Below are 56,939 nucleotides of genomic sequence, written 5' to 3'. Positions count from 1 at the left end.
CCCTTTGCCGCTGTGCTGTGCGGGTGGCGCGGTGCCGGACAGGGCCACCGGGGAGGGGCAGCGGAGAGGGGTCAGCGCAGTGGTGAGGCTGGGGTGGGGACCACGCGGGTGACGACGGTCTTCTCGGGAATCAGCAGGGCGTAGACGGCCGGGCCGATCTCGTTCTTCCAGCGGTCGTGGCGTAGACCGCCTTGTACAGGGCCTCGCTCTGGGCCTCGTCCTCGAACCGGTCGTGCCGAACCACCGTTCCGGTGACGCGGACGCCGTCGCGGCCCAGCCGGCGCTGCACGCGCACTTCGTGCCCTGCGCGCAGGAGCAGGACCGGACCCGACAGCAGCATGATCACCAGTAGCGCTTTCACGGCACCACCTTCCCCGGTGGTGAGCAGCTCGGGAGGAAAGCCACCTCCTGGGTGAGCAGCGGGCGTGCCAGCAGGCTCCAGAAACCCCACGCATTCCACATAATGCGTCATCGGCAAGAGGTTCTAGAAGTCGTACGGCGCGGGGTTCGGGGGCTTACGGGTGGTACTTCTCCTCGACCGTCTCGGCACCGCCGGACTTGGGGTTCATGGTGACGCGGACGGTCACGCTGTTGGTCTTCGCAGCCTTCTCCAGCTGGTTCACGGTGCACTTGGAGGTGCCATAGCCGTCACTGCCGATGGTCACGCGGCCGTCGGTGTCGGAGCAGATCGCGGCCGCGCCGAGGATCTGCGTGGCATTGGAGACCAAGAACGCCTGGTCCGTGCCGCCGCCCTGGGGCTTGACGATCAGCTTGCCGGGTGCAAGGTACTCCAGCGTGCCGACGATCGTGCGGTGGTCACCCGCGTTGGCAGCGCCGTTCCCGGCGGAGGCGGACACCGGCGGGCAGTGACCGGTCCGTTCACCGATAGTGTTGATTTCGGCATTGGACCTTGGATCTCCCGCGTAGTTGATCTGGTTGGTGCAGCTCGCCCCGGACTTCTTGGGGGTGCCCGACGGCGTGGCGTGGGCGGAGCCGTGGCTGGTCTTGGCACTGGCTTGGGTAGGGGACTGCGCGGAACTCGGGGAGGCGGACGACGAAGTGGTGGAGGACGAGGTGCTGTCGGTGCCGCCGTTGCCGCATGCCGTGAGCGACAGGCCGACGGCCACAGCGGCAACGGTGAGCGCCGAGATCTTCCGAACGTGCATTGCTTCTCCTAGGGATGGGTTCTGCTTGCGCTGAGCGGGTCTTCCGACTGTCCAGAAAGATCCGTCGTCAGCCCCGTTGCGAGGCAACGGTCGTTAAGACACACCTGTGACATGGATGCCGTATACACACTCACCATGCCGCGGCGTACTCGGCCATTGAGCCGGTGCCCTTCGACAGGCCGTCGAGTCTCGGTTGGCAGAGGGGACGACTGGCGGCTTGGGCTCGGCTGTGGGATGCGATCGTGTTCTGCTCGGCGTTTGCGGTGCGCGTTGCGTGTGTCCGTCGCGGTTGACCGCTTCCAGTAGCCGCGTCGCGAGCACCCTGACGGCGTCCCGCAGTTCGTCAGGGCATGCGGGCGATGAAAGGGAGGGAGAGGGCGGCGAGAAGGGGTGGGATCCGGTCGAGGCGTTCGACTCGGGTGGTTGCTCGTGTCCAGTGGTCGCTGACGGGTGTGAGGGTGACGATGCCTCGGGGGACGCCTCATACCTCCGACGAGCACCGGACTGGCCAGCTGAACAGTCAAAACCCGCACCATCACAGAAACTTGACGCGATCAAGACGGCTTCGCCCGTCCAAACCTCCTGGCTTGACTCTGTCGGTGATCTTGGAGCCGCCGTCAGCCGCTGATGGCCGGGCAATGCAGGCGACTTGATCGGTGGCCGCCATCAACCGGGGCTGCCTCGCTGTGTCCGTGGCGCACCCGGCGCAACTCGGCCCTCGACGCCCACCGTGGCGGTTGCGCCGGCCAGGAGTATGCGGCGGTTGTTCGAGCGTGTCATCACAGGGGCCTTACGGTCGAGAGAGTGAAGCGGGTCGTTCGGAGAGATGTGGCAGTAGGGGAACGGATTGCAATGAGACGGCGAAGTCGCCGGCGGCCGTCCCTTTGTGCCGGCCCGGTCTCGTTGTGTGGCGCGGTCATCGCTTCCGCAACAGGCGCCTATCTCCGGCTGTCCGCCCCGTCCCGTGGGGATCCCGGAGTCTCGGTGCGTCCCGCCTGCCGTACGGTCGGAACAGCGGTCGGAACGCCGGTCTGGGCGAGGAGGCACAGTGCTGCCGCTGAGGTGGTGTCGGTGTCGGCGGTCGCCACGACGATGCGCTGGCCCTCTTCCTGCGGGACGTTCAAGGTCTGGAGGTTGAGCTGCATGCGGCCTACGAGCGGATGGTGCATGCGGTACGTCGCAAGGTCCCACTTCCTGACCCGGTGCTCGGACCACATCGTGGTGAACTCCGCGCTTTTCATGGCCAGTTCACCGATCAGCGCGGCCAGCCGGGGATCGTCCGGATACTGCCCGACGGCGAGCCGCAGCTTCCCCACCACGTCCCTGGCCTTCTTAGGCCAGTCCGCGTCGTAGAGGTCCCGGGTGTGCGCGTCCAGGAAGACCAGCCTGGCCGTGTTCGGGCGCTGGTCGGGCTGATCGGGGATGTGCGGGTCCAGATGCCCGGCGAACAGTGCGTGTCCCGTGCGGTTCCAGGCCAGTACGTCGCTGCGGCGCCCGAGCACGACCGCGGGTGCGTCGCCGAACGCGCCGAGCAACTGCTGGGTCGTTTCACCCGCCCGCTCCGGCGCGGGCCTGCGCCGGGTGCCGGTGCGGCGCGAGGCGCGGGCCAGGTCGTGCAGATGGGCCCGCTCCACCTCGTCCAGACCGAGGGCACGGGCCAGCGCGTCCAGCACCTCCGGTGACGCGTTGAGCGAGAGCCCCTGCTCCAGCCGCGTGTAGTAGGACAGGCCCACCCCGGCGAGCTGCGCCAGCTCGTCGCGGCGCAGACCCGGCACGCGACGGCGCTCTCCGAAATCCGGGAGTCCCACGTCCGCCGGCTGCAACTGCGACCGGCGGGTCTTGAGGAACTCCCCCAACCGCGGCTTCTTGTCCATGCGCCGAGTATCGAGCACCAGGACGCCGTGCAGCCTGCCCCTGGCAGGGGCAGGCTGCGAGCGGCCGACGCCAGCACACTCGGAGCCACGAGCAGGACGCAGGGTCGGCCCCGGAACGGAACACGGGCGGGGGCCGACCGGTGTCACCGGCCCGGAACCCGGTATGGCGACCTCGCCGTGCACGCGGCCCCGGCTTCGGCTCGGCCCGACTCACTCGGACACGGCATCCCCGCCCACCACGTCCCGGACGCGATGTCCGGCGTACCGGCCGGGCCGCGTCTCACGAAAGGGAAACAACATGTCTGCGCTGTACACCACCGAGGCCCTGTCGACCGGTGACGGTCGCAACGGCGAGGTCCGGTCCCTCGACGGCGTCCTGGACGAAGTCCTGGCGGTCCCGAAGGAGATGGGCGGCCCCGGCGGCGACAAGACCAACCCGGAGCAGCTCTTCGCCGCCGGATACGCCGCCTGCTTCCACAACGGACTCCGCCTGATCGCGAGCGGGCAGGGGGTCGAAGTGTCGGCCTCGACCGTGCAGGCGAAGGTGAGCCTGCTGGCGCGGAAGGCCGGCGGTTTCACCCTGGCCGTGTCGCTGACCGCGCACCTGCCGGGCCTGGAGCAGTCCACCGCCGACCAGTTGGTGAAGGCCACCCATGAAGTGTGCCCGTACTCCAACGCCACCCGGGGGAACATCGAGGTGACCCTCACGGCCACGGTCCAGTAAGGGACCAGGGACTTCGGACAGCCGACGCCCCCGAAGAGCCTCAGAGGCTGCCGCCGCCGCGCGGTGGCGGCAGCCGTGCCCACCAGGCCCGTTGGCCACCACAGCCGGGGGCGTTCGGCCGGTGGAACTCTCCCCGTCGCGCCGCGCGGCAACCCCGGCTTCGCACTCCTTGCTGTGCTCCCGGCGCCTGCAGCCTGCCTGAGCGACGAGGACACGTCGGCGCCGAACGGCCTCACTTCCGCCGGCGAAGCCCTGAGCCGCAATCCCCACTTCCCAGAAACCGCGTGCCCAGTGACCACTATCGGACATACCGCGGACGGCGGTACGAAGGCGTGAAGTCCAGGCTCGATCCGCTGTCCATGGCGGCGGTGGCAGTCACCGTGGTCTCCGTCTCGGCCACCGCCCCGCTCACCGCCGCCGCCTCCGCCTCGCCGCTCGCCATGGCCTTCTGGCGCAACTGCCTGGGCTTCGCCGTACTCGGGCCGCTCCTGCTGTTACTGCGCCGTCGCGAGGTGGTACGCGTCGCCCGAGGTGAGCGCGGCGTCCTGCGCCGGGAGCAGTGGCGGCCCCTGGTCCTCGGCTTCCTCGCGGCCACGGCGCTCGCCCTCCACTTCGCGTCCTTCATGACGAGCACCCGACTGACCTCGGTCGCCATGTCCACGGCCCTCGTCGCCACCCAGCCCGTCTGGCAGGCCCTCATCGCCGCGGGCCAGGGCGTCCGGACGCCCCGCCGGACCTGGGCGGGTCTCACGCTCGCCGTGGTGGGAGCGGCCGCGGCGGGCGGTCTCGACATCAGGTCCGGCGGCACGGCGCTGCCGGGGGACCTGCTCGCCCTCGTCGGGGCCATCGCCCAGGCCGGGTACACCGCGCTGAGCGAACGGTCGCGCGCGGATGTGAGCACACCGCTGTATTCGACGTTCACTTCGCTGGTCTGCGGTGTGGAACTCCTCGCCGTCTGCCGGCTGGCCCACATCCCGCTGACGGGCTTCGACAGATCCACGCAACTGTCGCTGCTCGGGCTGCTCGTCCTTCCCCAGATCCTGGGACTCGGCTCACTGAACTTCGCCCTCGGCAGGACATCGGCGACGACCATGAGCGTCCTGCTCCTGCTGGAGACCCCCGTGGCGGCGCTCGCCGCGTGGTGGTTCATGGGGCAGGGCATCAAGCCCGCGACCGTGCCCGGGCTCCTGTTGATCATCGTCGGCGTCACGGTCGTGGTGACGAGCGGCGTCGCGGAACAAGCCACGGCACAGCAGGGCAGACAGCACAGTACGGAAACGCCGCCGTACCCGGACTCCGCCAGACAGGACCCTCGAGTGGACTGGGCAAGGTACCCCCGGGACGAGAGCCCAACGGCCACCCTCACTTATCACGGTGCGGGGTCGTTCGACACCCTGCTCCTGCGCATGCCGCGCATGCCACGTACGGAGGAAGAGGAGCCGAACCCCGACGGTCCCGCCGAGGCATGGGCGGACCGCGGTCGGCAGCGGTAGGTCAGTCGCGGTCGTCACCCGCGCGTGGCCGGGGCGCTCCATCCGTGTTCGAGGAGGTCGAAGGCGACCTCGACGGCTCGTCCGGGGTCGTCGGCGCGGTGGGGCGAGCGCGGAGGTCTCCAGGGCGAAGCGGGCCAGGGCGGCGCTGCGCAGGTCGTCGGGCGCGACGCCGTGGGAATGGGCGATGGCTCGGGCGAGGGCGTCCTGATGGCGCATCCACATGCGGTGGGCGTAGCCGCTGAGGGCGGGGGTGGTCCTCACCAGGTTGAGGAAGTCGGCGTAGCGGGTGCCGGAGTCGACGGCGCGGATGCGCTCGCGCTTGACGTACGCACAAAGCGCCTGGGGGACGGTCGCGCCGGGGGCACGGTCGCGGACGGCGGCGACGAGGCCGGCTTCCTGGTCGGCCTCTTCGTCGAAGACGAGCGCCTCCTTGCTGGGGAAGTGCTTGAGGAGGGTGGTGGTGGACACGTCGGCGGCCTCGCCGATCTCGTGCAGGGGCACCGTGTCGTAGCCGCGTTCGATGAAGAGGTTCAGGGCGGCGTCGGCGAGCGCCTGGCGCGTGGCGGCCTTCTTGCGCTCGCGCCGTCCTGCAGGTGTCGTCATGGTCACATCGTACACAAAGGTGCCTGACACAAAAAGTTGCACCGTTGCACTTATTTGGTGGTTGTGCTTTTGTGGAGCAGCCGGACGGAACCCGATCGTGCCGGCCCCTGCCCCGCACACCCGCGACAAGGAGAACGACCATGAACCGCATCGCCGTCATCGGCGCCGGACCCGGCGGCCTGACCTGCGCCCGCATCCTCCAGCGCCGCGGCATCGACGTCGCCGTCTACGACTCCGACGCCTCCGCGACCGCCCGCGACCAGGGCGGCACCCTCGACATGCACCCCGACACCGGACAGCACGCCCTGCGCGCCACCGGCCTGTGGCCCGGCTTCACCGCCCTGGCCCGCCCCGAGGGCGAGCAGATGCGCCTGGTCACCCGCGACGGCCGCATCCTGTTCGACGCCGCCCCGCCCCAGGACGGCCAGGGCAACCCCGAGATCGACCGCGGGCAGCTCCGCGACCTCCTGCTCGGCTCCCTCGCCCCCGGCACCGTCCGCTGGGGCCACAAACTGGAGCGCGCCGAACCGCTCGGCGACGGCCGCCACCGCCTGCACTTCACCCACGGCCACAGCACCGAGACCGACCTCGTCGTCGGTGCCGACGGCGCATGGTCCCGCGTGCGCCGCATGCTGACGGACGCGGTCCCGATCTACACCGGCGTCACCTTCGTCGAGACCGGCCTGAACGACGCCGACACCCGCCACCCGTCACTGGCCGCCCTGACCGGGAACGGCACCATGATGGCCCTCGACAACAACCTCGGCTTCGTCGCCCAGCGCAACAGCGGCGGCCACATCCGCATCTACGTCGGCATGCGCACCCCCCAGGACTGGCACCAGCAGGCCGGCGTCGACCTCACCGACCCCGCCGCCGTCCGCGACGCCCTCCTGCACCGGTTCGCCGACTGGAGCCCCGCCCTGCGCGGCTTCATCACCGACACCGACACCGGCTACACCAACCGCCCCCTGTTCGCCCTGCCCGTCCCCCACACCTGGGAACCCACCCCCGGCGTCACCCTGCTGGGCGACGCCGCCCACCTGATGTCCCCCTTCTCCGGCATGGGCGCCAACCTCGCCATGCGCGACGGCGCCGACCTCGCCCAGGCCCTCACCGAACACACCACAGTCGACGACGCCGTCACCGCCTACGAGAAGATCCTCATCCCCCGCTCCGTCGACGCGGCCGAGGGAGCCGCCGAAGGCATCGACGGCGCCTTCGCCCCCGACAGCGCCGAGCAGACCCTCGCCCACATGACCGCCCGCCACTGATACCCCCCCTCGCCGGCTCGGCCGCCTCCGGGTCGCGCAGGGGCCGCAGTCCCTCGCCCGGCCCGCTGCCGGCGAAGTTGAACCGGCAGTGTCCTGTGAATTTGATGTGCCGGAGGGGACCTCAAACGCCCTCACATGGGCAGGTGTTGACCCCCTATCACGACAAGGTTCCCCCACGCCATGCGCACCAAGCTTGATGCCGTCTCCATCACCGCCGTGCTGGTGACGGTCGGCGCGTTTTCCGCGACCGCGCCCCTCACCGCGTTCGCCACCGGCTCCGCGCTCGCGCTGGCGCTGGGCCGCAACGCGCTGGGGCTCCTGACCCTCGGACCGGTGGTCGCGTTGATCCGCCGGCGCGAGTTCGGGAAGGTTTTCCGCGGCGAGCGTTTTCTCGTGCGCAAGGAGCAACGCCGAGGTGCTCTCCTGGGCGCTCTCGCCGGTACGGCGCTGGCCGCGCACTTCGCCACCTTCATGTCCAGCACCCGGATGACCAGTGTCGCCATGGCGACCGCCCTGGTCGCCACCCAGCCCGTCTGGCAGGCCCTCATCTCGACGCTGCAGGACCACCGGCTGCCGCGCGCGACCTGGGCCGGCCTCGGCGTCTCCGTGGCGGACGCGGCGATCGCCAGCGGTATGGACGGGCGGGCGGGCACCGCAGCGGTCGTGGGTGACGCGCTCGCCCTCGCGGGCGCGATCGCACTCGCCGGCTACACGGCGATCAGCGAACAGGCCCGCCCCGATGTCAGCACGATGGTGTACTCGGTGCTGTGCTCCTCGGTGTGCACGGTGGAGCTGCTGATCCTCTGCCTCGTGACCGGAACGCCTCTGTTCGCCTTCGACGGTGGCACCTGGCTCGCCCTGCTGGGTCTGCTGATCTTTCCTCAGCTGCTCGGCCTGTTCTCCCTCAATTTCGTCCTCGGGCGGGCGCCGGCCACGGCGGTGAGCATCTTGCTGCTGCTGGAGGCACCTGTGGCCGCGCTCATCGCCTGGCTGTGGCTCGGCCAGCTGCCCGCCGCGACAGCGTGGCCGGGACTGCTCATGATCATGCTGGGAGTGACCGCGGTGGTGGTCGCGGACGCGCGACGCGCGGACCCGGCGACGGACACGGACACAGTCACGGACATGGACACCACAGGCGAGGTACGTGGTCTCGTCGCTTTCCCGCAGCATCCGCTCCTCGCCCTGAACCACATACCCGGTGGCGACATCCACGCCTTTCTGTGGCGCGAAGCGCACAGGGGACGCTTCAGGGCGGTCGAGGACACCATAAGGAAACTGGAGAACGAGGCCGTCCGCCTCCACGGCGCCAAGTCCAAGGAGGCCACGCACTGGATCGAAGTACGCGCCGTCGTCGCCCGCGTCGCCGCGGACCACGCCCTCTCCGCCCGGCTGTGGCTGACCGCCGCCCGGTTCCACGCCTCCTCGACACACCAGGATCTCCCCAGCACGCGCACCTGCCTCGACCACGCCTACCAGGAATGGTGCGGCGTGACGGACGAAGATGTCATCGACGAACTGGCCTCAGCTTTACGGGCAATGTGCCGGCAGGACCCGCACTACAGCACGGAGATGCTTGCCACCCTGGACAGACGCCTGCTGCACAAGACCGTTCACTCCCATCAGCAGTGAGCGTCATGGCGCCGCACGAAGCTGTGCGGCCTCGTGGCGCAGTGCCCCCACGGTGGCCGTCACCTCGGGAGAGCGGTCGCGGACCGTGACGGCGACGATGGCCCGACCGAGCCAGGCGGGGTCGTCGACCTGGACGGTGCGGACTCCGGTGGGAACCGCGGCCGCGGCTACTTCGGGGAGTACGGCGACGCCGAGACCGGTGGCGACGAGGCCGAGGCGAGTGGGCCATTCGCGGGCGGCGTAGGCGATCCGCGGGTGGTCGAGGGTCGGCCAGGCGCCGAACTGCGGGTCGTCTCGGAGGCCCTTGCCGACGATCCAGGGTTCGTCCCTCAGCTCGGTCACCGGGATGGTTCCGCGGCCGGCGAACCGGTGGTCGGCGGGGACGGCGAGCAGAAGGCCGCCGTCGAGGAGCAGGTCGCGGCGCAGGCCCTCGACATCGTAGGCGGGCAGGTCCGGTCCCACCCCGATCACTGCGACGTCGATGCGGTGAGCGCGGAGCTGGCGAAGCTGCGTGGGCGAGGACGCCTCGCCGAACTCGACGATCAGACCCGGGTGCTCGTTTCCCAGGCGGGCCAGTGTCCTGGGGACGAGCACGGCGGCGGCCGAGGGGAACGCCGCGATGGCGACTCGTCCGGTGACGTGGTCCTGCAGTCCGGCGAGGTCTGTGCTGACGGCGTCGATCTCGTTGAGGGCCGTCGTGGCTCGGCGGGCGAGCATCATGCCCGCGGGAGAGGGGGCCACCCCGCGGGCGCCCCGGACGAACAGCGGTACGCCCGCGGCGGCTTCCATCGCCGCCACCTGACGGGACACCGCTGACTGCGTGTATCCGAGTGCGTCGGCCGCGGCGGTGAACGATCCGGTGTCGACCACTGCCTGGACGACGCGGAGACCGGTGAGGGAGAAGTCGGCCATGCCGTCATCCTGACACATTCCAAAACCGCATGTCTTCCATGTAAGACCTTCGCTGGTGGAATGCCTGGATCAGCAGCACGCTGGAGTGGCAACAGCAAGCAATTCACGCACAGGGAGCACCGGTCATGGCGAAGACGTGGTTCATCACGGGCAGTTCGAGGGGGTTCGGCCGCGAGTGGGCAGAGGCGGCGCTCGAACGCGGCGATCATGTCGCGGCGACGGCTCGGGACGTCAGCCTGCTGACTCCTTTGGCCGAGCGGTACGGGGACGCGGTATTGCCGGTCCGGCTCGACGTCACCGACCGTTCCGCGGTGCATGAGGCGGTGCAGCTGGCCCACTCGCATTTCGGTTCGCTGGACATCGCGGTCAACAATGCCGGCTACGGGCATTTCGGCATGGTCGAGGAGGTGAACGAGGACGACCTCCGGGCTCAGATGGAGACCAATTTCTTCGGCGCGATGTGGGTCACGCAGGCCGTGCTGCCCTTCATGCGGTCGCAACGCTCGGGAAGGATCCTGCAGGTGACCAGCGAGGGAGGCGTACGTGCATTCCCCGGCATCGGTGCGTACCACGCCTCGAAATGGGCTCTTGAGGGGCTGTCGGAGTCCCTGGCGCAGGAGGTGGCAGCCTTCGGCATCCACATCACCAACGTCGAGCCCGGCCCCTATGCCACCGACTGGCTGGCTCGCGGGGCACGGCACAGTGAGCGCCACCCGGACTACACCGAAGTCCACGCGGCCACCGCGCAGGATTTCGAGGTGGGCGATCCGCGCGCGACCCGCGACGCGATTCTTCGGATCGTCGATGCGGAGCGGCCCCCACTGAGGATCTTCCTCGGCAAGTCCTTCACCGACGTCGCTGGTCTCTACGAGGAGCGTCTGAGTACCTGGCGTAAGTGGCAGCCGGTCTCCCTGGCTGCGTTCGGTTGAGTGGGTGTCCTCACCGTCCCGCTTCCAGCCCGGGCCGGATGAGGATGCAAAGCTGCCAGCCGGCTTCGTGGTGCCCGGCCGAGAGGGGCGCAACAACTCTTCATCGAGTTCGAGGCACCGTTTTCCGGGTTCATGCCGGAAGCCCGTGACTTCAAGGTCCAACTGCAAGCGAGGGTCGGCCACTGGCCCCAAATCCCGTGGCTGCTGAGCGAGATCCTCGCCGGCTTCTCCTCAACTCCTCCGCGAGGTGGCGGCTCTACCCGGTCCCGGCCGCTCTTCTACAAGTCCCTGCGGACCACGGCGTACGTCGCCACCTGGCGAGGCCGGAGTGCCCAAGCCGGTCAACGCTCTGTCGAAGTCCGAGGCGGCCGAGGAGGAAGGGCCGACTGTGCCTCTGTCCTGCCCCGCCGGGCCCATGCTCGTGGCACCGGCAAGGGAGGCCGTCATGCCCTACGGCCCCCGGCTCATGTCCTGATCATCAATGCTTCGGCCAGGCTGAGCCCGTCATCGCGGGCACGGGCCCTCTGGCAGGAATGGGGCGGGCTGGACCGGCCCTCACGTCATTCGGGTCCGCGGCCACCATGCGGCCTCCCCGAGAGCGCCCGCGGTCACGGATGCTTCGTACGGGCGGCTGAGGCTTGCCGGGTGTCCGCGCCGGAGCTGACGTGTCGCTGGGTGTGCTGGGGGCCGTGCCAGTCCAGGCACATCACGGTGGCGTCGTCCTCGAGGCGGCCGCCTGCCGCGTCGAGGACTGCGGAGGTCAACATCAGCGCGGTCTCCCGCGGGTGCAGATCCCGGGTCCTCTCCAGCAGGTCGGCAAGGTCGACCTTGTCTCCGTGATGTTCGAGCATGCCGTCGGTCAGCATGAGCAGACGGTCACCGGGGCGCAGACCGATGTCCTGGACGCGGTAGGGGTGGGGTACGCGCACGGACAGCCCGAAGGGATGGTCCACCTCGCAGGTGATCGTCTCCGTGATCCCGTCGCGCATGCGCAGGGGCCAGGGATGGCCGGCGTTGACGAGCTGGGCCCGCCCGGTGTGGAGGTTGATGCGCAGCAGCTGCCCGGTGGCGTGGCCGCGGTTGTGGTCGGCCAGGGCCTGGTCGGCCAGGTGGGCCTGCTCCGCGAGACCGGCTCCTGCGCGGCGGGCGCCGCGCAGGGCGCCCACCAGGACCGTGGCGGCCAGGGCGGCGTCGATGTCGTGGCCCATGGGATCGGTCACCGATATGTGCAGGGTGTCGCGGTCCAGGGCGTAGTCGAAGGTGTCGCCGCTGAGGGCTGCGGAGGGCTCCAGACTCCCGCACAGAGTGAACTGGGCGGCCTCGCACGAGAGCGACGGCGGCAGCAGCTGGTACTGGATCTCCGCTGCCAGGGTGGGTGGCCGGGAGCGTTTGCCCCAGGTGTACAGATCGGTGAAGCGCCCGTTGGCGATCACGACGTACGCCAGCACGTGGGCGGCTTCCCCGACCGCTTCCAGGACGTCCGGGTCGGGTGTGGCCTGCAGGAGCAGTTCCAGCAGTCCGATGGCGTCTCCGCGGTTGGTGACCGGCACGATCACCCGCTGCCCCTGGTCTGTCGCCTCTTGATACGGCCGCTGGGTCCGGATCACGACCTCGTAGACGCTGCCGAAGAGAGGGATCCGCTCCGCTTCCCGCCCGTCCTCCACCGCCCCGGCTGTGGAGAGCCGCCCCACTGCCTTCCCCGTCAGATCGACGATGAGGAACGACACCTTCGTGGCACCGAAGCGCCGCCGCAGCTCCTCCGCGAACACGTCGACGGCCTCCACCGGCGCCGCCATCTCCGCAGCCGTCAGCAGCTCGGGATACCCACTGCGCCCACCACTCACGACCGCGGTCCTTTCACCGCCCCCTAACAGGGTGGAAGCTGCCACGCCGAGCGTCAACCGCGGCCCATCACGGGCCATGCTTCGACTGCACCGCCGCGATCAGGCGACGGCCTCGTTCGCTGACGGTCAGGATTCGGCCGACGGCCTGCGTGCTCGAGTCAGGCTGAGGTCTTCGGCTGCGCCCCGCCCTGGGTGCGCATTTGCTCGTTGATGCGCTGGGCTTCTTCGAGCTGGTCTTCGAGAACGACGATGCGGCAGGCGGCCTCTATGGGGGTGCCCTGATCGACGAGTTCGCGGGCGCGGGCGGCTATGCGCAGCTGGTAGCGGGAGTAGCGGCGGTGGCCGCCTTCGGAGCGCAGTGGGGTGATCAGGCGGTGTTCGCCGAGGGCGCGGAGGAAGGCGGGGGTGGCGCCGAGCATCTCGGCGGCCCGGCCCATGGTGTAGGCGGGGTAGTCGTCGTCGTCGAGGTTGTCGACGGGACGGGGACTGGCAGGGGGCATAGACCTCTTCTTCCGGGGACGCGTCGGGGGGCCCGGGTGCCGTGCTGGCACCCGGGCCCCGAGCTTGCAACACCATCTACCGGCCAACTGCGCCGGCCTTCTGTGACCGCAGGTTCCGCCTGGGAGGACGGGGCTGCGGGGATCGCGGATGCGTGACCGGGGACCACCTTCCAATCCGGGGCCTGCGGTACCCGGACGGACTGCTTCCTCGCCCGGGCGATCCTGATGGCGTTCTGCTCCTTACTTTCGGTTACTGGGTTGTACTGCTGGGGTACCGCGGGTACTGCTCACGGCCGTTGTGGGCCGCGTCCTGCTTGACCTGCTTGCACGGCAGTTCATGTCTGCCGTGCCCACTTCGACTTCCTGCGTACGACAAAACAGTAACCCCACAATGAGCCAATGTCTACTCTCTCCACAACAGGTTTTCTTCTGGGCTGACGCATGCGCCCCTACCGTATGCGCACCCGGAAGAGTGCTGCCTTTGGTGACATCGCCGACCCGAAGGGCGTCCAGGCCGGGTGGTCGGCGTCGAAGACCGCCTGCCGCACATCGCGCCCCGGCACAGTGCTCCCCGAGGCCGTCGCCGAGACCGTCGACCGGAGCATCACCGGCGTCCGGGGACGTACTCCGATGAAGAGGACGGACGTTCTCCGTCGGATGGCGCCGACCATCAGCCGCGCATCGCCGCCGTCGCCAAGGCCCGAACTGGTAGTGGACGACGGCGACTACTCCTCCGGGGAATGCGCCGGCCACCGGCGACGGGTCGCACTCTGCACCTAGATTTGGCAATTGCCGAGATCAGAGAGCGTTTCTGCTGGGGCTCTCGCTTGGAGACCGGCGATCTCCAGGAGCCGTACCGACCGCTCGGCATCAGCCCGTCCCGCGTCCCACGGACCACGGACCACGGACCACGGACCACGGACCACGGACCAGGGTGGCCGGGGGCGTGCCGTAGACCCGGCCGACAGCGGCTGACCAATTACCGCTGGCCACCCCGTCCGGCTACGAAGCCGTCACCGTCAGTCCAGGAGTCAGACCGCCGAGCGGAGCCACAGCAATCATCACTGTCTCTCCAGCGCCCCAGACCCACGTCGCCGGGCCTGGGTCGGCTCACCACCGTGTGAACTCCAGCCCCCGTGGACGCTGCGGCCGATCGGGCTTGCCCAAGCCGAGTAAATCGGCCGGTCGTGGGAACGATCAGGGCTTACGAACGGGCATCTCCGCTCGCCTACGCGCAAGGATCGCCGATGCTTCCTGAGGTCCGCCCCCACGTATCCGCTGCCTGGCAAGCCAGTTGGAACATCAATTGGGTCTGGCTTCGTGTCTCGAAGCCACCCATCTCGATGTGGAGGGCGTCGCCGGCATCGCAGTCGTCGCAGCCGCCCACTGTGATGGCTATGCGGCCACCGGCCATCTCCTCGGGCTGCTGGCCGCGCTGCCTGCCCCCACCGCAGCAGGAGAACGCTTCTGGTCGGACCTGTGGAGGTCTTCGGGCACCGCTTACCTGCTGCCCGTCAACGTCAAAGCTCTGGTGCTGCGTGCTCTGGCAGGAGAGGGGACCGCCCTGGCCCGGCAGATCCTCTCGGCCGTCGATGAGATGACGCCGCCCCAGCGCGTCGCTGCCGGGGAGGTGATCGGTCAAGCCCTCGCCGAGTCCGACCATCTGCCCGACCTCAGGACACAGGTCATTGGGGAGTTGTGGCTCCGGGATCTGGAACTGACCGCCTGGCGCGTTCTGCATGCGGACCGCAGATGGGACGATCCTGCTGGACGGCAAGCCTTCGTCGACGCCTGGACGGGTGCCTGACCGCCTGCCTCTCCAAGCTGCACGAACAGCCGCAGGGCCTGCGGTCCCCGAGCTCGACGACGCCTGCAGCGACTGAGTTCAGGGGTACCGCCCAGGTCCCACCGGCCCCCGCGCCGCAACAGCAGGGCCGCGCAGCAATGGCTGCGCGGCCCCTGATCATGTGCTCCCCGCGTTGAACCACTTCACAGTTCCCTTGGCCATGGTCATGCCTTCCAGTCGGTGAACGCCTCCCACTCCATGTGGCAGACGGAGGTGATCGCCCTGGTCTCTGCGGCACAGCACAGCAAAACGCCCACACCAGAGGCGTGGGCATGAGGGAATTTCGAACCACGATAGGTGACACAGACGCTACACGCCCACACACCGCGTCACCATAGGAAATGATCACGCCGCACAGCAAGCGTGCGTGCGATGCCCGCCGAGGCCGACGGGCACGCTCATCTCATGCTGCTGCCGTGGGGTTCGCTGATTCGGCGGCGCGGCGATATTCGGCGTTGATGCGCTGGGCTTCCTCGAGCTGGTCTTCGAGGACGACGATCCGGCAGGCGGCCTCGATGGGCGTCCCGTGGTCGACGAGTTCCCGGGCGCGGGCGGCGATGCGCAGCTGGTAGCGGGAGTAGCGGCGGTGGCCGCCCGCGGAGCGCAGTGGGGTGATGAGGCGGGCTTCGCCGATGGCGCGGAGGAAGCCCTGCGTGGTGCCGAGCATCTCGGCGGCCCGGCCCATGGTGTAGGCGGGGTAATCGTCGTCATCGAGACGGCCGAACGTGTCGTCTGCTGTCATTGCACCTCTCTGTGGAACGCGTCGAGGGGCCCTGGCGCCGTACTGGCACCAGGGCCCCGAAGGAACTACTACACCATCTGCCGGCCCTCATACTGCACCGGCCCTCTGTTTCCGCAGACCCGACCGAAATGCTGCCGGGAGCGCGGGGATCGCGGTTGCTTGACCGGAGACCACCTCACTATCGATGTCCTGCGGTACCCGGGTCCTGGACTTCCGCCCGGGCGATCCTGATGGCGCTCGGCTCCTCCGTTCTTCCCTCTTGATCAACTACTCACTGTCGCCTCGGACAGCACCACTCTTCGGCAGCCAGCCCCGTCGCCCGTCCTGCGTCTGCTCTGGCTTGGAACCCCACCGCCGAACCTCCCGGTGCGCGCGCCCGCAGCCGACGCCTTCACCGAGGTACTGCTCACTGACTTCACTGCTGGGTACTGCGAACTTTCCCTGATGGTTCTACTCATGGCGGCCCCTGATCACTACGGGCCACCCGGTCCGGTCGTCAGTCCCGTCGCCGTCCTGCAACCGCTGGCTTCGGAACTCCACCACCGCACCGTCCTGCGAACTGCAACTGCGGTACTGCTGCCCGGCAGTTCATCTCTGCCGGGCTCGTTCGATCTCGGCTACGAGAAAAACCATAACTACACCGCCACCCAATGTCTACTCCGGCTGGCATAGATTTCCCCACGCTCGAAGACGAGGTAATCCGCCTCGACCGGTCCATGGGTGGCTCAAGCAGCTCCGGGGCCCAGTACGGCGTTCACAGTGACCCACCGCCGCGCAGCACGTCGGGCTGAGCGTGACGTCGCCGACTGCGCTGCGGCTGCCGTCGGCGGGCACCGGCCAACAGCGCGTCTTGCGAAGAACACCACGCTGAGCGACGGCCAGGGGAACTGGCTGCACGCAGTGTGGGGCCCCCCCGCGGACCGGGGGGGGCCCCACAGCGGGGGAGATGTGGGGGCGGGGCGGTTTTCCCCGGGCCACCCGGACGGGGGGGGCGCGGCAGGCGGGGGCGGGGGGCAGCGGGGCCGGGGTGCCCCGCCCACCCGCGCGTGTGGCGACCCCCCCCCCGCGGCGCGCGGGCGGGGGGACGGGGGGGCCCGCTGGGGGGGCCCCCCGGGCGCCCGGGGGGGCCCCACACTGCTGGTCAGATGTCGGCTCGTGCCTGTTGACCCGGTCAGACCGTCACGGGGGTGCCGAGCATCGCGGAGGCGTGCTGCAGCGAGCCGGGGATGCCCCGAGGGGCGGCCTTGGGGAGGGCGCGGCAGGTGAAGCCGAGCTGAGTCATGGCCCGCAGGACTTCGGTGGCGCTGAAGTCACGGCGGTCCTGGCGGGTGATGACTTGGCCGACTTGCTTGACGGGGTAGTGGCGACGGCCGATGATCACCGATTCTCCGGTGACCGGTTCGGGCTTGATGCCCTTCATCGATTCCAGAACTCCGCCCTTGGTGAGCTCGAAGGGGAAGCGGGCGATGACGCAGCGCATGTGGCCTCACAGGGAGAAGGGAAGAATGGTCCGACCAGGGGGGGAGGAGTTTCGGCGGGAGAGGGCGGGAATGCCCGGGGCGCTGCCGTGCTCGGCTACGACTCGCAGAGCACCGAGCCGATGGGAGCGCATCGCGTGCTCGGCTTCGCCATCGTGGTCATAGGTGGGGTGAACGATCCGTGGAAGCCGCGGATGTCGCGCAGGCGGACGCGGTCCGTGCGAGCGCCGCTGTCGCGGACGGTGGTGAGGTCGGTTCGGGTCACCAGGCCGATGGGCTGATCGTCCTGGTCGCAGACGACCAGTCGGCCCGTGCGTGCGGCGGCCATGAGGGCCAGCGCCACCTCGACGCTCATGTCGTCACAGACCTGCGGTCCGGCCGCGTCCATGACCTCCACCGCCGTCCTGTGCACGGGATGGGCGTCCGCCGTGCGGGGCTGCATCTGAATCAGCGTCAAAATGTGCCTCCTGCCGAGATGGGTCAACTTCCTGATCACGAAGGTCCTGGCTACGCCACTGTGTCGAGGACGGCCCGGCGTACGGGGGCGCGCCGGGTCGCCGAGGAAGGGCGCCGCCGGCCTCGGGAGGAAGTGCTGCGCTTGGGGCGTTCGACCACCGGTACGGTGATGACGACCGGGATGCCGGACGGGGCCTGGGCTCCGGTGATCCGGCTCAGGGCCTCGTCTCCCGAACGGATCTGGGTGGTCTGCGGCCGGATTCCGGCGTCCGACATGAGGCGGACCATGCCTCGGCGCTGGTTCGGTGTGACGAGCGTGACGACACTGCCGGACTCGCCGGCGCGGGCGGTCCGGCCTCCGCGGTGCAGGTAGTCCTTGTGGTCGGTCGGCGGATCGACGTTGACGACCAGGTCGAGGTTGTCGACGTGGATGCCGCGCGCCGCGACATTGGTCGCCACCAGCACGGTGACGTGCCCCGTCTTGAACTGCGCCAGCGTGCGGGTGCGCTGCGGCTGCGACTTGCCGCCGTGCAGCGCCGCGGCCCGTACTCCGCTGTTGAGCAGATCCTGGGTCAGCCGGTCGACGGCGTGCTTGGTGTCCAGGAACATGATCACGCGGCCGTCGCGGGCGGCGATCTCGGTCGTGGCGGCGTGCTTGTCGGCGCCATGGACGTGCAGGACGTGGTGCTCCATCGTCGTGACCGCACCGGCCGACGGGTCGACCGAATGCACGACGGGGTCGGTCAGATAGCGGCGTACCAGCAGGTCGACGTTACGGTCCAAGGTGGCGGAGAACAGCATCCGCTGCCCCTCCGGACGCACCTGGTCGAGCAGCGCGGTGACCTGCGGCATGAAACCCATGTCGGCCATCTGGTCAGCCTCGTCCAGCACCGTGACATCCACGTGGTTCAGCCTGCAGTCGCCGCGGTCGATGAGGTCCTTGAGCCGTCCGGGCGTCGCGACGACGACCTCGGCCCCGCCGCGCAGCGCGCCGGCCTGCCGGCCGATCGACATCCCGCCCACCACCGTGGCCAGCCGCAGCCTGACGGAACGGGCGTACGGCGTGAGCGCGTCGGTCACCTGCTGCGCCAATTCACGCGTCGGTACGAGGATCAGCCCCAGCGGCTGGCGGGGCTCAGCACGCCGTCCAGCGGTACGGGCGAGCAGGGCGAGGCCGAAGGCGAGGGTCTTGCCGGAACCGGTGCGCCCGCGGCCCAGGACGTCACGGCCCGCCAGGGAGTTCGGCAGCGTCGCTCCCTGGATCGGGAACGGAACGGTCACGCCCTGCTTGCCGAGTTCGGCCAGGAGCTGCTCGGGCATGCCGAGATCGGCGAACGCCTCGACGGCGGGGAGCGCGGGGGTGATCGTCCTGGGCAGCGCGAACTCACCGCGCACCCCGGCGGGCCGGCGGCCGTAACCGGCAGAACGGGCCGGCCCGCCGGAAGGGTGCGGTGCCTGCGTCGCGAAGCGGCTGGCGCCCTTTCCGGCGTCGGCACTGCCCTTACGGGCGCGGGCGGAGCGGTCGTTCGTGCGTGTGCGGTTCATGCGGAACCTTCCTCGATGCGGCACATATCAAGGAATTCCCGCTGCGATGAGCGGCATGGAGAATTACAAGTATGGACCGATGACAAAAGAAAGCAGATCTGGCCGACGGAAATCTCCGGGGCACAGGCGCTGACGGGGGACGCAATGGGAGCCTTGAGATCCGGGCGTCGACTGCGGTGCGGCCTTTCAGGATGCGTCTGCACGCCTGAAGGAGGAGTCGCTCGTGTTGAGACTGCGGATTCCTCCGCGTAGTCCCGCGGGTGAAACCAACGCGGGAGACGCGTGCAGCTGGGGCCCGCACCCCGAAGGATGCGGGCCCCAGCTACAGATTGTGCGTGAGCGTCAGGCGAGAACGATGTTCTCGGCCGTCGGGCCCTTCTGGCCCTGCGCGATGTCGAAGGTGACCTTCTGGCCTTCGAGCAGCTCACGGAAGCCCTGCGCGGCAATGTTCGAGTAGTGGGCGAACACGTCAGCGCCGCCACCGTCCTGCTCGATGAAGCCGAAGCCCTTTTCCGCGTTGAACCACTTCACGGTACCAGCAGCCATGTCATATCTCCTTGGGGCAGTACATCGGAGTCCGCACTGCGCGAACGCCGCGTCGCCGCGATGATTGCCCCGCCGGAAATGACCGGAAATACAGAAGCACTCCCAACCGACAGAACCGGATGGGGCACCTGAAGTTTCGGGAACCACAACTGCAACTGAGATCGACAGTAGCACACCGGAACGGCCCGTGCACATAATGTAATTCCGCTCTACTCGGTGCGACAAGAACTCTCACTACGCGGTCCGTCAAAGCCTCACTTCGCGAGCACAGATATTGATCCCCTTGGAGTGCTACGTTTCAGGAAGAGCGGTCTCACGAAGTGCAACCCCGGCCCCCAAAGAGCGACGACGTACGCGGCTGTCCGTAAGACGCCTTCGAAAAGCGTCCAGCGGCTCCTGCACGCCGGCCACCCCGCAGGCGAAGCCGGTGTTCCGCCAACCGGCACACCGCGTCCTTCCGAAGGAATGCGAAACTCGAATTCGGGACGGTCCCATGCGATGCAGCGCGGCGTTGGCCTGCCGGTCGCCGCCGCGGTTGAGACGGCGGAACTGCCGGCGCCCCGGGGAACGCTCGACAGGGCTGACACCGCACAGCGCGGCGAACGACGCCTCGTTGTCCAGCCGTTCCGGGTTGTCCCCCACCGTGACCAGCAACGTGAGCGCCGTGTCCGGACCGATCCCCACCACGTCGAGCAGCTGCGGGGCATACCCCCTGGGCCAGCAGATGGCGGGACAATGACGCTCCTTATGAGCCGGTCCCCTCACCCCGGCCCGCCTCACGGTTCCCCACTTCCTGGCGCGCTTCAGCAGATCGCGGTAGCCGGCCGCGGTGGCCGGGCACTCATCGGTGGCAAGGACTGGCCCCGACACGGAGAGCACCGCAGCCACGTGAACATCCCCGGCCAACGGCCGACACCGTGTGATCGAGACACTTCGGTCAGAGAAATCATGAGTCAGACCCCTGCCCCGGGACAGCACCCGCCCATCCTCCCGCCCCCGATCTCGCTACCACTCAGGAACCGCGGGACATGCTCAATCCCCCTCACGCAACACCCCGAACCTGATCCCGGCCGAGCACAACGGCACACGAAGGCGAGCGGCGCGATCAATGGTCGCCGGCGGCAAGAGCGGCGACCTGGGCGCCGAGCACCGGGCCACAGGTGCAGCGAATTCCGGGCGTGATCAGCTGGAACACAAGATGGACTGTTCGGACCAGATGGTCTTGTGGTTCTGGCCATGGCGGCAGCCCCAGCGCTCGGCGAGGTGGGCGACGAGGAACAGGCCGCGTCCGCCCTCGTCGGTGGTGCGAGCGCGGCGCAGGCGGGGTTGGGTGCCGCTGGAGTCGGTGACCTCGCAGACCAGAACGTTGTGGCGGATCAGTCGCAGCTCCGCCGGCGGACGACCGTAGCGGATCGCGTTGGTGACCAGTTCGCTGACGATGAGTTCGGTGGGGAAGAGGAGGTCGTCCAACCCCCATGCGGTGAGTTGGCGGGTCGCCCATGCCCGGGCGTCCGAGACAGCGGCCGGATCGGCCGGTATCTGCCAGTGCGCGGTGTCCTTGGCCGGTACGGCGCGGGTGCGGGCCAGCAGCAGGGTCGCGTCGTCACGTGGTGCTTCGCCCACCAGATCATCCAGGAGGGCCCTGCCGGTCTCGTCCAGGGCGCGGTCCGGGCGGCAGGACGTGGTGAGCGCGTCGGTCAGCCGGCGGAGCCCGTCGTCGATGTCGTGCGCGCGTCGGTGGACCAGGCCGTCGGTGTAGAGCGCGAGGACGCTGCCCGGCTCCAGGTCGATCACCGTGGTCTCGTACGGCATGCCGCAGACGGCGAGGGGTGGCCCCGGGAGAAGGCCGACGGCTTCGGCGGTCCCGTCGGGCCGGACGAGCACGGGCGGCGGGTGTCCGGCACTGGCCATGGCGCAGCGTCGGGCGACCGGGTCGTAGACCGCGTAGAGGCAGGTGGCGCCCATGACGTCGTGGCTGCCGGGTGGTGCTTCCGCGGCGAGGCGCTGGACCAGGTCGGCGATGCGGGTGAGCAACTCGTCCGGTTCCAGTTCGAGGTCGGCGAGCGTCTGAATGGCGGCGCGCAACCGGCCCATGGTGGCGCTTGCGGGTATGCCCTGGCCGATCACGTCTCCGGCGACGAGGGCCAGCCTGAGAGAGGGCAGGGCGATGGCGTCGTACCAGTCGCCGCCGGTGCCCGCTCCGCGGCCGGTGGGCAGGTAGACGCCGGCGGTCTCGGCTGCCGGGGTGTCGGTCATGGCCGGAGGAAGGAGGCTCTGTTGCAGGGCCATGGCCGCTCTGTGCTCGCGCGCGTGGCGGCGGGCGTTGTCGATGGCGAGCGCACCTCGTGAGGCGATCTGCCTCATGAGACCCACCTCGTCCTCGGTGAACGGTCCGGACAGGCCGGTGCGCCAGAGCGCGATCGCGCCGAGGGTGAGGCCGCGGGCGTGCAGCGGTGCCACCATCACCGCGTCCGTGTCCTGCGGGAGGAGCTGCTCGACCAGCTGCGGGCCGCCGATCAGGGCGATGAAGTCGTCCCGGCCGTAGACGACCGTTTCACCGCGCTGGAAGCGGCGCAGGAGCGGGTGGTCGGACAGGGGTGGGACGATGTTGCCGGCCTTGATACCGGGCGGCCAGACCGTTGTGGCCGGCGCCAGGGCGGCGTTGCGCAGATGCAGATCCCCGCCGCCCAGCCGTTCGGCGGGTTCTTCACCGTCGAAGACGGCCTGCGCGAGGTCGACTGCGGCGCGGTCCCCGAAGGCCGGTACCAGGACGTCCGCGAGATCCTGCGCGGTCCGCGCGACATCCAGGGAGCCTCCCACGCGCTCGGCAACCTCGCGGGCGAGATCCAGCTGCCGGCGGGCACGTAGTTGTTCGGTGTCGTCCATGTACAGAGCGGCGACCCCCGTGGGGTGGCCTCGCGCGTCCTCCAGACGGAAGGCGGACAGCGACAGCGCGTGCCGCCGCACCGGATGGTGCCGCCAGCTCACGTGCTGATTCCTGCCGAGCACCGAAATGCCCGTTCGAAGGACCTGGCGCAGTACCGCCTCGATGCTCTCGGCGTCCTGGTCGCACAGCACGTCGCCCAGCCGGGTGCCCGGCTGCACGGGACGGCCGTCGAGCGGGTCCGGCATGGCGTTCGTCTGCACGGTGGTCAGATCCGTGTCGTGCAGAGCGATCGTGATCCGGTTCTGCGCGGACAGTGCGCGCAGGAGCGCTGCCCCGTGCTGGTGGTCGACGAGGTGAGGGGTGGGGGCCGCGAGCACGAGGAAGTCCGCCGAGCCGCTCACCCGTGTGGTCCGGAAGGTGACGTCGATCGTGTCGCCGCACCGGTGCCGCAGGCGTACCCGGCCGGTCGCCGGCAATCGTGTGGCCCTGCGCAGGTCGTGCGGGAGGTCGACCACCAGCTTCTGCACGGAGCGGCCGTGGACCTCGTCGGCGCGGAACCCGGTCAGGTCCTGTGCTGTCCCGGTCCACCCCACCACCGCGCCCCGCTGGTCGAGCACGGCGGCGGCCAGGCCGTCGAAGGCGTACGGCCTGCCTCCGGGACCGGCGCCGGAGACCCTCGTCACTGCTTGGGAGGCGCCTGGCGAGTCGGGGTTTTCAGCATTCGATGTGTCCATGTGTCTGGCTTCCATCACGAGAGCCCGCGGCTGCGGGAGAGGGAATCCGGTGGCGGCTGTCGGCCACCGGCGTCAGAGGGCGACGGCTGCGGAGGGCAGGTCCTGTTCGGCCCAGACGACCTTGCCGTCCGCTGCGCAGCGGGAACCCCACCTGCGCGACAGCCGAGCGACGAGGTAGAGGCCGCGGCCGTGCTCGTCGAGAGGGCGGGGATGGCGGGGGCGCGGTTGGCCGGTGTTGGTGTCGGAGACTTCACACGTCAGCACGCGGTGCTGGATGAGCCGTAGGCGGCTCGGGCCATTTCCGTGCCGGATCGCGTTGGTGACCAGTTCACTGACGATCGACTCCACGGGCGTCACCAGCGGCTCCAGACCCCATTGCCTGAGCTGACGGGCTGCCAGGTGCCGGGCTGTCGGGACGGTGACGAGTTCGTCAGGAAGGTCCCAGGAGGCGACCTGGGCGGGTCGCAGTGCGCGAGTCCGCGCAAGGAGCAAGGTGACGTCGTCGGCCGGTGCCTGGGTCGGCAAGGTCTCCATCGCCCGCGAGCACAGGTCTTCCAGGGATGCACCCGGCTGGGCCAGGGCGGCGCCCAGGCGCCGCAGGCCGACGTCGATGTCCTCGTCGCGGGATTCGACCAGGCCGTCGGAGTAGAAGGCGAGGACACTCCCTTCGGGCAGGTCCAGTTCCACGGACTCGAAGGGCACCAGGCCGAGACCGAGGCCGAGCGGTGCTCCGGCGGGCAGGTCGGGGATGGTGACCCTGCCCTGCGCGTCGACGATCAGGGGCGGCGGATGCCCGGCCCGCGCCATCGTGCACCGTCGGGTGACGGGGTCGTAGACGGCGTACAGGCAGGTGGCACCCACCACCGCGGGGACCTCGTCGGAGTCGTCGGCGTCTTCGTCGTTCAGTCGCCGGACCGTGTCGTCGAGGTGCGCCAGCAGTTCGTCCGGGGGCAGGTCGAGGTCCGCGAGGGTGCGCACGGCGGTGCGCAGCCTGCCCATGGTCGCCGCGGCGTTGATGCCGTGTCCCACCACATCGCCGACGACCAGGGCCACCCGGGCGCCGGACAGCTCGATCACGTCGAACCAGTCGCCCCCCACACCGTGGTCCAGGTCGGCCGGCACATAGCGCGAGGCGACCTCGACGGCGGCACCGCCCTGCACACGGTGCGGGAGCAGGTCGCGTTGCAGCGTGAGGGCGGCGGTGCGCTCGCGCGCGTACTGGAGCGCGTTGTCCAGGCAGAGCGCGGCCCGGGTGACCAGTTCCTCGGCGAGGAGGAGGTCGTCCTCCTGGAACGGTGCCTGTTCCATGGAACGGCCGAACAGCGCCAGTCCCAGCACGCAGCGCCGCGCACGAATGGGTACGACCATCAAGGAGTGGACGCCGCTGTCGCGTACCTTCTGCGCCCGCACCGGGTCGTGGTCGACCCAGGGGCCGGCATGGGTGTCCAGCACCGGCTCCAGGTACGAGCGGCCCGTGCGCATGGCGGCGGAGAACAGCGAGTCCGGGTGGGCGTGGACCACCTCTTCACGCACCCACGGCAACTCCAGGACGCCCAGGTCGACGGAGGCCAGACCGGCACGGCGCAGCAGCGGCGGGCGGCCACTCGTCGTGCCGGTCCGTGCCGACGGCTCGACGCCGAACGGAACCGACTCCACGAGATCGACGAGGGCGTGGTCGGCCAGCAGGGGCACGGCGAGCTCTGCCAGCTCCTGCCCGGTCCGCATCACGTCGAGGGTGCTCCCGATGTGCGTGCCGGCCTCGCTGAGGATGGCGAGGCGCTCCCGCGCCCGCCGGTTCCCGGTGACGTCCACGGTCATGGAGCACACGCCCACCGGCGTGCCGTCCGCGCCCTGGAGACAGAAGAACGAGGCTGCGAAGGCGTGCTCACGGGGCCGGTCCGCGGGCGGCCACGCACGGTACTCGTGCACCGTCGTCGTGCCGCTCTGCAGCACCTGCCGCATCACCACCTCGAGCGCCTCGGCCTCGACGGCGGGCAGTGAGTCCTTCAGACCGCGTCCAAAGCGCCGGTGAAGGGGGACGCCGTCGTGACGCTCCATGGCGTCGTTGACCCATACACAGCGCAGCTGCGGGTCATAGACGGCGATGCCGATCGGGGCTCGGGCAAGGAGTGACTCCCGCACCGGTTCCCCGGTCGCCCCCGAGGACAGGGAACCTATGTCCGTCACGGACACCAGCCACCGGATGCCGGCGTCCCGCCCCCGCAGCAGCGAGACCCGCAGGGTCATCCTGAGCGTTTGGCCGTCGCGGTGGCGTATCGCTGCGGTGCCTGACCAGCCGCCGTGCGCACGGCACTGCTCGGAGAACTCCGAAGCCCTTCGTTCGCTGTCGGGGGGCGCCAGGACGTGTGCGGCGGAGCGGCCCACCACCTCCCCGGCCGAGTAACCGACGAGTTGCTGAGCGGCATGCGTCCACCCCACGACGATGCCCTCGGCATCGAGCATCGCGATCGCGGCGTCGGGCATCTCGCGGGGCTCGCCTGCCCGGGCGAGGAGGGTGTGGTCGGGGGTTTGGTCAGTGTTGGTCATCGCGGTCGTCCCATCGGGGCGGAAGTGAGAGCGTCGGCACTTGGCGCGACGGCCCTGTGTGCAGCCGGGGTGAACGGCGATGTCCTGGTGAGCGGCACACGGTGCGGTATGTGTCGTAGTTGAGCAATATGTCCATTTCTGATGGAATAATCAGATGTAATCGCCCGTACGTCAAGTCCCTCACAGGTGATCGGATCATCAGGCGCGTTCGCTGGGCTCATTACTCGGCGCCCTCATCCCGCCGGAGCGGGACGAGGGCGCCGTGGCCACGCGGCCTCACAGTTGGACAGGCAGGTGGCGGGGGCCGCGGAGCATGGCGTTCTGCCGGTACGGGGGCGGGTCCTCGACCAGGCTGGCCCCGCCGAGGTGGGGAAGCAGCGCGCCGAGCGCGGCCTGCGCCTCGATGCGGGCCAGGGGTCCTCCGTAGCAGAGGTGGATGCCGCTGCCGAAGCCGAGGTGCTGGTTGTCCGGGCGGGTGGGGTCGAACCGGTCGGGCTCGTCGAACCGCATGGGATCGCGGTTGCCCGACGCCAGCGCCAGAATGACGGACGCGTGCTGCGGGATCTCGGTGCCGGCGACGTCGATGTCGGCGTGCGGGACGCGCCCGCGCATGTGGACCGGGGGCTCGTAGCGCAGCAGTTCCTCCACCGCGCGCGGCAGCAGTTCGGGTTCGCGTCGCAGCCGGTCCAGCTGCTCGGGATGGCGCAACAGGGTGAGCGAGCCGTTGGTGATCAGGTCGCCCGTCGTCTCGTGCCCGGCGATGAGCAACAGCACGGCGGTTTCCGCGAGTTCCTCCTGAGTGAGACGCAGGGCAGGGTCCGGTTCGTTGACGAAGGCGGAGAGCATGTCGTCGCCCGGATCACCACGCCGCTGCTCGGCGAGGTTCACCAGGTACCCGCCCATTTCCGTCCGCGCCTGGTCGCCGGCCTTGTCCTCCTCGGCGGAGTCGCCCTCGGGCCTGACGTCGGCGGCCGCGACCAGCGCGTCGGACCAGGCCCGGAACAGTGGTTCGTCCTCGCGCGGCACGCCGAGCAGCCGGCAGATCACCGTGACGGGCAGCGGGTAGGCGAAGTCGTCGACGATGTCGATCTGCCGGCCCGCCTCGAAGGGCTCCAGCAGTTCCTCGGTGATCCGGTCGATCTCGCCGCGCATGGAGTCGACCCGGCGGGGGCTGCGTGGGGGCCCGAAGGGCCGCATGGCCAGCGTGCGCAGCCTGTGGCGCTCGGGGTCGTCGAGCCGGAGGAAGGGCGGCTTGTGGGCCACTTCCCCCCGGGTGCGGGGATCGGCGCTCATCCGCGGATCGTGGAGCAGAGCGGCGATCTCGTGGTAGGTGCCGATCAGGTAGCTGCCGTCTGCCTGCTGTACCACGGGACCGGCCTCGCGGAGTTCCGCGTACAGGGGGTAGGGGTTGGGGCGGCTGGCGTAGTCGGTGATCCGTGCCAGCAACGTGGCGGAGTCCATGACGGCTCCTCGTGATGGGACAGGACGTGGGCTACACCACCGTCAGCCGACGGTCGGGAAGGTAACCGGTGAGCGCGACGGTCGGGCCGTGGGACAGCACCGACGGATCCGGCACATCGGAGGGGATCGTGACGTCGGCCGCGATCGCCCGGTCGGCCGCGCCGGGCGGCGGCGGGAACGGCACGGCCGTCTCGATCAGGTGCCGGTAGTAGTCGAGCGACTTGGCCATGTCGACGGTGACCGCGGCGGTGACCCGGCCCTGGTAGCCGTAAACCATCGCCAGGCGGCGCGCCTCCAGGGATCCCTGGGCGATGACCACGTGGTCGGAGTAGGTGGGTACGCCCACGGACTTGATGTTGAGTCCGACCGCTGTCCCGCCCCCCTCGATTTCCAGCATGGGCCGGGGCCCGCACGTCGCAGCTGCGGAACGGAAACACCGGCGCACCGAGGGGACGGAGATGCCCAACTCGCACGTGACGGACGGAAGTTGTCGTCACTCGCGCACGCCGGCCACCCAGTGGCCTTCGTCACCTCGACATTTCCATACAACGTATGGCAATAATGGGAGGGCGATTCCATACAACGTATGGAACTGCTCGCCCGGACCACATCAGGCGCCGCACATCGCCTGACCGAAACCGCCGTTGGCGCAGACCACGCCACCGGGAAGGAAAGATCATGAAGAAGCTCACGAAGCGCATCGCCGTCACTGTCTCCTCCGTGGCGGTCGCGACTGTCGCCGTCCTCGGTACCGCGAGCGCCGCCTCGGCCGCGCCCCTTGCGTCCACGCACGTCCAGCGCCCGGCCGTCGGGGCCGAGGCCACTGATGACGGCTGGGACCACGGTGTCGGCTACCTGCTCGAGCAGGGCTACTCCTGCGACGAGACCCGCGGCTGGCACCAGGACCCGCGCGCCACCGATTCGACCCGGCACGACTGCGACGGTCTCTTCTACCGCGATGGTCACTTCTACCGCGATGGTCACTTCTACCGCGATGGTCACTTCTACCGCGGTCGGGGGTCGGCGGCCCCGACCCCCGGATGAGTGAGCGCCGCGTCACTCATCGTGCGATGCGCCGGTGCCATCCGGCGCCCGCGACCTGCTGTACCGCCTCCGCCCACGCCGCCTCTTCGCGGCCGGCCGGACGTCAGCCGCCGCCAAGCCACGCCCAGGAGCAGAAGTCGATGAAGAAGTCCTTGAAGACTGTGGAGCGGCGGGTGACCGTGCAGCTGGTCGTCTCGCGTGCCTGCTCACTGCCCCTTCGCGTACGTCTTCGGTATGAGCCCACCGACCCCTATGTCGTCCATGCCGTCTTCTTCGCCGACGGTGACGAGCCGGTCGAATGGGTGCTGGGGCGGGATCTTCTGGCTGATGGTCTGGAGGGTTCCGCAGGCTACGCGGACGTCCGGATCTGGTCGGCCGCGGGGCGGGGTGACCAGTCGATGTTCATCGCCCTCGGGTCCTCCGCAGGCACCGCCTTGCTCGAGGTCCCCGTGCGGGACATCACGTCCTTCCTGCAGTACACGGAGGCCCTGGTGCCCCGAGGTACCGAGTCCGGACACATCGACTGGGACGCCGAACTGGCCCGCCTCCTCTCCCCGGGCTGACCGCCGGCCATCCATGCCCAGAAGAAAAGGAACCAGTGTCATGCCCCAGTACCAGCTCCGCGTCTACACCCTGCGCAGCCCCGACGCGCTCTCCGCCTACGAGAAGATCTGGGCCAAGCACATTCCCGGCATGGCCAAGCACCGGATCACCACCCACGGCGTCTGGGCGGTGCCCGCGGCGCCCAGAAGCGAGACTCCTCAGCTGTACGCCCTCGTTTCCTACAGGGACACCGACGACGTACAGGAGCGGCTGGAGGCGTACCTGTCGAGTCCCGAATTCCGCGCGGACATGGAGGGCTTCGACATCAGCCAGATCGTCGGCCTCGACGAGACCCTGCCTGCTGACGCCCACCGCGTACTCACCCTTGCGCTGACCCCGATACGACGCCTCCTGCGGAAGCTGAGACCCTACGGGCTCCGCTCTCGGCGCTTCCGCTGCGACGACTCCCGCCCCGCGATTCCGCGTCGACGAAGGAGCGGCTTCGTCGCCGGCTTGTGGTTGAGTGCCGCGAGGGCGACCGTTGATGCGCACGAACCCGGGCTTCCAGGGACCGCCCCGGCTCGCGCACCGGTGCGGGGACGACTCGAGGTCCGGATCCCGAGCAGGGGCCAGGGCTCGGATCGATGGTCAGGAGCGGACGGGACCGGCGGTTGCGGCCCCCGGCGCGGGCACGTTGCCGGGAGCCGCCGACGGCACGGGCGCCCTAAGGGGCGCCGCGGACATTGGGGTGGTCAGGTGGACTGGGGGCGGCCGAAGAGCAGGTCGTAGCCCACAGGGAGCTGGAGCAGGATCTGCCGCATCAGGTCCTCGCCGACCGCGTCGGCGACCGTGCTGAGGACGGCACTGACGTCCCAGGCCGCGGTCTGGTCGGTCGCTCCCTCGATCCAGGCCGCAGTCGCGCGCACGAACCGCTCGGGTGAGAGGGGTTCGGCGCTCTGCAGCGGGTTGAGCAGGACAAGGGCGAAGCCTTCCGGCAGGCGCGCCGCCAGCTGTGCACGCACCTCGCCGACCAGGTGCGCGCCCAGCAGCGCGAGCACCACGCGGGCCGCGCGTTCTGCTTCCTGCCGGCTGCCGTACTCGCCGCGTTCCGTCACCTGGTCGAGGAACGCTTCCCGTCGCAGGCCCACGTCGACCGCCGCCCTTCTTCGGCTCCTGTGGTGCGGAGGACGGGTGAGGGGGAGCTCAGGTGCCCGTCCTCCGCCGCTGCTCTACCTGCATCGCCCGGCTCAGCCGGAGATCTCCCTGCGGTCGGATCCCCCGCCGATGGCGATCTTGCGGGGCTTGGCGCGTTCGGCGATCGGGATGCGCAGGGTGAGCACCCCGGCGTCGTAGTCGGCCTTGATGCGCTCGGTGTCGAGCGTGTCGGCGAGCACGATCTGCCGGGAGAAGACGCCTAGCGGCCGCTCGGACAGTTCCATCTGGACGTCGTCGGCCTTCGCCACGGGCCGGCGCTCGGCCTTGACGGTCAGCATGTTGCGTTCGACGTCGATGTCGATCGCCTCCGCGCTGACGCCGGGGAGGTCGAAGGCCACGACGTATTCGTCGCCCTCGCGGTAGGCGTCCATCGCCATCGCGGACGGCCGTGACCAGGTGCCCGTGTTCATCAGCTGCTGAGCCAGCCGGTCGAGCTCACGGAAGGGGTCGGTGCGCATCAACATGGTGAAACACCTCCAGAAGGTTCGGGCAGTTGCTGCCAGTGCGCCTCACTGAAACCGTTGTAACATGTCATCCAATGGATGACAAACATGGTGTCGTCAGAAGGATGACAACCACCCGAGGGAGGTGCTCATGACAGCAGCCGACCAGCCGGTCTCCTCCAGTCCCGACTCCCAGAACCCGGCTTCGTTCCTCGCCGCAGCCGCGGCCCTGCACGCCATAGACGACACCCTGCGCGCCGCCCAGCACGAGGCTCCCGACGTCCTCGATACGCCCGACATCGGCCCGGAGCAGGCCCTGGCCTCCCTCCTGCTGCTGAGGCAGGTTCGCGAGCAGCTCGCCGACTGGGAAACCGGCCTGATCGAAACCGCCCGCCACGCAGGCGCCAGCTGGGCCGACCTCGCCCGCCCCCTCGGCGTCGCCAGCCGCCAGGCCGCCGAACGCCGCTACCTGCGCAACCGACCCGGCCCCGCCGGAACCACCGGCGAACAACGCGTCCAGGCCACCCGCGAACGCCGCGCCGCCGACCGCACCCTCGCCACCTGGGCCCGTGACAACGCCGCCGATCTGCGCCGCATCGCCGGCCAGATCACCGCCCTCACCGACCTCCCCACCGTCGCCCGCCACCCGCTCAGCCAGCTCCACGCGGCCCTCGCCCATGACGATCCCGCCGCACTCATCCACCCCCTGAACGCCACCCGCCCCCACCTGACAACCACCCACCCCGACCTCGCCACCCAACTCGACGCCCTCACGAACTCCGCCACGGCCACAACCGCCGCTCCCGACTGACCGATACACAGCGCGGACGCACGAAGGCGGACCGCACCCCGTAACAGGCCCCCGGCGAGCCGGCCGGGGCACGCCATTCCTGGAGATCAATCTCAATCATCCGCGGTTGATCCTTCGGTCGCCATCACCGCGGGAGGCGGACGTGAAGGGTTTTCCCCGTCCGGGGCCGGGAGTGAGGTTCACCTCGCGGGCCAGGAGGCGGACCATGGGCCATCCGAGCCGCCGGCGCAGCCGTTGAGGTCAGGGGCGCGTTCCCTGGGGCGTACGTGTTGGGATCACTCACAGCGACGTGCACCGCATCGGCAGCGGCACCAAGACTGAGGGGGTAGCGGCTGCCGTCGTGGCGCAGGGCGTTGGTGGCGAGCTCGGAGACCACAAGAGCGAGCGCGTCCGCCGTTTCCGGGGCCCGGAGCCGGATCCGGCTTCGACGAACGCCTGGACGGCAGTACGGGGCACGAGCGACGTCGGAGGTACTGCCGCTCTCCACCCAGACAGGGGCGCGACGGACCTCCGGGGATGTCGTCCCCGTGTGGGACATGCGCTACCACCCCACCCGGACCGGTTGCGCCGCCTGGCTCAGCGTGTGGCCCGCCAAGCTGGGAGACAGCCCTGTCGCATCACCCTTTCGTGCATATCCGACATAGAACTCCACCGGCCCGCCATGAAGAAAATCTGTCGCGGCAGAAGTAGACCTTGCCCCGTCACGGAGTTACTGTGTTGTCGTACCCAGGAAGTCGAAGTGGGCACGGCAGACATGAACTGCCGTGCAAGCAGGTCAAGCAGGACGCGGCCCACAACGGCCGTGAGCAGTACCCGCGGTACCCCAGCAGTACAACCGAGTAACCGAAAGTAAGGAGCAGAACGCCATCAGGATCGCCCGGGCGAGGAAGCAGTCCGCCCGGGTACCGCAGGCCCCGGATTGGAAGGTGGTCCCCGGTCACGCATCCGCGATCCCCGCAGCCCCGTCCTCCCAGGCGGAACCTGCGGTCACAGAAGGCCGGCGCAGTTGGCCGGTAGATGGTGTTGCAAGCTCGGGGCCCGGGTGCCAGCACGGCACCCGGGCCCCCCGACGCGTCCCCGGAAGAAGAGGTCTATGCCCCCTGCCAGTCCCCGTCTCGCCGACAACCTCGACGACGACGACTACCCCGCCTACACCATGGGCCGGGCCGCCGAGATGCTCGGCACCACCCCCGCCTTCCTCCGCGCCCTCGGCGAACACCGCCTGATCACCCCACTGCGCTCCGAAGGCGGCCACCGCCGCTACTCCCGCTACCAGCTACGCATCGCCGCCCGCGCCCGCGAACTCGTCGATCAGGGCACCCCCATAGAGTCCGCCTGCCGCATCGTCATCCTCGAAGACCAGCTCGAAGAAGCCCAGCGCATCAACGAGCAACTGCGCACCCAGGGCGGGGCGCAGCCGAAGACCTCGGCCTGATCAGGACACCGGACACGAGCTGGACACCGACCGCCGCCAGACAGGGCCCCCCTCAGCGGTCGGTGGGCTCGCCGCGTGTGGACATACCGCCGGTCACGGTGGCAGCCGCGGTGCTGGTAGGGATGCTTGCCTGAACCCGGTTTCTCGGTTGCCCGGTGGGCGGAGCAGAGCCTGCGCCGGCGGCCAGGGATGCGCGATGTCCTGCCAGGCGGGGCGCACTTCGAAGGGCAGCGCGAGGGCCTTCATGCACTGGTAGGCGAGGCCGGACTCCAGCGGCCGGCACAGGCCCGACTCCCGCTCGCGCTTGATGCGCCCATGGACTCAGCGGTCGGCGCCCCGGCCGCTACGATCGGCGGCGAACCGGACCTCCAGCCCCGTGATGAGCGTGTCCATCACCAGCCGGAACATGTGGTCCCGATCAGGGCCCGGACGGTCTGCGACCGTAGCTTCGCCCGCGTCGCGAGCGACACCGGGGGGCTTGAGGGTCGCCCACTGCTGGAGCGAGCCGTTGAGTTCGGCGCTCAGGACACCGACGACGACGGCGACCATGAGAGCGGCGATTTCCGGTACCTCCGACTGTGATACTCCGGTAGCGGCCACGATCGCGGTGAGTGCGGTCCAGAACGGGTCGTCGGGCTGGATGAAGCCCGGCTGACTGAAGGAGTAGGCCATCAGCTTCGGGTGACGGTGCGCCAGCGTACGGAAGTCCGTGGCGAGCAGGCGGATGCGCTCCTGCCAGGGAGCGTCCTGAAGCGTCACGGTGCGGAACTGGGCGCCGACCATTCTCGCCACGCCGCGCAGCACGGCTTCCTTGTTCGGCACGTGGTGGTACAGCGACATCGGGTTCGCATCGAGCTCGGTCGCGAGTTTGCGCATGGTGAGCGCCTCGACTCCGTCCGCGTCGATGAGCCGCAGGGCGGCGGCATGGATCCCGGCCTCGGTCAGAGGCACGTCCCTCTTCCGCGTTCCCCGCGCGGGACGCCTCACCTGCTTTTCCATACCCCGTACGGTACCAGTTTCATACATCGTACGGAAATGACCTACATCACGGTGGCCAGGCAGGCCGCCGGGGTTGCCTCGAGTTTCCATACGGCGTACGGTACCAATTCCATACGGCGTATGTTTCTGTCTGGCGCCATGGCATTGACCAGCGCAACGCGCCCTTGCCCGTCCCCTCCACCTCCCTCCACGCAGAGGAGCAAGCCATGACCACGCACTCCGCGAACGACCTTCGCCCCATCCGGTCCCCGCGCGGCATACCCCTGCTCGGCCACACGCCGCAGATCCCCGACACCAACCCGGTGGAGTACTTCAACGAGCTGTCCAAGCAGTTCCCCGAAGGCATCTACGGCATGGACATCGCCGGCATCGAGCAGGTCTTCGTCTACGACCCGGACCTGGTGGCCGAAGTCTGCGACGAGACGCGGTTCTTCAAGCAGATCGAGAAGACGCCGCTGAGCCATGTGCGGGACTACACGGGGGCGGGCCTGTTCACGGCCCACCAGCACGAAGAGGAATGGGCCATGGCCCACCGGATCCTGCTGCCGGCCTTCAGCCAGCGGGCCATGAAGACCTACTTCGGTCAGATGCTGGAGATCGCCCAGAACCTGGTCGGCAAGTGGGAGAGCCGGGAGGGCCGGCCGGTCGCCGTCACCGACGACTACACCCGGCTCACCCTGGACACCATCGCTCTGTCCGGGTTCGGCTACCGCTTCCGGTCCTTCGACAAGGAGGAGCTGCACCCCTTCCTCAACTCGCTGCTGGAAGCGCTGATCGAGTCGATGCGGCGCTCCCAGGAACTGCCGATGATGACCAAGTTCCGGAAGGCGGACGACAGGAAGTACCGCGAGAACATCCAGCTGATGCGCGACCTGGTCGAGAGCGTGATCAAGGAGCGCCGCGAGGGGAAGGGCACCGGCGAGGAGGACCTGCTCGGCCTGATGCTGGAGGCCACCGACCCGGAGACCGGCAAGCTGCTCGCCGACGACAACGTCCGCGACCAGGTGGTCACCTTCCTGATCGCCGGTCACGAGACCACCAGTGGCCTGCTGTCGTTCGCCACGTACTCCCTGATGCGCAACCCGCACGTGCTGGCTCAGGCGTACGCCGAGGTGGACCGCCTGCTGCCCGGTGACACGGTTCCCGACTACGACACGATCATGCAGCTCGACGTGATCCCGCGGATCCTGGAGGAGACCCTGCGCCTGTGGGCTCCCATCCCGCTGATCGCCAAGGCGCCCATCGACGACACCGTCATCGGCGACCGGTACGAGCTGAAGAAGGGAACCAGGGCCAACATCCTCATGGGCGCCCTGCATTCCCACCCCAAGGCGTGGGACCGGCCGGAGGAGTTCGACATCGACCGGTGGCTGCCGGAGAACCGCGCCGAGCAGCACCCGCACGCCTACAAGCCGTTCGGCAACGGTGTGCGTGCCTGCATCGGCCGGCAGTTCGCGCTCACCGAGGCCCGCCTGGCGCTGGCGCTGGTGCTGCAGAAGTTCAGGTTCTCCGACACCACCGACTACAAGATGGACGTCCGCGAGGCCCTGACCCGCAAGCCCGGCGACTTCCAACTGGTCGTCCGCAAGCGTCAGGAGCACCAGCGGACCGTCTTCGGCGCCACCGACCCGCAGACCGGCGACACGCAGGCACAGACAGCGGTCAGCGGCGTCGGCGTCAACCTCACTGTCGCCTACGGCTCCAGCCTCGGCTCCTGCGAGGACCTGGCGCGCACCATCGCCGACCGCGGTGAGCGCTCCGGCTTCGGCACCACGCTGATGAGCCTGGACGATCTCGGCGACAACCTGCCCACCGAGGGCCTGCTCGCCGTCGTCGCCGCCAGCTACAACGGCAAGGCTCCCGACAACGCCCAGCGCTTCGACGACCTGCTCGCCGCCGGCCTGCCCGAAGGTGCGCTGTCGAATGTGCGGTTCGCGCTGCTGGGCGCCGGCAACACCCAGTGGGTGGCCACCTTCCAGGCATTCCCGAAGCGGATCGAGGAAGGTCTGCTGGCCGCGGGTGCCACCCCTGTCGTCGAGCGCGGCATCGCGGACGCCGCCGGTGACTTCGACGGCATGGCCAGTCGTTGGATGGACACCCTGTGGGCCACCCTGGCCGAGGAGTACGCCGCCGACACCTCCGCGGCGAGCGGTCCGCGCTACGAGGTCCAGCTGCTCACCGAGTCCGACGTGCGTCCCGCCATCGTCTCCGAGCAGGCGTACCCGGTCACGGTGGTGGCCAACGAGGAGCTCGTGGCCGACGCGACCGGTCTGTGGGACTTCAGCATCGAGCCGCCGCGCCCGTCCGCGAAGTCCATCACCGTCGAGCTGCCCGACAGTGTCACCTACGACACCGGCAACCACCTGGCCGTCTTCGCCAAGAACGAACACGCCCTGGTGGAGCGCGCGCTGAGGCGGCTCGGTGTCGAGTACGGCCAGGTGCTCCGGCTGGACCAGCCCGGCGGCGGCCGCACCCACCTGCCGGTCGGCACCCCGGTCACCGCCGGCATCCTGCTCACCGAGTTCCTCGAACTGCAGGACGTGGCCACCCGCTCCCAGATCCAGACCCTGGCCGAGCACACCCAGTGCCCCTGGACCCGGCCGCAGCTCCAGGCGTACACGGCCGACACGGAGGAGGCCGAGGAGCACTACCAGAAGGAGATCCTCGGCAAGCGGGTCTCGGTGCTGGGCCTCCTGGAGCGCTTGCCGGCCATCGAGCTGCCGCTGGCAGTCTTCCTGGAGATGATGGGCCCGATCCGCCCCCGCTTCTACTCCATCTCCTCCGCCCCGTCGGCCAACCCGCGCCATGTGCGCCTGACCGTCGGCCTCCTGGAGGGCCCGGCCCTGTCCGGCGACGGCCAGTACCGCGGCACCTGCTCCTCCTACATCGCCGGCCTCGAGCCCGGGGACGTCGTCTACGGCTACGTCCGAGTGCCCTCCCCGACCTTCGCCCCGCCCGCCGACCCCACTACGCCGCTGATCCTGATCGGCCCCGGCACCGGCATCGCACCGCTGCGCGGCTTCCTGGAGGAGCGGGCCTGGCAGCACCAGAACGGCACCGAGGTCGGCCTGTCGCAGGTCTTCGTCGGCTGCCGCCACCCGGAGCACGACTACTTCTACCGGCAGGAGATGCAGGACTGGGAGCAGGCCGGGATCGCGCAGATCCACACCGCCTTCTCCGCGGTGACCGGCCACCCGGCCCGGTTCGTGCAGAACGCCCTCGCCCATGCCGCCGACACGGTGTGGCAGGCCATCGAGGACGGCGCGTACATCTACGTCTGCGGTGACGGCCGCCGTATGGCACCCGCCGTCCGCGAGGCACTGGCCGCCATCCACCGCCAGAGGACCGGCTGCGACGACGAGACCGCCCAGCACTGGCTTGCCCAGCTGGAGGCGGACGAGCGCTACCAGCAGGACGTCTTCGCCTGACCCCCGCACGCCGTCAAGGCGCGCGACCCCCAGCCAGCCGGGAGGCGTGCGGCATCCCCCGCTGCCGGCCGTACGGCTCCCGGCCACCACAAGCCCCCCACAGACACCGACGGCACCCCTGGATTCCCATGGCCGGTGCCGCTCACAGAAAGCAGATCGTCATGGACACCATGCTCGCCGGACGCTTCCACCTGGACAGCAAGAAGTTCGCCGTGGAGGAGGTCCCCATCCCCGCACCGGGCCCGGGTGAGGTTCTCATCGAGGTGAAGGCCGCGGGCGTCTGCCTCTCGGACGTCCACCTGATCGACGGCTCGCTCATCCCGCTCTTCGCCACCTCCGACACGATCACCGTCGGCCACGAGGTCTCCGGTGTGGTCCACACACTCGGCCCCGACCTCAAGCGCGGCCTTACCACCGGCACCCGCGTCACCCTGGAAGCCGGCAAGACCTGCGGCAAGTGCGCCGGATGCGTGCGCCGCCGCCCCTGCACCCAGATGCTCACCGCCGGCATCGACTACGACGGCGGCTGGGCCGAGTACGTGATCGCCCGGGAGGACACCCTCATCCCCATCCCCGACAGCCTCCCCTTCGACCAGGCCGCGATCATCCCCGACGCGGTCTCCACCCCCTACGCCGCCGTCGTCACCACCGCCGGCGTCCGTCCCGCCCAGTCCGTCGGCATCTGGGGCGTGGGCGGAGTCGGCGCGCACAACGTACGCCTCGCCCGCCTGGTCGGCGCCGCACCGGTCATCGCCGTCGACCCGCTGCCCAGCGCCCGCGAGCGCGCCCTGGCCTTCGGTGCGGACTACGCTCTGGACCCGTCCGACCCCGACTTCGCCGACCAGGTCCGCGCGGCCACCGACGGACGGGGCCTGGACTTCGCTTTCGACTGCGCCGGCGTACCCGCCGTCCGTGAGCAGGCCGCCTCCGTGCTCGGCCTGGGCGGCTCCCTGATCCTGGTGGGCATCACCCCCAGGCCGCTCACCATCACCGAGGGCCTGACCTTCAACTACCTGCAGAAGCAGGTGCGCGGTCACTACGGCGGCACCCCGGAGTCGGTCTCCGAGCTCGTGCGGCTGACCGCGGCCGGCCGCCTCGACCTGGCCCCCTCCATCACGGATCACATCCCGCTCATCGACGCGGCCGACGCTGTCAGCCGTCTGGAGAACAAGATCGGCGACCCGATCCGCCTCGTCCTCGTCCCCTGACGCCCGTCAGCAGGACACCAAGCCACCCTGGGCAGGGGTGAGTGGGCGCCGGTGCTTGAGGGAGCACCGGCGCCCACGGCTTTCCGGCAACCGTCAAGAGAGGGAGCCATGCGGACGACCGACCGCGCGCACCGCACTCCGCAGCGCAGGGATGCTCACTCCAACCACAGACGCATCCTCGCGACCGCCCGGCAGCAACTGCGGGACGACCCGGACACGAGTCTCGACAGCATCGCTCAGGCGGCCGGCGTCGCCCGGCGCACCCTCTACGGACACTTCCCCAGCCGGGAGGCGCTGGTCGCCGACCTGAGGCAGGAAGCAGGACAAGCGGTCCAGCAGGCGTTCGCCGCAGCTCGCGTCCCGGATGCAGATCCTGTCGAGGCGATGGCACGCATGGTGCTGGCGGCATGGGCGGTGGGTGACCAGTACCGCATGCTCATCTCTCTGGGGCGTCGCCATCCGGGAGAGGCAGCCGTCCGCGCCACCCTGGCACCGGCCCGCGAAGAGGCCATCGCGAACATACGACGTGGTCAACACCAAGGCGTGTTCGCAGACCATGTGCCGGCACCCGTCCTCGCCCAGGCGCTGGAAGCACTGATGCTGGCCCTCGCCGAGGAGAACGCCGCGAGCATGTGGGCCGACCCCATGGGCGAGGCCGCGGCCACCGCGTTCCTCGTAGCCGCCGGCGTAGCACCACAGGCGGCCGCGCTTCAGGTGCAGGACGTTGTCAGGCGAGATCGGGCAGCGGGCGCCGGGTGACCTCATGGGCGTCGTCCGCAGCGAGGCCGAGCATGCGCAGGACCATCTCGGCCAGGTCGGAGGCGGCCTCGTCGCCGTCGAGGTCCGGGCGGTCCAGCCTGAGAGCCACGAGGGACAGCAGGGTGCCGCCCAGGGCGGACAGGGCCGTGGTCGCGTTGCCGCAGGTGAAGCGGCCCGAGGCGATGCCGATCTCCAGGTCGCGCAGGGCGCGCGGGGCGAGGCCGCTGTCGGAGTGGATGTGGGCCAGTCCGCGGTCACGCAGGATCCGCAGGAGTTCCGGGTGGGAGTCGGCCATCCGGGCGGTGAGCCGGAAACCGGCCGCGACCAGCTCGGCCGGGTCGTCGATGCCTGCCACGCGCGCGTCGATGACTCGCCCGAACTCCTCCAGGGCGTCGGACACCGCGGCGTCGAACAGCTCCGTCTTCGACTCGAAGTGGTTGTAGAAGGATCCGAAACCGACATCGGCGCGCTCGGCGATGGCCTGGATGCTGGCGCTGGTGTCCCCGGTCTCCGCGAGGATCTGCCGGGCCGCGTGGACGAGCGCCTGACGGGTCTCGGCGCGGCGCCGCTCGAAGCGGTTCTTGGGCGGGGCTGACGTCGGCATACGGCCCAGTGTAACGGCCGTGACGATAACTCTGCCACTACTGATGAGATCATCAATTATTTGGGCTGCCCCTATTGACGATGAGAATCGACAGAGTTGATGATTTCCTCATTACGGCAGTGTTGCTTGGAGGACACCATGTCCCACATCCCCGTTAACAAGGGCGGCCCTCTGACGCCCCACCAAGACCTCCACAGTGAGCAGGGCGCCCTGCGCGGAGAGCACCCCGGGCGAGCCCGGAATCCCGTGATCAAGGTGGCGGACCTGGCCTGGCTGGAGTTCGAGAAGCCGGACCTGGACCGGGCGGAGGTGTTCGCCCGTGACTTCGGCTTCGCGATCGCCGCCCGCACCCAGCACGAGCTGTGGCTGCGCGGCACGTTCGCAGGCTCTCCCTGCATGGTCATCCGGCGCGGGAGCGCCTCCCGCTTCCTCGGGCCGGCGTTCCGCGCGGCCGAGCGGGCCGATGTCGACCGGCTGGCCGCCGCCGTCGGACACACCGTCCGGGACATCGACGTCCCCGGCGGCGGACGGTCCGTCGCCCTGTTCGATCCCTCGGGCCTCCCGGTCCGGGTGGTGCACTGCGCCGAGCCGCTGCCCGCGCTGCCCGAGCAGCCGCCGCTGACCCTCAACACCGGCACCGAACCCCGCCGTACGAACACCACCCAGCGTCCGCCCCGCGAGCCGTCCCGCATCCAGCGCCTCGGCCATGTCGTGCTGGAGACACGGGCGTTCGCCCGCACCCTTCAGTGGTACCTGGACACCCTCGGGATGATCGTGTCGGACTTCCTGTTCCTGGACGGGCAGCGCGAGCGCGGTCCCACCATGGCGTTCATCCGCTGCGACCAGGGCAGCACGCCCGTGGACCACCACACCCTCGCCCTGCACCTCGGGCCCGGCACCGGCTACGTCCACTCCGCCTACCAGGTCACCGACCTCGACTCCATCGCCGCCGGCGGGGAGTACCTGGCCGAGCGCGGCTACCAGCGCAGCTGGGGCATCGGCCGGCACATCCAGGGCAGCCAGCTCTTCGACTACTGGCGCGACCCCGACCGCTTCATGCTGGAGCACTTCGCCGACGGCGACCTGTTCTCCTGCGACCTCGACCCCGGATGGGCGCCGATGTCGGCGAGCGGCCTGGCCCAGTGGGGTCCGCCGGTCACCCGCGACTTCCTGGGCACCAACCCCTCTCCCGCCAAGCTTCGCGAGGTCATGACGGCCCTGCGCGGCGACAACGAACTCGACCCCGCACGCCTGCTGGGCCTGATGAAAGCGATGAGCTCATGAGCACCAACGTTCTGCGCACCGCCGACGGCTGGTGGGCCGTCCGGGACGAACGCGCCGTCCGCATCGAGACCAAGGCGGTCACCACCGCCGAACTGCTCGCCGACCGGGCCGCCGTGCGGGAGGCGGCCGCCTCCGGCGAGAGCGACAGGCCCGTCGCCGACCTGGTGGCGCTGCCTCCGGTCACCACCCCGTGCCGGGTGGTGGCTCAGATGGTCAACTACCGCAGCCACGCCAAGGACTCTGGGTTCACCGGGGACATTCCGCCCACCTTCTTCCGCAAGGCGTCCGGCTCGGTCAGCGGCCCGCACGAGGCGATCGTCCGCCCGGCGCACGTGAACTTCCTCGACTACGAGGTGGAACTCGGCCTCGTCATGGGTGCGCGGCTGCCGGTGGGCACCGTTGTGGAGGAGCGGGACCTGCCTTCGTACGTCGCCGGGCTCGTCCTCACCAACGACGTCAGCGCCCGCGACGTCCAGCTGACCAAGACCCAGTTCTACGAGAGCAAGTCCTACCCGACCTTCACGCCCACCGGGCCGTACCTGGCCCTGCTGGAGCCCGAGGACTTTGCCCGTCTGATCGACCTGCGGCTGCGGCTGTCGGTCAACGGTGTACCACGCCAGGACCGCACCCTGGCGGACATGATCGTACGGCCCGCGCAGGCGCTCACCCTGCTCGCCCGCTTCCAGACCCTCGACCCGGGCGATCTGCTGCTCACCGGCACACCCGGCGGCACCGCCCTGAAGGCCCCGCCCAAGCCGGTCGAGAAGATCGCCGCTCTGCTGCCACCCGCGCTGAAGTGGAAGGCGTTCTTCAAAGGCCAGGCCAAGAACCCCCTGTACCTGCGTAATGGGGATCTCGTCACCGCCTCGATCTCCACCCCCGACGGGCGCATCGACCTGGGCGAGCAGCGGACCGCTGTGGCGGACGCGACGTGAGCGCCGCAGCCCGGAGACCGGTGGTGATCATCGGTGCGGGGCCCGTGGGCGTCACGGCCGCGCTCCTGCTGGCCCGGCACGGAGTGCCCAGCCTCGTCCTGGAACGCCACCGGGACGTCTATCCCCTGCCGCGCGCCGTCGTCGTGGACGACGAGGTCCACCGGATCCTGCAGAGCGTCGGCGTCCACGAGGAATTCGCCGCCCTCGCCCGGTCGGCGCGCGGGCTGCGGCTGCTGGACGCCCGGCACCGCGTGATCGCCGAATTCACACGATCCCGGCACGGGCATCATGGCTTCCCCCAGACCAGCATGTTCGACCAGCCGGACCTGGAGCGTCTGCTGCGCGAAGCTCTGGCGCGCCGCCCGGAGTGCGAGCTGCAGGGCGGGGTGGAGGTCGTGTCCGTCACGCAGGACACCGACGGGACGGCGCCGGTCCGGGTCACCTTCCGCCGCGACGGCAGCGACGAGGACGAGCACGTCTGGGCCGACGCCGTCCTCGGCTGCGACGGCGCCGGCAGCCTCACTCGCGACGCCATCGGCGCCGTATGGGAGGACCTGCACTTCGAAGAGAGCTGGCGGGTGATCGACATACGCACCAGCCGCCCGGTGCGGACCTGGGAAGGCGTCGACCAGATCTGCTGCCCCACCCAGCCCGCCACCTTCATGCGCCTCGGCGAGGACCGCTACCGCTGGGAGTTCCGGCTGCCCGCCGCCGTACACCTGGACGGCCCGGACGGCCGGGAACGCCTGCGCGAGCTGGTCGCCCCCTGGATGGACGCGCCGTCCGGCGCCGCGGGGGCCGACGACTTCGAGGTGATCCGGCAGGCGCAGTACACCTTCAGGGCCCGCCTCGCCGACCGGTGGCGCCGGGGACGCGTCTTCCTGCTGGGTGACGCGGCCCACCTCACGCCTCCCTTCATCGGGCAGGGTCTGTGCGCGGGCCTGCGCGACGCCCGAAACCTCACCTGGAAGCTCGCCCGCGTTCTCCAACAGGGCGCAGACGACGGGCTTTTGGATACCTACGAGCGCGAGCGCAAACCGCACGCCCGCCATGTGATCCGGCTCGCGGTGGCCGTGGGCTGGGCCATGACCGGTGGACAGGACCGCGGCGCGGCACTCCGACGGGCCGTCGTCGGTGCTGCATGCCGCGTCCCAGGCGTGACCGCGGCGGTGAGCCGCGACCTCAGCCCCGCGCTGACCGCCGGCCCACTGGTACGGCGCCGCCCCGGGCTCATCGGACGCGGGCTGACCGGCACCTTCTGCCCGCAGCCCTGGGTGATCGTCGACGGCAGGCGCATACGCCTGGACGACGTCCTCGCAGACTCCTTCGCCCTCCTGACCGCTGTGCCGCCCACCCCGCAGATGACGGCCGTGGCCACGGCACTTGACGCAGCCACGATCCACGTCGACGACCTGGACGACGACGGCACGCTGACCGCCTGGCTGGCACGCGGCCGGGCGGACGCCGCCCTGCTGCGCCCCGACCGCGTCGTGATGGACACCGTCCCCGCCGGGACCGGCCGCTTCCCGGACCCCACCGCCTGGGCCTCCCTGCTCCACACGGTCCGCCGTACCACGCAAGCCCGGCCCGACCCCCTGCCGAGGAGCACCGCACCGTGACCACCCCGCATCCCACACCACATCCGGAACCGTTCCTGCCGCCCGACCCGAAGACGGCCGCCGGCAGCCGCATCGCGGACTTCGCCCGCTGGGCCGCCCGGCACCAGGGCACCGAAGGGATCCAGGACCCCACCGACTACCGGGCACTGCACCACTGGTCCGTCACCGACCTGGAGGGGTTCTGGGCGGCGGTGTGGGAGTACTTCGACATCGACGCTGCCACTCCGTACGAGCGAGTGCTGGCCGAGGAGACCATGCCCGGCGCCCGCTGGTTCGCCGGCGCCACCCTCAACTACGCCCACCATGCGCTGCGCAACCTGCACTCGGACGCACCCGCGATCACCGCACTGGACGAGACCGGAGCCGGCTACGAGATCACGGGCCGCCAGCTCCGCGCCCAGGTCGCCTCCGTCGCCGCCACCCTCCGCGACCTGGGCGTCGGACAGGGCGACCGGGTGGTCGGCTACCTGCCCAACACCCCGCACGCCGTCATCGCCTTCCTCGCCACGGCCAGCCTGGGCGCGGTGTGGTCGGTGTGCGGCCAGGACTACGCTCCCAAGGCCGCGGCCGACCGCTTCGCCCAGCTCGAACCCACGGTGCTCATCACGGCGGACGGCTACCTCTTCAATGACACCCGCCACGACCGCCGCGCCGCCGCCCTCGAACTGGCCGACGCCCTGCCCACCCTGAAAGCCGCGGTGCTCGTGGACCACCTGGGCCTCACCTGGCCCGAGACCCAGCACACCAGCCTGACGGTGCCCTGGGACGACGCCGCCACCCGCACCGAATACCTCACCATCACCCCGGTGCCGTTCGACCACCCGCTGTGGATCGTCTTCTCCTCCGGCACCACGGGCTTGCCGAAGGGCATCGTCCACGGACACGGTGGCGTCCTGCTCGAACACCTCAAGATCCTCGGCCTGCACTGCGACCTGGGCGTCGGGGACCGCCTGCTGTGGTACACCACCACCCACTGGATGATGTGGAACCTGGTCGTCTCCACCCTGCTGACCGGCGCCACCACCTGCACCTACGACGGCAGCCCCGCGCCGGTGGCGCGCCCGGACATCCTGTGGGAGCTGGCGGCCCGCGACAAGGTCACCGTCTTCGGCACCAGCCCCCAGTACCTGCTGGCCATGGCCAAACTGGGCCTCGAACCCACCGTGCACGACCTGTCGGCCATCCGCGCCATCGGCAGCACCGGCTCCACCCTCCCCGCCTCCGCCTACCCCTGGGTCCGCGACCACGTGGGTGCAGGCATCCAGCTGGCCTCCACCAGCGGCGGCACCGACGTCGTCTCCGCCTTCGCCGGCAGCGCCCCCACGACCCCCGTCTGGGCGGGCGAGGTGTCCGCCCCCAACCTCGGTGTGGCGCTCGCGGCGTACGACGGCGCGGGACAGCCGGTCGTCGACCAGGTCGGCGAACTGGTCGTCACCCGCCCGATGCCGTCCATGCCGCTGTACTTCTGGAACGACCCGGACGGCAGCCGCTACCGCGACGCCTACTTCGGCGCCTACCCGGGTGTGTGGCGGCACGGCGACTGGATCACCCTCACCTCCCACGGCTCGGTGATCGTCCACGGCCGCTCCGACGCCACCCTCAACCGCAACGGCGTGCGCCTGGGCAGCGCCGACATCCACGACACCGTCGAACGCCTCCCCGAGATCACCGAGGCCCTCGTCATCGGCGCGGAGGAACCCGACGGCGGCTACTGGATGCCGCTCTTCGTGGTCCTCGCCGACGGGGTCGAGCTGGACGACGCCCTGCGCGAGAGGATCCGCGACGCCATCCGCACCGGCGCCTCGCCCCGCCACGTGCCCGACGAGATCCTCGCCGTGCCGGCCATCCCGCACACCAGGACCGGCAAGAAACTCGAGGTCCCGGTCAAGCGCCTCCTCCAGGGCGCCCCCGCCGAGCAGGTCCTCAATCCCTCGGCGGTCGACAACCCGGCCCTCGTCGCCTACTTCGCCGGCCTGGGAACCGAACGCCGTCAGGCCCGTCACCTGCACACCGTCAAGGACGCCTCATGAGCCTCTCCGCGGCCCTGACCTGTCTGATCGTGCTGATCTTCGTCCTGCTGGGCGTGGCCAAGATCATGGCGCTCGGTCCGATGCCCGAGCTGGCCGCCCATGCCGGCTTCACCACCGCCTCCTACCGGGTGATCGGTGCGCTGGAGCTGGCAGGCGCCAACGGCGTGGCCATCGGCCCGGTCCTACCTGTCTCCGGAGGGCTGGCCGGCCTCGGCCTGCTGATGCTGCTCGCCGGTGCTGTGACCACGCACGTGCGCAAGGGAGACCGGCTGCCCAAACTCGTCCCCGCGATGGTGTGCGCCGCACTGGTCACCTGGTATCTCGTGCTCCTTGCCGATGTCGGCTCGTGACGTTGGCTGAGGACTGTAGCGGCCTGTGATACGCAGACGGTCCTGCTCAGCGGCTGCTGCGCGTCGGCGGCGGAGGCCCTGAGTCCTGTGAGCGAGCCCGCGCCGGGGCTGGCACACTGAATCTGTGGTTCCGCTGATGACCGCGACCGATCAGGCCGCGTCCTCATCACTCACAGGCGCCGGCGTGGTGTCGACCTGCGCCCTGCTCTTCACCGTCGCGTCGTTCTGGTGGCTCAACGCCAGACAAGGGCGCCTGAAGACGTGGGAGCCTCACGCCTTCGCAGCGATCGTCCACTCATCCACGGCCCGCCTGCGGCTCCCGCTCGTCCTCCACAACACCGGCGCCAAGCCGATAGTCGTGCAGGACCTCATCCTGACCTTCCCTGACGAGCCCGCTTCTCACCTACCGCTGCTGTGGGTGTCCTCACCGTCTCGCCTCCAGCCCGGGCCGGACGAGGATGCGAAGCTGCCGGCCGGCTTCGTGGTGCCCGGCAGAGAAGCGCAACAGCTCTTCATCGAGTTCGAGGCACCGTTTTCCGGGTTCCTGCCGGAAGCCCGTGACTACAAGGTCCAACTGCAAGCGAGGGTCGGCCACCGCAAGGGGTGGCGCCGCCTGCTGACATTCACCCTGCGGGCCGCCAACATCACCGATCCGGATCGCTACACCGTCTACAACAACGCGCCGATCGAGCTGACGAAGGAAGATCAGAAAAGGGCGGATGCCGCACTCCTTGAGCTACTGGAAGAGCAAGGAGACGACTCCGCTCCGGGCGGCAGAAGACAGCGGCATTCCTCCCATGACGACGGCGACGCCGACACGAGCCGATGACGCAGCTCCCGCCGGCCGAGCAAGCACCTGCCGCGAGCAGAAGATCACGGCTACTGCGGCCACACCGGCCCGTGAGCCCGCGGGACGAGCGCCCTGACCAACGCCGAACGGCTGCCTTTCGGCAGTGGACGCCGACGGCGGCGTTCTCCAGAATCTGCAAGCCGGCCACCACGCAGGCGAAGCCGGTGCCCCGCCAACCGGCACACCGCGTCACCCCGAAGGAATGCGAAACTCGAATTCGGGACGGTCCCACGGCACGGCAGGCGGGTTCGCGAGCGCGGTCCCGGTCCGCACCGCACCGACCCGGTGGTAGAAGCCCTCGGCGGGAACGTGCGACACGACCTTGAGACGATCGATCCCGGCGGCACGGGCTTCGGACTGCATGTGCGCCACGAGCAGCCGTCCGATACCCCGCCCCTGCGCTTCGTCGGCGACGAACAGCAGGTCGAGCTCCGGTGGAGCGAGCACGAGCGAGTAGAACCCGAGGACCCGCCCTCCCTGCTCGTCGGCGCCGACGGCCACAAAGGCGCGGTGGGCCTCGATGTAATCAGGACCGACCCGGTAGCCCGCGACTGCGGCCGCGTACTTACCCTCGTAGGCGCCTGAACCACGCACGAGCCGCGTGAGACGTTTGGCATCCCGCGCGACGGCCCTCCGTATCGTGATCGGCCGGCTGACCGGGGAAGTACGTGAGCTCATCGGGAGAGTATTTCGCACCGGGGAGCGCCTTCGTGCGGCGGGTCGGCTGCTCGGGCAGGCGTTCCCGCACCGCTGCCGGGAACCACTCGTGCGAGCGCAACCGATCTCACGCCGAGGCCGCGCCGGAGCGCTCCGGTGCGGCCTCGGCGTCTCACGGCTCCGCGCGGAGGTCCCCGTCGGAACGGTTTCTGGCGGGCCTCACCGGATCACGGCGCCTCGCACACCACCGTCACCCGCGCTGACCGGTGCGCGGCGTCTCTCATGCCACCGTCACCGGCCTCGACGGTGCCGGTGCCCGTCGCGCCGGTTCGTTGCGTGCGTCGGGAGCGCGGCGGGTGTGCAGGCGGTGCAGGTATGCCTGGGCGCTGGGCAGGGTTTCCAGCAGGATCCGCTGCTGGCGCCGGATCCTCGTGAAGTGGGCGTCGGCCGCCTGGCGGGCGGCCGTGCGGTGCCGCAGGGCCGCCGGCGGCGGGCCTCCCTGCGGGTCTAGGGCGGCCAGCAGGGTGCGCAGCGGTGTCTCGCCCGGTTCGGGGGGCAGCCCGGCCCGATGCCCCTCCAGACAGGCCGACAGGGCGTCGGAGAGCGGCAGTTCGCGGTGTGCCCGCCAGAACGGCGTGTCGGCCCGCGGGGCGGCCCGGTACAGGAGCTGGGCCAGGTCGCCGGCCGCCGCCGCGTCGCCCGCCGCGGCCCGGTTGAAGCGGTCCGCCGGGGCGCGCAGGAACCGGCGGTCGGGGAAGTCGCGTACGAGGCGGCCGAGTTGGCGCAGTACGCCGGCGAGGCCGTCGTCGGCGAGCGGGTCGGCGGACCGTGCCGCCGGGCCGAGCGCCACGCAGTTGTGCACCCAGGCGCGACGGGCGGCACCGGCGGGACTGCTGTGGACGCGCACGTCGGCGCTGCCGGGGCGCAGACCCCACAGGGCGCACAGGGTGCGCACGGCATGCTCCTCGTCCGTCCACGCGCTCGCGCAGACGAGTCCGGCGCCGATCCGGTCCGGGAGCGGACGGTGCCAGGCCCAGCCGTACGGCAGGGCGGTGGCCGTGCCGTACGGCTCGATGCCGGCCACGGCGCTGTCGTGGGGCACGCTGACGGTGACCGTACGGTCGGTGAGCGGGTGCCCGGCCACTGCGGTGAAGGGTTCGTGCAGCACCCCGCCCAGCAGGAGGCTCGCCGGGCCGGTGCAGTCCAGGAAGAGGTCTCCCGCGAGCCGGGTGCCGCCGGTGGTGCACAGAGCGGTGAGCATGCCGTCGCCGTCCCGGTCCGCGCCCAGCGGCATGCCCTGTGCGGTGCGGACTCCGAAGCGCTGCACGGCCGTTCGGCGCAGTAACCGCGTGAGGAGTTCCGCGTCGGCGTGCCAGCCGTAGGGAACGGCGGCCCTGCCGTCGAGCCAGCGTGGCGACCTGAGGGCGTCCAGCAGCGGTGGCTCACGAAAACAGGCACGGTCCATCGGCTCGATGGTTTCACCCGTGCTGCGGCGCAGCCGCCAGAATTCCGACAGCGGGAACTCCTCGCATTCCGGCAGGGCCGCGAAAGGCCTGTCGAAAAAGTCCGGTGCATGGCCGGGCAGAGGATGCGGTGAGAGGTGTGCCGCTTTCCCGGTACGCCAGTTGACGTAGCGCACGGCGAGCGTGAAGGACGCCGAGCAGGCGCGCATCCACGTCTCCTCCTGGAGGCCCAGCCGGTCGAAGAGGTCCCCCTGCACCTGTGGCGCCAGGGCCACGACCCGGCCGCTCGCGTCGGCCGCCGGGGCGTCCTGCGGGGTTTCCAGCACCGTGACACCGACCGCCCGGCCGAACGTGGCGGCCAGCCGGGCGGCTGCGGCCCAGCCGGCGAGCGTGCCGCCGACGACCACGATCTCTCCGATACGGCTTTCCCGGTCCTCCGGGATATCCAGGCTGTCCATAAGGGAATTCTCGACGTCGATCCATATGCATTGCATAGGCGTTGTACAGCGCTTCTGTATCGCCCTGTACCGGTTCTGTACGGACGGATACAGAGCGGCCGGACAATGCGTACAGCGGGGAAAACCATTCTGTTTGTGCGGGGCCTGAGAGGGACCCCACACGAACAGGAGGAGAAATGTACGACGAGGTGAACTCCCTGAATCAGGTCCAGCACCCCCTGGAATATCTGACGGAGATCGAGAAGGCCGCGGCACTGGACCAGGAACTCTTGCTGCGGGATGCCGGGACGCCGTGGGGGGATCTGCTGGCGGCCTATGTGGACACGCTGAACGAACTGGCCGTGCGGGGGATGGAGGAGACCGGGTACGTCGCCACGTACGGACTGGACGAGGGGCACGCGGGCGGATGCGGCTGAGCCCGTGACACGCGGGAGCCCGGGCGGCCGGCCGGAGGAACGGCCGGCCGCCCGGGCCGGGGAGGGGAAGACGCGGCGGCGCGGCGGATCAGACGATCAGGCCACGGCGGGGTGCCGGTCGTACGGCCGGAGCCGGGACGCGGCCGGGCAGTGCCGGCGTGCGAACAGCCGTACCAGCGGCATCAGCCGGTAGCAGGGCTCGCCGCGGCGCGCTCCGGACCCGTCCCCGCTCGGGGACGCCGTCAGCAGCCGTGCGTCGACGAGCTGTTCCAGCAGGTCCTCGGCGTGCCTCGGGGCGAGGTCGAGCAGCGCGGCGGCGTCCTCGACGGTGAGCCGGGACGGACCGGTCGCCGCGAGTGCGCCGAGCGCCCCGGCGGCGGCGGGGGTGAGCGCGCCAAGGGCGCTGCGCAGTCCGGTGCCGATGTCGAGAGCGCCGATCCGCAGCTCGTCGAGGCGGTCCTCCTCGGGCGCGAGGCGGTCGGCGAGACGGGCGACCGGCCAGTGCGGGCGGGTGGCGAGCCGGGCGCCGGCGATCCGCAGTGCGAGCGGCAGCCGTTCGCAGAACTCGGCCACCCGCAGGGTCGCTTCGGGTTCCGCGGCGAGCCGCTCGGCGCCCGCCGCCGACGCGAGGAGTTCGGCCGCCTCGGCCGGGCTCATGGGGCCGAGGCGGACCAGCCGCACGGCGTCCAGCGAGGCGAGCGAGGGGTGGGTGCCGGTGACGACGGTGCGGCTCGGGCCGCCGGGCTGCAGCGGCCGTACCTGGGCGTCGTCCGCGGCGTTGTCCAGGACGACCAGCATGCGCCGGTTCGCGGCCAGCGTGCGGTAGAGCTGCGCCCGTTCGTCGACGCCCTCGGGCAGCCGGTCGCCGTCGGCCCCGAGCGCCCGCAGGAACCAGCCCAGCACCTCGCGGGGCTCGCGCCGGCCGCCGTCGCCGGTGCGCAGGTCCGCGTACAACTGGCCGTCGGGAAAGTCCCCCCGGCACACCTCGCCGACCCGCAGCGCCAGCGCGGACGTCCCGGTCCCGGGCGCCCCCGCGACCACGACGTCGTGGCGGGCGCGCAGCGCGCCGGTCACCTCCTCCAGCGCCGTGCCGCGCCCGACGAAGCCGGCCGGGGCGGAGGGCAGCAGCGCCGGCGCGAGGGGTCCGACGACGCCGGAGGGCGCGATCGCCGGGTGCTGGGCAACGGGGTAGGGGGCGGGCGCGTGCGAAGCAGCCGGGTGGGTAGCGGGGCTCGCCGGGTGGGCGGCGGCTCGGGGCGGAGCAGCCGGGTGGGCGGCGGGGCTCGGAACAGCCGGGTGGGCGGCGGCTCGGGGCGGGGCGGCCGGGTCCGCCGTGGCGAGGATTTCCGCGGCGCCCTTCGTGGCAGGGCTGCCGGCCGCGGTCTGCGGCCCCCGTCCCTGCACCGGGCTCGTCGTCGCGGCCCGCGGTGCGGCCGGGGGATGCGGGAGGGTGCCGGTGAGGATCTGCTGGTGGAGGGTGCGCAGGGCGGGGCCGGGATCGATGCCGAGTTCGTCGGTGAGGAGGCGGCGTCCTTCGTCGTAGACGGACAGCGCGTCGGCCTGCCGGCCGCAGCGGTACAGCGCGGTCATCAGCTGGCCGCGCGGCCGTTCGCGCAGCGGCTGGTCGCGGACCTGGCCGGTGAGCGCGGGGACGAGGTCGCCGTGGCGGCCGAGGGCGAGCGCCGCCTCGGTGTGCTCCTCCTGCGCGGCGAGCCGGGCCTCCTCCAGACGTGGCCCCTCGGCCCGGGCGAGCTGCTCGGTGACGTCGCCGAGTGCCGGGCCACGCCAGAGCGCGAGGGCCTCGGCGAGGCTGCGTTCGGCGTCGGCGAAGCGCCCGGCGCGCAGGTGTTCGCGGCCCGTGTCGGTGTGTTCGCGGAAGGTGTGCCAGTCGAGGGCGGCTCCGGCCGGGTCCATCCGGTATCCGGTGCCGTGGCGGGTCAGGCGGGGACCGGGGCCGAGGCGGGTGCGCAGCCGGGACATGTAGGTGTAGAGCTGTCGGGTGCTCGTGGCGGGCGGGTCCCAGCCCCAGAGCAGGGTGGTCAGCCGCTCGTCCGTGACGAGCCGGCCCTGCGCGAGCAGCAGCACCGCGAGGGTGGCCCGCTGCTTGGCGCCGTCGAGGGGTACGGGGTGCCCGTCGCGTTCGGCGGACACGGGGCCGAGAATCCTGAACTCCATGTGGGCCTCCGCGGGTGCACGGGCCCGTTGCGGTCCCGGGCCGTATGTCGCGAAAAGCTACTGACCTGCGGTTTTTCCTGGCCCTCAGATCGATTTCGAGGATGCGAAACAGCTTCGAAAGCGGCGTAAAAAGGCGACTCCGTAGCGTTCTCGGCATCACCCCGGGCGGCGCCCGGGACTGCCGGGAACCGAGGTCGGGAGGACCGCATGAACCGCCTTTTCCACACCGCCAGGAGGACCGCCGTGACCGCTCCGCTGGGCCGGCTCGCGGCCGGTGCCGTGCTGCTGCTCGCCGCGGCCGGCACGGTCGGGGCCGCACAGGGCATGAACCCCCACGCCGACCGCTCGCCGGCCGGGGTCGGCGCGGACCACCACCGGGGGACGTCGGTGCGGGCCGCGGACGATCCCTGGACGGTGGCGCACAAGGTCGTGCAGCGCGACGACCCCTGGACGTCCGCCCCCGCCACCCCGCTGCGCGACGACCCGTGGACGTGACCGGCGGGTCCCGGTGACGGCAGATCCCGGTGACGGCAGATCCCGGTGACGGCAGATCCCGGTGACGGCAGATCCCGGTGACGGCAGATCCCGGTGACGGCAGTCCAGGTGAAGACCGGTCACGGCGAAAGACGGTCACGGTGAAAGACGGCCGGGGTGAAGACCGGTCACGGTGAAGGCCGGCCCCGGTGAGGACCGGTCAGGGTGACGGCAGGTCCCGGTGGCGCCCGGTCACGGGCGGGCGAGGCCGAACAGCACGCGGGTGTCGGCCGGTTCGTCCTGTCCGAGCACCGCCAGCAGCCGGTCCACGCGGTCCCGCCAGGGCCGTACGCCGACGTCGGCGAAGAGTTCACCCGCTGTGCGCAGGGTCGAGGCAGCACCCGCCCGGTCCGTGCGCAGCATCAGCACACAGCCGAGGAGGACGGCCGCCCGTGCCTGGACGTACCGGTCCGGCACCTGTTCGGCGGCCTCTACCGCGTCCCGCAGCACCGTCTCGGCCTCCGCGAGCCTGTCCTGGCACCACAGTGACTCCCCCAGCGCGCGCAGCACATGCGCCTCGCCCCGCCGGTCGCCGCTGTCGAGCACCAGCTCCAGCGCGCGCCGGCACGCTTCCTCGGCCCGTTCCCCGGCTCCCTGCTGGATGAGCGCCTCGGCGAGCCGCACGGTGCTCTGTGCCTCGCCGCGCGCCACGCCGAGTCCGCGGCTCTTGACCACCGCCTCCGACGACAGCAGCAGGCTCGCCTGCGCATCGCCCCGCTCCAGCTCGATCTGTGCGAGCAGCCCCAGCACATGGGCCTCGGCGTAGTGGTCGCCGACCTCGCGGAAGATCTCCAGGGCGTCCCGGCCCAGTTCGAGGGCGCGGTCGGGGTCCGAGCGGTGTCGTGCGCACAGGGCGAGGTTGCGCAGCACGAGCGCACGGCCCTGGTGCCGGTCCAGTTCCTCGAACATGCGCAGTGCCGGTGTCAGCCGTTCGCCGGCGGAGTCGAAGTCCCACTGGATGATCTCCAGGGTGCCCAGGGACTGCAGCAGTGCCGCCTCGCCCAGCCGGTCCCCCGTGCGGCGGACCGCCACCAAAGCGCTCTCGGCGCAGTCCCGCCAGTCCTCCAGGTAGTTGCGGTTCTGGAAGAGGGTGACCGCGGTGACGGCCAGGTCCCATGCGTGGGAGGACTCGTCCTGCCGGGCCAGCTGGTCGACGAGCGCCGTGAGCGCGAGCCGCTCGGTCTCGAACCAGCCCATGGGGTCCTCCAGCAGGCTGTCCACGAGGTGGGCAGGGAGTTCCCGCAGCGATGCCGGACCGTGGACGACGGTGTAGTCGCCGCCGTACATCCTGCGGTGCGCCTCACGGGCGAGGGCGAGCGAGGTGCCGCCCACCCGCCGTACGCCGGCGCGGCGTTCGGTGTCGCTGTCCTCCTCCAGGGCGCGTTCGCGGGCGAACAGCCGCAGCAGGTCCTGGAAGCGGTAGCGGACGTGACCGACGCCGACGCTGACGGGTTCCAGCAGCTGGGCGTCGACCAGCTGCTCGATGAGGTCCTCGGCGTCGACGGGATCGAGGTCGAGCAGGGCGGCGCCGGTCCACGCGGAGAACTCGGGGACGCTGAGCACGCCGAGCAGCCGGAACATGCGTGCGGTGTCGGCGGGCAGGCCGCGGTAGCTGAGCCGCAGGCCGGCACGGACGCCGCGGGAGTCGATGCTGAGTTCGTCGAGTCTGCGGTGCTGGTCCTCCAGGCGTGAGACCAGGGTCCGTACCGACCAGTGGGGTTTGGCGGCGAGCCGGGCGGCGGCGATCCGCAGCGCCAGCGGCAGCCGGTCGCACAGCTCGCTCAGCCGTGCCGCGCCGACCGGGTCGGCGGCGAAGCGGTCGTCGCCCGCGACCCGCGAGAGCAGGGTGATCGACTCGTCCTGTTCGAGGGAGCCGAGGTGGAGGGGAACGAAGGCGTAGTCGCCGGCCAGGGCGCCGCCCATGCTGTCGCGGCTGGTGACCAGGACGCAGCAGCGTGAGGTGCCGGGCAGCAGCGGGCGTATCTGCGCGAACGAGCGGGCGTTGTCGAGGACGATCAGGACCCGCCGCCCGTCCAGGACGCTGCGGAAGAGCGCGGTGCGCTCGACCTGGTCGGCGGGGATCTGCGGGCCGGGAACACCGAGGGCGCGCAGGAACCGGTCCAGGACGGCACTCGGTCTGCGGGGTGCCTCGTCCTCGTCGTACCCGCGCAGGTCGGCGAAGAGCTGGCCGTCGGGGAAGCGGGCGAGGACCTGGTGGGACCAGTGGACGGCGAGCGCGGTCTTGCCGACGCCGCCGGTGCCGGTGATGGAGCCGACGGGCAGCGCGGCGCCGTCGACGTGGTCCAGGAGCCGGTCCAGGGTGGCGAGTTCGTCGCGGCGGCCGGTGAACGAGGCGGGGGCGGGCGGCAGGTGGGCGGGCACGATGGTGGCCGGTGCGAGGGTGATGTGTTCGGCCGGCGGCACCAGCGCCGGGGAGTCGGCGAGGATCTCCTCGTGCAGGTCCTGCAGGGCGGGGCCGGGGTCGATGCCGAGTTCGTCGGCGAACAGCCGCCCGGACTCGCGGTACGTCTCCAGGGCCTCGGCCCGCCGGCCGCAGCGGTACTGCGCCAGCATCAACTGGGCGACGGCCTGTTCGCGCAGCGGGTTCTGGCGGACGAAGCGGCCCAGCTCGGCGACGAGTTCGCCGTGCTGGCCGAGTTCCAGGCGGGCGGCGGTGAGTTGCTCGTACACGTCGAGGCGCAGCTCGGTCAGGCGGGTCGCCTCGGCCTCCACGCGCTCGGCGGTGACGCCCTCCAGGGCGGGCCCGCGCCACATGGCGAGGGCCTCCTCGAAGCGGGCGCGGGCCTCCTCCAGGTCGCCCCGGCGGGCGGCGGCCTGTCCCTCGGCGGCCCGTTCCTCGAACTCGACGGCGTCGATGCGGTGTTCGCCTGCGAAGAGCATGTAGCCGGGGTGACTGGTGACGAGGACGCCGTCGACGCCGAACGCGGTCTTGAGGGACTTGCGCAGCGCGGAGACGCAGATGGCGATCTGGTTGCGGGCGGTGGCGGGTGGCTCGCCGTGCCAGACGGCGTCGGCGAGCGTGTCGACGGAGACGACCCGCCCGGGGGCGAGCAGGAGCATCGACATGATGGTGCGCTGGCGGCCGCCCTGCAGGGACATCGGACGCCCCTCTGCGCTGATGTCCAGCGGTCCCAGGATCCTGAACACCACCTGAAGCACGGCTGCCTCCCGACTCCGGCCGCAGCCGTACCCGTACGGCCCGTTTCGCCGCTTTCTGACTGATTAGCAAGGTGCCCGGCGGGGCCGCAACGAGGACGGCAGCAAGCTGCCAGTCGCGGCCGTGCTCAGGCGCGGGCCCGCCAGGACGCGGGGGGCGGGGCCGCGGGGCGGTGCCAGCGGGCGGGCGCCGGGGCCCGGTCGGCGGCCGCCTCGGCGGCGGCTTCGGCGGCGGCTTCGGCGGGGGGCACGGTGAGGGCGGTGAGGAGCGCGGCGACCGCCGCGACCTCCTCGGGGGTGGGGTTGCCGCCGATGACGCGGAAGAGGGCGGGGCCGAGCGGCCCTTCGAGCGCGGGCGCGGCCGGGGTGGTGCTGGACGTGCGGGCCATGGGGCCTCCTCACATCGGGGGGTTGCCGTGTTTGCGGGTGGACAGGTCGGCGTGCTTGGTGCGCAGCATGGTGAGGCCCGCGATCAGCGCGGAGCGGGTGTCGGCGGGGTCGATGACGTCGTCGACCAGTCCGCGTTCGGCCGCGTAGTACGGGTGCATCAGCTCGGCCTTGTACTCCTTGACCAGTTGCTGCCGCATCGTGTCGGGGTCGTCGGCGGCCTGGATGCGTCGCCGGAAGACGACGTTGGCGGCGCCCTCGGCGCCCATCACCGCGATCTCGTTGGCGGGCCAGGCCAGGGAGAGGTCGGCGCCGATGGACCGGGAGTCCATGACGATGTACGCGCCGCCGTACGCCTTGCGCAGGATGACCTGGACGCGGGGCACGGTGGCGTTGCAGTAGGCGTAGAGCAGTTTGGCGCCGTGCCGGATGATCCCCCCGTGCTCCTGGCCGACACCGGGCAGGAAGCCGGGGACGTCGACGAGGGTGACCAGGGGGATCGAGAAGGCGTCGCAGAACTGGACGAAGCGGGCCGCCTTCTCGGAGGAGTGGATGTCGAGGACGCCGGCGAGGGAGCGGGGCTGGCTCGCGACGATGCCGACGACCCGGCCGCCGAGCCGGGCGAGGGTGGTGATCACGCTGGTGGCCCAGCGTTCGTGGACCTCCATGTGCTCGCCGTCGTCGACGACTTCGGCGATGACCTCGCGCATGTCGTAGGGGCGGCTGCCGTCGAGCGGCACCACCTCGCGCAGCCGTTCGCAGCGCCGATCGGCGGGGTCCGCGGACGGGGCGGCGGGTGGTGCCTCGCGGTTGTTCTGCGGGAGCAGGGAGAGGAGGTAGCGCACCTCGGCGATGCACGTCTCCTCGTCGTCGTAGGCGAAGTGGCACACGCCCGAGGTCTCCGCGTGCACGTCCGCGCCGCCGAGCC

Annotated in this window: 45 protein-coding genes and 4 pseudogenes; 22 read left to right on the top strand and 27 right to left on the bottom strand. The window is 70.5% G+C overall.

The window, feature by feature from the left end; genetic code table 11:
- Nucleotides 1-130 precede the first annotated feature (130 nt).
- From ACFZCP_RS43530 to ACFZCP_RS43520, 3 genes are all read right to left on the bottom strand, one after another.
- Complete coding sequence (locus ACFZCP_RS43530; RefSeq protein WP_391442300.1) at nucleotides 131-361, bottom strand: hypothetical protein; 231 nt, start codon at nucleotides 359-361, stop codon at nucleotides 131-133.
- A 154-nt stretch (nucleotides 362-515) separates the two neighbouring features.
- Complete coding sequence (locus ACFZCP_RS43525) at nucleotides 516-1,166, bottom strand: hypothetical protein (RefSeq protein WP_391442299.1); 651 nt, start codon at nucleotides 1,164-1,166, stop codon at nucleotides 516-518.
- Nucleotides 1,167-2,104: 938 nt separating this feature from the next.
- Nucleotides 2,105-3,040, bottom strand: coding sequence for a helix-turn-helix domain-containing protein (locus ACFZCP_RS43520; protein WP_391442298.1), 936 nt, complete (start codon nucleotides 3,038-3,040; stop codon nucleotides 2,105-2,107).
- A 298-nt stretch (nucleotides 3,041-3,338) separates the two neighbouring features.
- Here ACFZCP_RS43520 and ACFZCP_RS43515 point away from each other — a divergent pair, with 298 nt between their 5' ends.
- Entirely contained in the window at nucleotides 3,339-3,764 is a 426-nt protein-coding gene (locus ACFZCP_RS43515) for an Ohr family peroxiredoxin (protein WP_391442297.1), read from the top strand.
- 332 nt (nucleotides 3,765-4,096) lie between these two features.
- Nucleotides 4,097-5,257, top strand: a complete 1,161-nt coding sequence (locus ACFZCP_RS43510) for an EamA family transporter (RefSeq protein WP_391442296.1) — start codon at nucleotides 4,097-4,099, stop codon at nucleotides 5,255-5,257.
- A 477-nt stretch (nucleotides 5,258-5,734) separates the two neighbouring features.
- Here ACFZCP_RS43510 and ACFZCP_RS43505 read toward each other — a convergent pair.
- Nucleotides 5,735-5,860, bottom strand: a pseudogene (locus ACFZCP_RS43505) (TetR/AcrR family transcriptional regulator); the annotation flags it as partial.
- 140 nt (nucleotides 5,861-6,000) lie between these two features.
- Between ACFZCP_RS43505 and ACFZCP_RS43500 the strand changes: the two are divergent.
- On the top strand, nucleotides 6,001-7,131 hold the full coding sequence (locus ACFZCP_RS43500; RefSeq protein WP_391442295.1) for an FAD-dependent monooxygenase: 1,131 nt from the start codon (nucleotides 6,001-6,003) through the stop codon (nucleotides 7,129-7,131).
- Between the two features lie 180 nt (nucleotides 7,132-7,311).
- Entirely contained in the window at nucleotides 7,312-8,760 is a 1,449-nt protein-coding gene (locus ACFZCP_RS43495; protein ID WP_391442294.1) for an EamA family transporter, read from the top strand.
- 3 nt (nucleotides 8,761-8,763) lie between these two features.
- Here the strand turns inward: ACFZCP_RS43495 and ACFZCP_RS43490 are convergent, their stop codons facing one another.
- Nucleotides 8,764-9,672 (bottom strand): LysR substrate-binding domain-containing protein, encoded by a 909-nt coding sequence (locus tag ACFZCP_RS43490; protein WP_391442293.1) that lies wholly within the window; start codon nucleotides 9,670-9,672, stop codon nucleotides 8,764-8,766.
- Nucleotides 9,673-9,797: 125 nt separating this feature from the next.
- Between ACFZCP_RS43490 and ACFZCP_RS43485 the strand changes: the two genes are divergently transcribed.
- Entirely contained in the window at nucleotides 9,798-10,601 is an 804-nt protein-coding gene (locus tag ACFZCP_RS43485; protein WP_391442292.1) for an SDR family NAD(P)-dependent oxidoreductase, read from the top strand.
- A gap of 608 nt (nucleotides 10,602-11,209) precedes the next feature.
- Here the strand turns inward: ACFZCP_RS43485 and ACFZCP_RS43480 are convergent.
- Together ACFZCP_RS43480 and ACFZCP_RS43475 are read right to left on the bottom strand one after the other, a co-directional pair.
- Entirely contained in the window at nucleotides 11,210-12,397 is a 1,188-nt protein-coding gene (locus tag ACFZCP_RS43480; RefSeq protein WP_391442316.1) for a SpoIIE family protein phosphatase, read from the bottom strand.
- Between the two features lie 206 nt (nucleotides 12,398-12,603).
- Nucleotides 12,604-12,945 (bottom strand): MerR family transcriptional regulator, encoded by a 342-nt coding sequence (locus ACFZCP_RS43475; protein ID WP_391442291.1) that lies wholly within the window; start codon nucleotides 12,943-12,945, stop codon nucleotides 12,604-12,606.
- 1,306 nt (nucleotides 12,946-14,251) lie between these two features.
- Here ACFZCP_RS43475 and ACFZCP_RS43470 point away from each other — a divergent pair.
- Nucleotides 14,252-14,752, top strand: coding sequence for a hypothetical protein (locus ACFZCP_RS43470; protein ID WP_391442290.1), 501 nt, complete (start codon nucleotides 14,252-14,254; stop codon nucleotides 14,750-14,752).
- Between the two features lie 442 nt (nucleotides 14,753-15,194).
- Here the strand turns inward: ACFZCP_RS43470 and ACFZCP_RS43465 are convergent, their stop codons facing one another.
- The 10 genes and pseudogenes from ACFZCP_RS43465 to ACFZCP_RS43420 all read right to left on the bottom strand — a co-directional run.
- Complete coding sequence (locus tag ACFZCP_RS43465) at nucleotides 15,195-15,533, bottom strand: MerR family transcriptional regulator (RefSeq protein WP_391442289.1); 339 nt, start codon at nucleotides 15,531-15,533, stop codon at nucleotides 15,195-15,197.
- A 1,171-nt stretch (nucleotides 15,534-16,704) separates the two neighbouring features.
- Nucleotides 16,705-17,013 carry an SCO5918 family protein gene (locus ACFZCP_RS43460; protein ID WP_391442288.1) on the bottom strand — a complete coding sequence of 103 codons (309 nt, stop codon included), beginning with the start codon at nucleotides 17,011-17,013 and terminating at the stop codon, nucleotides 16,705-16,707.
- Nucleotides 17,014-17,019: 6 nt separating this feature from the next.
- Nucleotides 17,020-17,468 (bottom strand): annotated as a pseudogene (locus tag ACFZCP_RS43455) (CBS domain-containing protein).
- A 50-nt stretch (nucleotides 17,469-17,518) separates the two neighbouring features.
- Nucleotides 17,519-19,012, bottom strand: a complete 1,494-nt coding sequence (locus tag ACFZCP_RS43450) for a DEAD/DEAH box helicase (protein ID WP_391442287.1) — start codon at nucleotides 19,010-19,012, stop codon at nucleotides 17,519-17,521.
- 342 nt (nucleotides 19,013-19,354) lie between these two features.
- Nucleotides 19,355-19,558 carry a cold-shock protein gene (locus tag ACFZCP_RS43445; RefSeq protein WP_014145516.1) on the bottom strand — a complete coding sequence of 68 codons (204 nt, stop codon included), beginning with the start codon at nucleotides 19,556-19,558 and terminating at the stop codon, nucleotides 19,355-19,357.
- A gap of 471 nt (nucleotides 19,559-20,029) precedes the next feature.
- Nucleotides 20,030-20,263: pseudogene (locus ACFZCP_RS43440) on the bottom strand (transposase); the annotation flags it as partial.
- Between the two features lie 477 nt (nucleotides 20,264-20,740).
- A complete protein-coding gene (locus ACFZCP_RS43435) occupies nucleotides 20,741-23,128 on the bottom strand; it encodes a SpoIIE family protein phosphatase (protein ID WP_391442286.1) in 2,388 nt (795 codons plus the stop codon).
- Between the two features lie 123 nt (nucleotides 23,129-23,251).
- Nucleotides 23,252-25,726 (bottom strand): SpoIIE family protein phosphatase, encoded by a 2,475-nt coding sequence (locus ACFZCP_RS43430; protein WP_391442285.1) that lies wholly within the window; start codon nucleotides 25,724-25,726, stop codon nucleotides 23,252-23,254.
- A 276-nt stretch (nucleotides 25,727-26,002) separates the two neighbouring features.
- Nucleotides 26,003-27,187 carry a cytochrome P450 gene (locus ACFZCP_RS43425; RefSeq protein ID WP_391442284.1) on the bottom strand — a complete coding sequence of 395 codons (1,185 nt, stop codon included), beginning with the start codon at nucleotides 27,185-27,187 and terminating at the stop codon, nucleotides 26,003-26,005.
- Between the two features lie 31 nt (nucleotides 27,188-27,218).
- Nucleotides 27,219-27,551, bottom strand: a pseudogene (locus ACFZCP_RS43420) (oxidoreductase C-terminal domain-containing protein); the annotation flags it as partial.
- 314 nt (nucleotides 27,552-27,865) lie between these two features.
- Here ACFZCP_RS43420 and ACFZCP_RS43415 point away from each other — a divergent pair.
- From ACFZCP_RS43415 to ACFZCP_RS43405, 3 genes are all read left to right on the top strand, one after another.
- A complete protein-coding gene (locus ACFZCP_RS43415) occupies nucleotides 27,866-28,231 on the top strand; it encodes a hypothetical protein (RefSeq protein ID WP_391442283.1) in 366 nt (121 codons plus the stop codon).
- Between the two features lie 140 nt (nucleotides 28,232-28,371).
- On the top strand, nucleotides 28,372-28,794 hold the full coding sequence (locus ACFZCP_RS43410; protein ID WP_391442282.1) for an SsgA family sporulation/cell division regulator: 423 nt from the start codon (nucleotides 28,372-28,374) through the stop codon (nucleotides 28,792-28,794).
- 13 nt (nucleotides 28,795-28,807) lie between these two features.
- The gene (locus ACFZCP_RS43405) at nucleotides 28,808-29,563 is read left to right on the top strand and encodes an NIPSNAP family protein (protein WP_391442281.1); all 756 of its coding nucleotides are present in this window, start codon (nucleotides 28,808-28,810) and stop codon (nucleotides 29,561-29,563) included.
- On the opposite strand, the gene ACFZCP_RS43400 is transcribed toward ACFZCP_RS43405, so the two are convergent.
- Nucleotides 29,527-29,922 (bottom strand): DUF2267 domain-containing protein, encoded by a 396-nt coding sequence (locus ACFZCP_RS43400; RefSeq protein WP_391442280.1) that lies wholly within the window; start codon nucleotides 29,920-29,922, stop codon nucleotides 29,527-29,529. The genes ACFZCP_RS43405 and ACFZCP_RS43400 overlap by 37 nt on opposite strands.
- A gap of 99 nt (nucleotides 29,923-30,021) precedes the next feature.
- Nucleotides 30,022-30,453, bottom strand: a complete 432-nt coding sequence (locus ACFZCP_RS43395) for an Hsp20 family protein (RefSeq protein ID WP_391442279.1) — start codon at nucleotides 30,451-30,453, stop codon at nucleotides 30,022-30,024.
- A 130-nt stretch (nucleotides 30,454-30,583) separates the two neighbouring features.
- Between ACFZCP_RS43395 and ACFZCP_RS43390 the strand changes: the two genes are divergently transcribed.
- Together ACFZCP_RS43390 and ACFZCP_RS43385 are read left to right on the top strand one after the other, a co-directional pair.
- Entirely contained in the window at nucleotides 30,584-31,243 is a 660-nt protein-coding gene (locus ACFZCP_RS43390) for a type III effector protein (RefSeq protein ID WP_391442278.1), read from the top strand.
- Nucleotides 31,244-32,336: 1,093 nt separating this feature from the next.
- Nucleotides 32,337-32,678, top strand: a complete 342-nt coding sequence (locus ACFZCP_RS43385; protein ID WP_391442277.1) for a MerR family transcriptional regulator — start codon at nucleotides 32,337-32,339, stop codon at nucleotides 32,676-32,678.
- 321 nt (nucleotides 32,679-32,999) lie between these two features.
- Here the strand turns inward: ACFZCP_RS43385 and ACFZCP_RS43380 are convergent, their stop codons facing one another.
- Nucleotides 33,000-33,629 carry a TetR family transcriptional regulator gene (locus ACFZCP_RS43380; protein WP_391442276.1) on the bottom strand — a complete coding sequence of 210 codons (630 nt, stop codon included), beginning with the start codon at nucleotides 33,627-33,629 and terminating at the stop codon, nucleotides 33,000-33,002.
- A 254-nt stretch (nucleotides 33,630-33,883) separates the two neighbouring features.
- Here ACFZCP_RS43380 and ACFZCP_RS43375 point away from each other — a divergent pair, with 254 nt between their 5' ends.
- The 3 genes from ACFZCP_RS43375 to ACFZCP_RS43365 all read left to right on the top strand — a co-directional run bounded on the left by ACFZCP_RS43375 (nucleotide 33,884) and on the right by ACFZCP_RS43365 (nucleotide 39,072).
- A complete protein-coding gene (locus ACFZCP_RS43375) occupies nucleotides 33,884-37,105 on the top strand; it encodes a cytochrome P450 (protein WP_391442275.1) in 3,222 nt (1,073 codons plus the stop codon).
- A gap of 161 nt (nucleotides 37,106-37,266) precedes the next feature.
- Entirely contained in the window at nucleotides 37,267-38,313 is a 1,047-nt protein-coding gene (locus ACFZCP_RS43370; protein ID WP_391442274.1) for a zinc-binding dehydrogenase, read from the top strand.
- Between the two features lie 108 nt (nucleotides 38,314-38,421).
- On the top strand, nucleotides 38,422-39,072 hold the full coding sequence (locus ACFZCP_RS43365; protein ID WP_391442273.1) for a TetR family transcriptional regulator: 651 nt from the start codon (nucleotides 38,422-38,424) through the stop codon (nucleotides 39,070-39,072).
- Here the strand turns inward: ACFZCP_RS43365 and ACFZCP_RS43360 are convergent.
- Complete coding sequence (locus ACFZCP_RS43360) at nucleotides 39,041-39,676, bottom strand: TetR family transcriptional regulator (protein WP_391442272.1); 636 nt, start codon at nucleotides 39,674-39,676, stop codon at nucleotides 39,041-39,043. The genes ACFZCP_RS43365 and ACFZCP_RS43360 overlap by 32 nt on opposite strands.
- A gap of 138 nt (nucleotides 39,677-39,814) precedes the next feature.
- On the opposite strand from ACFZCP_RS43360, the gene ACFZCP_RS43355 reads away from it, so the two are divergent.
- The 6 genes from ACFZCP_RS43355 (at nucleotide 39,815) to ACFZCP_RS43330 (ending at nucleotide 46,723) form a co-directional block, all read left to right on the top strand.
- Nucleotides 39,815-40,960, top strand: coding sequence for a VOC family protein (locus ACFZCP_RS43355; protein WP_391442271.1), 1,146 nt, complete (start codon nucleotides 39,815-39,817; stop codon nucleotides 40,958-40,960).
- On the top strand, nucleotides 40,957-41,895 hold the full coding sequence (locus ACFZCP_RS43350; protein WP_391442270.1) for a fumarylacetoacetate hydrolase family protein: 939 nt from the start codon (nucleotides 40,957-40,959) through the stop codon (nucleotides 41,893-41,895). The genes ACFZCP_RS43355 and ACFZCP_RS43350 overlap by 4 nt, the downstream gene beginning before the upstream one ends.
- Nucleotides 41,892-43,514, top strand: a complete 1,623-nt coding sequence (locus ACFZCP_RS43345) for a bifunctional 3-(3-hydroxy-phenyl)propionate/3-hydroxycinnamic acid hydroxylase (protein WP_391442269.1) — start codon at nucleotides 41,892-41,894, stop codon at nucleotides 43,512-43,514. Before ACFZCP_RS43350 ends, ACFZCP_RS43345 begins: the two co-directional genes overlap by 4 nt.
- Nucleotides 43,511-45,544 carry an acetoacetate--CoA ligase gene (locus ACFZCP_RS43340; RefSeq protein WP_391442268.1) on the top strand — a complete coding sequence of 678 codons (2,034 nt, stop codon included), beginning with the start codon at nucleotides 43,511-43,513 and terminating at the stop codon, nucleotides 45,542-45,544. The genes ACFZCP_RS43345 and ACFZCP_RS43340 overlap by 4 nt, the downstream gene beginning before the upstream one ends.
- Nucleotides 45,541-45,894, top strand: a complete 354-nt coding sequence (locus ACFZCP_RS43335; protein ID WP_391442267.1) for a DoxX family protein — start codon at nucleotides 45,541-45,543, stop codon at nucleotides 45,892-45,894. Before ACFZCP_RS43340 ends, ACFZCP_RS43335 begins: the two co-directional genes overlap by 4 nt.
- 136 nt (nucleotides 45,895-46,030) lie before the next feature.
- The gene (locus ACFZCP_RS43330; RefSeq protein ID WP_391442266.1) at nucleotides 46,031-46,723 is read left to right on the top strand and encodes a hypothetical protein; all 693 of its coding nucleotides are present in this window, start codon (nucleotides 46,031-46,033) and stop codon (nucleotides 46,721-46,723) included.
- Nucleotides 46,724-46,933: 210 nt separating this feature from the next.
- On the opposite strand, the gene ACFZCP_RS43325 is transcribed toward ACFZCP_RS43330, so the two are convergent.
- The gene (locus ACFZCP_RS43325; RefSeq protein ID WP_391442265.1) at nucleotides 46,934-47,422 is read right to left on the bottom strand and encodes a GNAT family N-acetyltransferase; all 489 of its coding nucleotides are present in this window, start codon (nucleotides 47,420-47,422) and stop codon (nucleotides 46,934-46,936) included.
- Between the two features lie 259 nt (nucleotides 47,423-47,681).
- On the bottom strand, nucleotides 47,682-49,322 hold the full coding sequence (locus tag ACFZCP_RS43320) for a tryptophan 7-halogenase (protein WP_391442264.1): 1,641 nt from the start codon (nucleotides 49,320-49,322) through the stop codon (nucleotides 47,682-47,684).
- 176 nt (nucleotides 49,323-49,498) lie between these two features.
- On the opposite strand from ACFZCP_RS43320, the gene ACFZCP_RS43315 reads away from it, so the two are divergent.
- On the top strand, nucleotides 49,499-49,738 hold the full coding sequence (locus ACFZCP_RS43315) for a DUF6269 family protein (protein ID WP_391442263.1): 240 nt from the start codon (nucleotides 49,499-49,501) through the stop codon (nucleotides 49,736-49,738).
- Between the two features lie 96 nt (nucleotides 49,739-49,834).
- Here the strand turns inward: ACFZCP_RS43315 and ACFZCP_RS43310 are convergent, their stop codons facing one another.
- Complete coding sequence (locus tag ACFZCP_RS43310; protein ID WP_391442262.1) at nucleotides 49,835-51,913, bottom strand: BTAD domain-containing putative transcriptional regulator; 2,079 nt, start codon at nucleotides 51,911-51,913, stop codon at nucleotides 49,835-49,837.
- 207 nt (nucleotides 51,914-52,120) lie between these two features.
- Between ACFZCP_RS43310 and ACFZCP_RS43305 the strand changes: the two genes are divergently transcribed.
- Nucleotides 52,121-52,408 (top strand): hypothetical protein, encoded by a 288-nt coding sequence (locus tag ACFZCP_RS43305; protein ID WP_362701443.1) that lies wholly within the window; start codon nucleotides 52,121-52,123, stop codon nucleotides 52,406-52,408.
- 231 nt (nucleotides 52,409-52,639) lie between these two features.
- Here ACFZCP_RS43305 and ACFZCP_RS43300 read toward each other — a convergent pair whose 3' ends face one another.
- The 3 genes from ACFZCP_RS43300 to ACFZCP_RS43290 form a co-directional block, all read right to left on the bottom strand.
- The gene (locus tag ACFZCP_RS43300) at nucleotides 52,640-55,627 is read right to left on the bottom strand and encodes a BTAD domain-containing putative transcriptional regulator (protein ID WP_391442261.1); all 2,988 of its coding nucleotides are present in this window, start codon (nucleotides 55,625-55,627) and stop codon (nucleotides 52,640-52,642) included.
- Between the two features lie 125 nt (nucleotides 55,628-55,752).
- A complete protein-coding gene (locus ACFZCP_RS43295; RefSeq protein ID WP_391442260.1) occupies nucleotides 55,753-56,013 on the bottom strand; it encodes an acyl-CoA carboxylase epsilon subunit in 261 nt (86 codons plus the stop codon).
- A 9-nt stretch (nucleotides 56,014-56,022) separates the two neighbouring features.
- A partial coding sequence (locus tag ACFZCP_RS43290; RefSeq protein ID WP_391442259.1) for a carboxyl transferase domain-containing protein occupies nucleotides 56,023-56,939 on the bottom strand: 917 nt, incomplete at its 5' end.

Origin of the sequence: Streptomyces sp. NPDC007971 (genome assembly GCF_042958635.1) — a bacterium.
Taxonomy (GTDB): domain Bacteria; phylum Actinomycetota; class Actinomycetes; order Streptomycetales; family Streptomycetaceae; genus Streptomyces.
This window is presented reverse-complemented; position numbering and strand designations above follow the sequence as displayed.

Bases quoted from the DNA above. Each gene is read 5' to 3' on its own strand.
- ACFZCP_RS43525 (WP_391442299.1), bottom strand. From the start codon at position 1,166: ATGCACGTTCGGAAGATCTCGGCGCTCACCGTTGCCGCTGTGGCCGTC.
- ACFZCP_RS43520 (WP_391442298.1), bottom strand. From the start codon at position 3,040: ATGGACAAGAAGCCGCGGTTGGGGGAGTTCCTCAAGACCCGCCGGTCG.
- ACFZCP_RS43515 (WP_391442297.1), top strand. From the start codon at position 3,339: ATGTCTGCGCTGTACACCACCGAGGCCCTGTCGACCGGTGACGGTCGC.
- ACFZCP_RS43500 (WP_391442295.1), top strand. From the start codon at position 6,001: ATGAACCGCATCGCCGTCATCGGCGCCGGACCCGGCGGCCTGACCTGC.
- ACFZCP_RS43495 (WP_391442294.1), top strand. From the start codon at position 7,312: ATGCGCACCAAGCTTGATGCCGTCTCCATCACCGCCGTGCTGGTGACG.
- ACFZCP_RS43490 (WP_391442293.1), bottom strand. From the start codon at position 9,672: ATGGCCGACTTCTCCCTCACCGGTCTCCGCGTCGTCCAGGCAGTGGTC.
- ACFZCP_RS43485 (WP_391442292.1), top strand. From the start codon at position 9,798: ATGGCGAAGACGTGGTTCATCACGGGCAGTTCGAGGGGGTTCGGCCGC.
- ACFZCP_RS43480 (WP_391442316.1), bottom strand. From the start codon at position 12,397: ATGGCGGCGCCGGTGGAGGCCGTCGACGTGTTCGCGGAGGAGCTGCGG.
- ACFZCP_RS43475 (WP_391442291.1), bottom strand. From the start codon at position 12,945: ATGCCCCCTGCCAGTCCCCGTCCCGTCGACAACCTCGACGACGACGAC.
- ACFZCP_RS43465 (WP_391442289.1), bottom strand. From the start codon at position 15,533: ATGACAGCAGACGACACGTTCGGCCGTCTCGATGACGACGATTACCCC.
- ACFZCP_RS43460 (WP_391442288.1), bottom strand. From the start codon at position 17,013: ATGCGCTGCGTCATCGCCCGCTTCCCCTTCGAGCTCACCAAGGGCGGA.
- ACFZCP_RS43450 (WP_391442287.1), bottom strand. From the start codon at position 19,012: ATGAACCGCACACGCACGAACGACCGCTCCGCCCGCGCCCGTAAGGGC.
- ACFZCP_RS43445 (WP_014145516.1), bottom strand. From the start codon at position 19,558: ATGGCTGCTGGTACCGTGAAGTGGTTCAACGCGGAAAAGGGCTTCGGC.
- ACFZCP_RS43430 (WP_391442285.1), bottom strand. From the start codon at position 25,726: ATGACCAACACTGACCAAACCCCCGACCACACCCTCCTCGCCCGGGCA.
- ACFZCP_RS43425 (WP_391442284.1), bottom strand. From the start codon at position 27,187: ATGGACTCCGCCACGTTGCTGGCACGGATCACCGACTACGCCAGCCGC.
- ACFZCP_RS43415 (WP_391442283.1), top strand. From the start codon at position 27,866: ATGAAGAAGCTCACGAAGCGCATCGCCGTCACTGTCTCCTCCGTGGCG.
- ACFZCP_RS43410 (WP_391442282.1), top strand. From the start codon at position 28,372: ATGAAGAAGTCCTTGAAGACTGTGGAGCGGCGGGTGACCGTGCAGCTG.
- ACFZCP_RS43405 (WP_391442281.1), top strand. From the start codon at position 28,808: ATGCCCAGAAGAAAAGGAACCAGTGTCATGCCCCAGTACCAGCTCCGC.
- ACFZCP_RS43395 (WP_391442279.1), bottom strand. From the start codon at position 30,453: ATGTTGATGCGCACCGACCCCTTCCGTGAGCTCGACCGGCTGGCTCAG.
- ACFZCP_RS43390 (WP_391442278.1), top strand. From the start codon at position 30,584: ATGACAGCAGCCGACCAGCCGGTCTCCTCCAGTCCCGACTCCCAGAAC.
- ACFZCP_RS43385 (WP_391442277.1), top strand. From the start codon at position 32,337: ATGCCCCCTGCCAGTCCCCGTCTCGCCGACAACCTCGACGACGACGAC.
- ACFZCP_RS43375 (WP_391442275.1), top strand. From the start codon at position 33,884: ATGACCACGCACTCCGCGAACGACCTTCGCCCCATCCGGTCCCCGCGC.
- ACFZCP_RS43370 (WP_391442274.1), top strand. From the start codon at position 37,267: ATGGACACCATGCTCGCCGGACGCTTCCACCTGGACAGCAAGAAGTTC.
- ACFZCP_RS43365 (WP_391442273.1), top strand. From the start codon at position 38,422: ATGCGGACGACCGACCGCGCGCACCGCACTCCGCAGCGCAGGGATGCT.
- ACFZCP_RS43360 (WP_391442272.1), bottom strand. From the start codon at position 39,676: ATGCCGACGTCAGCCCCGCCCAAGAACCGCTTCGAGCGGCGCCGCGCC.
- ACFZCP_RS43355 (WP_391442271.1), top strand. From the start codon at position 39,815: ATGTCCCACATCCCCGTTAACAAGGGCGGCCCTCTGACGCCCCACCAA.
- ACFZCP_RS43350 (WP_391442270.1), top strand. From the start codon at position 40,957: ATGAGCACCAACGTTCTGCGCACCGCCGACGGCTGGTGGGCCGTCCGG.
- ACFZCP_RS43335 (WP_391442267.1), top strand. From the start codon at position 45,541: ATGAGCCTCTCCGCGGCCCTGACCTGTCTGATCGTGCTGATCTTCGTC.
- ACFZCP_RS43330 (WP_391442266.1), top strand. From the start codon at position 46,031: ATGACCGCGACCGATCAGGCCGCGTCCTCATCACTCACAGGCGCCGGC.
- ACFZCP_RS43325 (WP_391442265.1), bottom strand. From the start codon at position 47,422: ATGAGCTCACGTACTTCCCCGGTCAGCCGGCCGATCACGATACGGAGG.
- ACFZCP_RS43320 (WP_391442264.1), bottom strand. From the start codon at position 49,322: ATGGACAGCCTGGATATCCCGGAGGACCGGGAAAGCCGTATCGGAGAG.
- ACFZCP_RS43315 (WP_391442263.1), top strand. From the start codon at position 49,499: ATGTACGACGAGGTGAACTCCCTGAATCAGGTCCAGCACCCCCTGGAA.
- ACFZCP_RS43310 (WP_391442262.1), bottom strand. From the start codon at position 51,913: ATGGAGTTCAGGATTCTCGGCCCCGTGTCCGCCGAACGCGACGGGCAC.
- ACFZCP_RS43305 (WP_362701443.1), top strand. From the start codon at position 52,121: ATGAACCGCCTTTTCCACACCGCCAGGAGGACCGCCGTGACCGCTCCG.
- ACFZCP_RS43295 (WP_391442260.1), bottom strand. From the start codon at position 56,013: ATGGCCCGCACGTCCAGCACCACCCCGGCCGCGCCCGCGCTCGAAGGG.